The 57098-nt window shown below is 40.6% G+C and carries 62 protein-coding genes (2 of these 62 only partly in view); 33 read left to right on the top strand and 29 right to left on the bottom strand.

Translation table 11 applies throughout. The features are described from left to right. Positions 1-78 carry the 5' portion of a hypothetical protein gene (locus MHH26_RS02920; protein WP_334748498.1) on the bottom strand. It extends 78 nt beyond the left edge of the window, so only the first 78 of its 156 coding nucleotides appear in the window; its start codon is at positions 76-78; the stop codon falls past the left edge of the window. 283 nt (positions 79-361) lie between these two features. Between MHH26_RS02920 and MHH26_RS02915 the strand changes: the two genes are divergently transcribed. Beyond that, complete coding sequence (locus MHH26_RS02915) at positions 362-1549, top strand: M20 family metallopeptidase (protein WP_060595923.1); 1188 nt, start codon at positions 362-364, stop codon at positions 1547-1549. A 225-nt stretch (positions 1550-1774) separates the two neighbouring features. Here MHH26_RS02915 and MHH26_RS02910 read toward each other — a convergent pair whose 3' ends face one another. From MHH26_RS02910 to MHH26_RS02900, 3 genes are read right to left on the bottom strand one after another with little or no spacing between them, the layout of a single operon-like run. Continuing rightward, positions 1775-2482: an EcsC family protein gene (locus MHH26_RS02910; RefSeq protein ID WP_334748497.1), complete on the bottom strand. Its 708-nt coding sequence runs from the start codon at positions 2480-2482 to the stop codon at positions 1775-1777. A gap of 53 nt (positions 2483-2535) precedes the next feature. Continuing rightward, entirely contained in the window at positions 2536-3756 is a 1221-nt protein-coding gene (locus MHH26_RS02905) for an ABC transporter permease (protein ID WP_340972245.1), read from the bottom strand. After that, positions 3749-4489 carry an ABC transporter ATP-binding protein gene (locus MHH26_RS02900; RefSeq protein WP_003212171.1) on the bottom strand — a complete coding sequence of 247 codons (741 nt, stop codon included), beginning with the start codon at positions 4487-4489 and terminating at the stop codon, positions 3749-3751. Before MHH26_RS02900 ends, MHH26_RS02905 begins: the two co-directional genes overlap by 8 nt. A 486-nt stretch (positions 4490-4975) precedes the next feature. Between MHH26_RS02900 and MHH26_RS02895 the strand changes: the two genes are divergently transcribed. The 3 genes from MHH26_RS02895 (at position 4976) to MHH26_RS02885 (ending at position 7288) form a co-directional block, all read left to right on the top strand. Continuing rightward, positions 4976-5404: an HIT family protein gene (locus tag MHH26_RS02895; protein ID WP_334748495.1), complete on the top strand. Its 429-nt coding sequence runs from the start codon at positions 4976-4978 to the stop codon at positions 5402-5404. 160 nt (positions 5405-5564) lie between these two features. Next, complete coding sequence (gene serC / locus MHH26_RS02890) at positions 5565-6644, top strand: 3-phosphoserine/phosphohydroxythreonine transaminase (RefSeq protein WP_340972243.1); 1080 nt, start codon at positions 5565-5567, stop codon at positions 6642-6644. Positions 6645-6769: 125 nt separating this feature from the next. Beyond that, complete coding sequence (locus MHH26_RS02885; RefSeq protein ID WP_024425455.1) at positions 6770-7288, top strand: tryptophan transporter; 519 nt, start codon at positions 6770-6772, stop codon at positions 7286-7288. Positions 7289-7337: 49 nt separating this feature from the next. Here MHH26_RS02885 and MHH26_RS02880 read toward each other — a convergent pair whose 3' ends face one another. Continuing rightward, on the bottom strand, positions 7338-7529 hold the full coding sequence (locus MHH26_RS02880) for a hypothetical protein (RefSeq protein ID WP_334748487.1): 192 nt from the start codon (positions 7527-7529) through the stop codon (positions 7338-7340). Between the two features lie 128 nt (positions 7530-7657). Between MHH26_RS02880 and MHH26_RS02875 the strand changes: the two genes are divergently transcribed. Continuing rightward, positions 7658-8014 carry a YtxH domain-containing protein gene (locus tag MHH26_RS02875; protein ID WP_034663584.1) on the top strand — a complete coding sequence of 119 codons (357 nt, stop codon included), beginning with the start codon at positions 7658-7660 and terminating at the stop codon, positions 8012-8014. Positions 8015-8201: 187 nt separating this feature from the next. Continuing rightward, positions 8202-8822: an HTH-type transcriptional regulator Hpr gene (locus MHH26_RS02870; protein WP_307499398.1), complete on the top strand. Its 621-nt coding sequence runs from the start codon at positions 8202-8204 to the stop codon at positions 8820-8822. Here the strand turns inward: MHH26_RS02870 and MHH26_RS02865 are convergent. Further along, a complete protein-coding gene (locus MHH26_RS02865) occupies positions 8800-9144 on the bottom strand; it encodes a YhaI family protein (protein ID WP_034663590.1) in 345 nt (114 codons plus the stop codon). The two genes, MHH26_RS02870 and MHH26_RS02865, sit on opposite strands and share 23 nt — an antisense overlap. Before the next feature lie 233 nt (positions 9145-9377). On the opposite strand from MHH26_RS02865, the gene MHH26_RS02860 reads away from it, so the two are divergent. Both MHH26_RS02860 and MHH26_RS02855 read left to right on the top strand, forming a co-directional pair. Continuing rightward, on the top strand, positions 9378-9896 hold the full coding sequence (locus MHH26_RS02860; protein ID WP_307499397.1) for a DUF3267 domain-containing protein: 519 nt from the start codon (positions 9378-9380) through the stop codon (positions 9894-9896). A gap of 82 nt (positions 9897-9978) precedes the next feature. Beyond that, complete coding sequence (locus MHH26_RS02855; protein WP_072368131.1) at positions 9979-10164, top strand: hypothetical protein; 186 nt, start codon at positions 9979-9981, stop codon at positions 10162-10164. Between the two features lie 53 nt (positions 10165-10217). On the opposite strand, the gene MHH26_RS02850 is transcribed toward MHH26_RS02855, so the two are convergent. Beyond that, positions 10218-10307 (bottom strand): YjcZ family sporulation protein, encoded by a 90-nt coding sequence (locus MHH26_RS02850; protein ID WP_017360317.1) that lies wholly within the window; start codon positions 10305-10307, stop codon positions 10218-10220. A gap of 145 nt (positions 10308-10452) precedes the next feature. Continuing rightward, the gene (locus MHH26_RS02845; protein ID WP_008361129.1) at positions 10453-10539 is read right to left on the bottom strand and encodes a YjcZ family sporulation protein; all 87 of its coding nucleotides are present in this window, start codon (positions 10537-10539) and stop codon (positions 10453-10455) included. Positions 10540-10700: 161 nt separating this feature from the next. Here MHH26_RS02845 and MHH26_RS02840 point away from each other — a divergent pair, with 161 nt between their 5' ends. Then, entirely contained in the window at positions 10701-11585 is an 885-nt protein-coding gene (locus tag MHH26_RS02840; RefSeq protein WP_003211354.1) for a peptidylprolyl isomerase, read from the top strand. Positions 11586-11638: 53 nt separating this feature from the next. Here the strand turns inward: MHH26_RS02840 and MHH26_RS02835 are convergent, their stop codons facing one another. From MHH26_RS02835 to MHH26_RS02820, 4 genes are all read right to left on the bottom strand, one after another. Beyond that, positions 11639-11866 (bottom strand): sporulation YhaL family protein, encoded by a 228-nt coding sequence (locus MHH26_RS02835; RefSeq protein ID WP_034663596.1) that lies wholly within the window; start codon positions 11864-11866, stop codon positions 11639-11641. A gap of 116 nt (positions 11867-11982) precedes the next feature. Next, entirely contained in the window at positions 11983-12930 is a 948-nt protein-coding gene (yhaM, locus tag MHH26_RS02830; protein ID WP_106041471.1) for a 3'-5' exoribonuclease YhaM, read from the bottom strand. A gap of 62 nt (positions 12931-12992) precedes the next feature. Beyond that, on the bottom strand, positions 12993-15782 hold the full coding sequence (locus tag MHH26_RS02825; RefSeq protein ID WP_340972238.1) for an ATP-binding protein: 2790 nt from the start codon (positions 15780-15782) through the stop codon (positions 12993-12995). A gap of 16 nt (positions 15783-15798) precedes the next feature. Continuing rightward, positions 15799-17013, bottom strand: coding sequence for a metallophosphoesterase family protein (locus MHH26_RS02820; protein ID WP_340972236.1), 1215 nt, complete (start codon positions 17011-17013; stop codon positions 15799-15801). A gap of 172 nt (positions 17014-17185) precedes the next feature. Here MHH26_RS02820 and MHH26_RS02815 point away from each other — a divergent pair, with 172 nt between their 5' ends. Next, the gene (locus MHH26_RS02815; RefSeq protein ID WP_034663606.1) at positions 17186-17374 is read left to right on the top strand and encodes a YhzD family protein; all 189 of its coding nucleotides are present in this window, start codon (positions 17186-17188) and stop codon (positions 17372-17374) included. 31 nt (positions 17375-17405) lie between these two features. Here MHH26_RS02815 and MHH26_RS02810 read toward each other — a convergent pair whose 3' ends face one another. Next, positions 17406-18179, bottom strand: a complete 774-nt coding sequence (locus tag MHH26_RS02810; RefSeq protein ID WP_106061830.1) for an enoyl-CoA hydratase — start codon at positions 18177-18179, stop codon at positions 17406-17408. A gap of 29 nt (positions 18180-18208) precedes the next feature. Then, positions 18209-18397 (bottom strand): hypothetical protein, encoded by a 189-nt coding sequence (locus tag MHH26_RS02805; protein WP_340972233.1) that lies wholly within the window; start codon positions 18395-18397, stop codon positions 18209-18211. A 352-nt stretch (positions 18398-18749) separates the two neighbouring features. On the opposite strand from MHH26_RS02805, the gene MHH26_RS02800 reads away from it, so the two are divergent. Both MHH26_RS02800 and MHH26_RS02795 read left to right on the top strand, forming a co-directional pair. Next, positions 18750-19247 carry a cation:proton antiporter regulatory subunit gene (locus MHH26_RS02800; protein WP_034663613.1) on the top strand — a complete coding sequence of 166 codons (498 nt, stop codon included), beginning with the start codon at positions 18750-18752 and terminating at the stop codon, positions 19245-19247. 3 nt (positions 19248-19250) lie between these two features. Beyond that, entirely contained in the window at positions 19251-20474 is a 1224-nt protein-coding gene (locus MHH26_RS02795; RefSeq protein ID WP_034663616.1) for a cation:proton antiporter, read from the top strand. 35 nt (positions 20475-20509) lie between these two features. Here the strand turns inward: MHH26_RS02795 and MHH26_RS02790 are convergent, their stop codons facing one another. The 5 genes from MHH26_RS02790 to MHH26_RS02770 form a co-directional block, all read right to left on the bottom strand. Beyond that, positions 20510-21784 carry a lysine N(6)-hydroxylase/L-ornithine N(5)-oxygenase family protein gene (locus tag MHH26_RS02790; protein ID WP_307499393.1) on the bottom strand — a complete coding sequence of 425 codons (1275 nt, stop codon included), beginning with the start codon at positions 21782-21784 and terminating at the stop codon, positions 20510-20512. Between the two features lie 75 nt (positions 21785-21859). Beyond that, positions 21860-23359 (bottom strand): coproporphyrinogen III oxidase, encoded by a 1500-nt coding sequence (locus MHH26_RS02785; RefSeq protein ID WP_340972228.1) that lies wholly within the window; start codon positions 23357-23359, stop codon positions 21860-21862. A gap of 114 nt (positions 23360-23473) precedes the next feature. Further along, the gene (locus MHH26_RS02780) at positions 23474-24340 is read right to left on the bottom strand and encodes a Cof-type HAD-IIB family hydrolase (RefSeq protein WP_060595898.1); all 867 of its coding nucleotides are present in this window, start codon (positions 24338-24340) and stop codon (positions 23474-23476) included. Between the two features lie 449 nt (positions 24341-24789). Next, positions 24790-25146, bottom strand: a complete 357-nt coding sequence (locus MHH26_RS02775; protein WP_012009440.1) for a YlbF family regulator — start codon at positions 25144-25146, stop codon at positions 24790-24792. Between the two features lie 121 nt (positions 25147-25267). Beyond that, a complete protein-coding gene (locus MHH26_RS02770; protein ID WP_340972226.1) occupies positions 25268-26401 on the bottom strand; it encodes a DUF445 domain-containing protein in 1134 nt (377 codons plus the stop codon). A gap of 214 nt (positions 26402-26615) precedes the next feature. Between MHH26_RS02770 and MHH26_RS02765 the strand changes: the two genes are divergently transcribed. From MHH26_RS02765 to MHH26_RS02735, 7 genes are all read left to right on the top strand, one after another. Next, positions 26616-27719 (top strand): YheC/YheD family protein, encoded by a 1104-nt coding sequence (locus MHH26_RS02765; protein ID WP_340972224.1) that lies wholly within the window; start codon positions 26616-26618, stop codon positions 27717-27719. Beyond that, a complete protein-coding gene (locus MHH26_RS02760; RefSeq protein ID WP_340972222.1) occupies positions 27676-29034 on the top strand; it encodes a YheC/YheD family endospore coat-associated protein in 1359 nt (452 codons plus the stop codon). Before MHH26_RS02765 ends, MHH26_RS02760 begins: the two co-directional genes overlap by 44 nt. Before the next feature lie 155 nt (positions 29035-29189). Beyond that, positions 29190-29399, top strand: a complete 210-nt coding sequence (locus tag MHH26_RS02755; RefSeq protein ID WP_003211787.1) for a YheE family protein — start codon at positions 29190-29192, stop codon at positions 29397-29399. Positions 29400-29419: 20 nt separating this feature from the next. After that, the gene (locus MHH26_RS02750) at positions 29420-30295 is read left to right on the top strand and encodes a helix-turn-helix domain-containing protein (protein ID WP_340972219.1); all 876 of its coding nucleotides are present in this window, start codon (positions 29420-29422) and stop codon (positions 30293-30295) included. A 139-nt stretch (positions 30296-30434) separates the two neighbouring features. After that, entirely contained in the window at positions 30435-31541 is a 1107-nt protein-coding gene (locus MHH26_RS02745) for an ABC transporter ATP-binding protein (RefSeq protein ID WP_307499388.1), read from the top strand. A 233-nt stretch (positions 31542-31774) separates the two neighbouring features. After that, positions 31775-31978, top strand: a complete 204-nt coding sequence (locus MHH26_RS02740; RefSeq protein ID WP_340972217.1) for an alpha/beta-type small acid-soluble spore protein — start codon at positions 31775-31777, stop codon at positions 31976-31978. A gap of 286 nt (positions 31979-32264) precedes the next feature. Further along, positions 32265-32882, top strand: a complete 618-nt coding sequence (locus tag MHH26_RS02735) for an NAD(P)-dependent oxidoreductase (protein ID WP_034663640.1) — start codon at positions 32265-32267, stop codon at positions 32880-32882. A 119-nt stretch (positions 32883-33001) separates the two neighbouring features. On the opposite strand, the gene MHH26_RS02730 is transcribed toward MHH26_RS02735, so the two are convergent. Both MHH26_RS02730 and MHH26_RS02725 read right to left on the bottom strand, forming a co-directional pair. Further along, on the bottom strand, positions 33002-35017 hold the full coding sequence (locus tag MHH26_RS02730) for an ABC transporter ATP-binding protein (protein WP_340972213.1): 2016 nt from the start codon (positions 35015-35017) through the stop codon (positions 33002-33004). Then, a complete protein-coding gene (locus MHH26_RS02725; RefSeq protein ID WP_034663647.1) occupies positions 35014-36771 on the bottom strand; it encodes an ABC transporter ATP-binding protein in 1758 nt (585 codons plus the stop codon). Before MHH26_RS02725 ends, MHH26_RS02730 begins: the two co-directional genes overlap by 4 nt. 556 nt (positions 36772-37327) lie before the next feature. Here MHH26_RS02725 and MHH26_RS02720 point away from each other — a divergent pair. Continuing rightward, positions 37328-37834, top strand: coding sequence for a universal stress protein (locus MHH26_RS02720; RefSeq protein ID WP_003210990.1), 507 nt, complete (start codon positions 37328-37330; stop codon positions 37832-37834). Between the two features lie 46 nt (positions 37835-37880). On the opposite strand, the gene dat is transcribed toward MHH26_RS02720, so the two are convergent. Beyond that, positions 37881-38738 (bottom strand): D-amino-acid transaminase, encoded by an 858-nt coding sequence (gene dat, locus MHH26_RS02715; RefSeq protein ID WP_307499386.1) that lies wholly within the window; start codon positions 38736-38738, stop codon positions 37881-37883. A gap of 296 nt (positions 38739-39034) precedes the next feature. Here dat and MHH26_RS02710 point away from each other — a divergent pair, with 296 nt between their 5' ends. Beyond that, on the top strand, positions 39035-39889 hold the full coding sequence (locus MHH26_RS02710; protein ID WP_034663654.1) for a polysaccharide deacetylase family protein: 855 nt from the start codon (positions 39035-39037) through the stop codon (positions 39887-39889). A gap of 43 nt (positions 39890-39932) precedes the next feature. Here MHH26_RS02710 and MHH26_RS02705 read toward each other — a convergent pair whose 3' ends face one another. From MHH26_RS02705 to MHH26_RS02695, 3 genes are all read right to left on the bottom strand, one after another. Beyond that, on the bottom strand, positions 39933-40664 hold the full coding sequence (locus tag MHH26_RS02705; protein ID WP_400559241.1) for an NAD-dependent protein deacylase: 732 nt from the start codon (positions 40662-40664) through the stop codon (positions 39933-39935). 29 nt (positions 40665-40693) lie between these two features. Then, positions 40694-41782, bottom strand: coding sequence for a mechanosensitive ion channel family protein (locus tag MHH26_RS02700; RefSeq protein ID WP_340972209.1), 1089 nt, complete (start codon positions 41780-41782; stop codon positions 40694-40696). A 164-nt stretch (positions 41783-41946) separates the two neighbouring features. Then, positions 41947-42048: a YhdX family protein gene (locus MHH26_RS02695; protein ID WP_017360338.1), complete on the bottom strand. Its 102-nt coding sequence runs from the start codon at positions 42046-42048 to the stop codon at positions 41947-41949. Positions 42049-42354: 306 nt separating this feature from the next. Here MHH26_RS02695 and MHH26_RS02690 point away from each other — a divergent pair, with 306 nt between their 5' ends. Genes MHH26_RS02690 through crcB (MHH26_RS02680) form a run of 3 tightly spaced genes read left to right on the top strand, consistent with a single transcriptional unit; the run spans position 42355 to position 43838 of the window. Beyond that, positions 42355-43071 (top strand): glycerophosphodiester phosphodiesterase, encoded by a 717-nt coding sequence (locus tag MHH26_RS02690; protein WP_334748433.1) that lies wholly within the window; start codon positions 42355-42357, stop codon positions 43069-43071. Positions 43072-43076: 5 nt separating this feature from the next. Next, positions 43077-43472 carry a fluoride efflux transporter CrcB gene (gene crcB, locus MHH26_RS02685; RefSeq protein ID WP_060595870.1) on the top strand — a complete coding sequence of 132 codons (396 nt, stop codon included), beginning with the start codon at positions 43077-43079 and terminating at the stop codon, positions 43470-43472. Then, on the top strand, positions 43473-43838 hold the full coding sequence (crcB, locus tag MHH26_RS02680; protein ID WP_340972207.1) for a fluoride efflux transporter CrcB: 366 nt from the start codon (positions 43473-43475) through the stop codon (positions 43836-43838). It abuts the gene before it with no gap. Here the strand turns inward: crcB (MHH26_RS02680) and MHH26_RS02675 are convergent. Then, positions 43835-44227 carry a transcriptional regulator gene (locus MHH26_RS02675; RefSeq protein WP_307499381.1) on the bottom strand — a complete coding sequence of 131 codons (393 nt, stop codon included), beginning with the start codon at positions 44225-44227 and terminating at the stop codon, positions 43835-43837. The genes crcB (MHH26_RS02680) and MHH26_RS02675 overlap by 4 nt on opposite strands. An 89-nt stretch (positions 44228-44316) precedes the next feature. Beyond that, entirely contained in the window at positions 44317-45699 is a 1383-nt protein-coding gene (locus MHH26_RS02670; RefSeq protein ID WP_034663680.1) for a hemolysin family protein, read from the bottom strand. A gap of 334 nt (positions 45700-46033) precedes the next feature. On the opposite strand from MHH26_RS02670, the gene MHH26_RS02665 reads away from it, so the two are divergent. Both MHH26_RS02665 and MHH26_RS02660 read left to right on the top strand, forming a co-directional pair. Next, entirely contained in the window at positions 46034-46474 is a 441-nt protein-coding gene (locus MHH26_RS02665; protein ID WP_034620022.1) for a MerR family transcriptional regulator, read from the top strand. Between the two features lie 58 nt (positions 46475-46532). Further along, complete coding sequence (locus MHH26_RS02660; protein ID WP_012009419.1) at positions 46533-47864, top strand: hemolysin family protein; 1332 nt, start codon at positions 46533-46535, stop codon at positions 47862-47864. Between the two features lie 39 nt (positions 47865-47903). Here the strand turns inward: MHH26_RS02660 and MHH26_RS02655 are convergent, their stop codons facing one another. Continuing rightward, positions 47904-48506 (bottom strand): lysophospholipid acyltransferase family protein, encoded by a 603-nt coding sequence (locus MHH26_RS02655; RefSeq protein ID WP_034663683.1) that lies wholly within the window; start codon positions 48504-48506, stop codon positions 47904-47906. A 372-nt stretch (positions 48507-48878) separates the two neighbouring features. On the opposite strand from MHH26_RS02655, the gene MHH26_RS02650 reads away from it, so the two are divergent. The 3 genes from MHH26_RS02650 to MHH26_RS02640 are packed head-to-tail and all read left to right on the top strand — an operon-like array spanning position 48879 to position 50699. Continuing rightward, positions 48879-49370, top strand: a complete 492-nt coding sequence (locus tag MHH26_RS02650; RefSeq protein WP_003211938.1) for a sigma-70 family RNA polymerase sigma factor — start codon at positions 48879-48881, stop codon at positions 49368-49370. Further along, entirely contained in the window at positions 49363-50421 is a 1059-nt protein-coding gene (locus MHH26_RS02645) for an anti-sigma factor (RefSeq protein WP_034663685.1), read from the top strand. Before MHH26_RS02650 ends, MHH26_RS02645 begins: the two co-directional genes overlap by 8 nt. Next, positions 50409-50699 carry a hypothetical protein gene (locus tag MHH26_RS02640; RefSeq protein WP_034663689.1) on the top strand — a complete coding sequence of 97 codons (291 nt, stop codon included), beginning with the start codon at positions 50409-50411 and terminating at the stop codon, positions 50697-50699. The genes MHH26_RS02645 and MHH26_RS02640 overlap by 13 nt, the downstream gene beginning before the upstream one ends. Before the next feature lie 140 nt (positions 50700-50839). Here the strand turns inward: MHH26_RS02640 and MHH26_RS02635 are convergent, their stop codons facing one another. Then, positions 50840-51670 (bottom strand): C40 family peptidase, encoded by an 831-nt coding sequence (locus MHH26_RS02635; RefSeq protein WP_307499379.1) that lies wholly within the window; start codon positions 51668-51670, stop codon positions 50840-50842. 353 nt (positions 51671-52023) lie between these two features. Between MHH26_RS02635 and MHH26_RS02630 the strand changes: the two genes are divergently transcribed. From MHH26_RS02630 to MHH26_RS02615, 4 genes are all read left to right on the top strand, one after another. Further along, positions 52024-53388 carry an alkaline phosphatase gene (locus MHH26_RS02630; protein WP_340972203.1) on the top strand — a complete coding sequence of 455 codons (1365 nt, stop codon included), beginning with the start codon at positions 52024-52026 and terminating at the stop codon, positions 53386-53388. A 184-nt stretch (positions 53389-53572) separates the two neighbouring features. Beyond that, on the top strand, positions 53573-54499 hold the full coding sequence (kdgD, locus tag MHH26_RS02625) for a 5-dehydro-4-deoxyglucarate dehydratase (RefSeq protein WP_106037892.1): 927 nt from the start codon (positions 53573-53575) through the stop codon (positions 54497-54499). Between the two features lie 21 nt (positions 54500-54520). Next, positions 54521-55987, top strand: coding sequence for an alpha-ketoglutaric semialdehyde dehydrogenase GucD (gucD, locus tag MHH26_RS02620; RefSeq protein WP_106037893.1), 1467 nt, complete (start codon positions 54521-54523; stop codon positions 55985-55987). 64 nt (positions 55988-56051) lie between these two features. Beyond that, positions 56052-57098, top strand: partial view of an MFS transporter gene (locus MHH26_RS02615; protein WP_307499377.1) — the 5' portion only. The gene runs 330 nt beyond the window's last position; only the first 1047 of its 1377 coding nucleotides appear in the window; the start codon lies at positions 56052-56054; its stop codon lies off the right edge, out of view.

The raw sequence follows: 57098 nt of genomic DNA, 5'->3' as shown, positions 1-57098 counted from the left end.
TAAGATCGGCCACTTCAACATAGGTGAAGCACCTTTCAATTGAATGAGCATCACCAATAGCGGAATCAAGCAGATCATGAAAAAACTCATCTTGGAGACAAAGGTTTCTTTGACTTGATGACGACAGCTTGGACACATCATCATTTTCGTATGTGATAATTGAAACTTTTCAGCGAAAGAAAATGCTTTTGAACAATTTGGACAGCTTCCCAACACGATTCCTCCCTTTCCCCGCTTCATATCAACTTCGACTTTTATGTAAAATGACCTTTTGATGCAGCATGCGAAATCCTCTTCTGTTGAAAGATTCTAACAATTACCATACAATCAGTAAAAGAGCATGAAGGAGGTTTTCGACTCAATGACAATATCCACTTTACAAAAAAGCATTAATGAACGTCTTGATGAACATTATGAGGAAATGGTTGAAATTAGACGCCATCTCCACATGAATCCTGAACTTTCTTTCCAGGAAGAAGAAACAGCCGCTTTCATCGCCAACTACTATGACACATTACATATACCAACACGTACACAGGTGGGCGGCCATGGTGTACTCGCCTTTATCGAAGGAGCTTCTCCGGGGCCGACGATTGCCCTCAGGGCTGATTTTGATGCACTTCCCATCCATGATGAAAAGGAAGTGCCTTACAAATCAACAAAGCCAGGTGTGATGCATGCATGCGGGCACGATGGGCACACAGCGACACTACTTGTCTTAGCGAAAATCTTGAATGAGCACCGCGATCAATTAAAAGGGAAAATCGTCCTCATTCATCAGCACGCAGAAGAATATGCGCCAGGCGGTGCAAAACCAATGATTGAAGACGGCTGCTTAGACGGTGTCGATGTCATATTCGGTACGCACCTTTGGTCTCCAGAGCCTTGTGGCACCGTTCTTTATAAAAGCGGGAACTTTATGGCAGCCGCCGATCGCTTCTCTATTCGAGTTCAGGGGAAAGGCGGACACGGCGCCCAGCCTCACTTAACGAAAGATGCTGTACTCATCGGTTCACAAATCGTCGCAAACCTGCAGCAAGTCGTTGCCCGTAAAGTCAATCCAGTTGATTCTGCTGTTGTATCTGTTGGAGGTTTTGTGGCAGAGAATGCTTTTAACGTCATTGCAGATTCAGCTGTTTTAACTGGTACTGCACGATCCTTTGAAGAAAGTGCACGACACACCATCGAACGAGAAATTGAACAGGTCGTGAAAGGGGTGTGCGACATGCATGATGCCGACTACACATATGAATATGTGAGAGGATATCCTGCTGTCAAAAATCATCCAAAGCCGACTGAATATATTGCTGACATCGCAAAACAGACAGAAGGTGTCACAGAAGTAAAAGAAGCGGAAACCCAAATGGGTGGAGAAGATTTTGCTTACTACCTTCAGCATGTCCCTGGTACCTTCTTTTACACAGGCGCCATGCCTGAAAACAGCCAAGACGTGTATCCCCATCATCACCCAAAATTTGATATCAACGAAAAAGCAATGCCTGTCGCAGCAAAGGTACTCGCCCGTGCCGTCCTTTCCTACGATGAATGAAAAAAAGCCGCTGTCGCCAGCGGCTTTAGATTATTGACAAAGGGCTAAAATGATTTTTATTTTAGCCCTTTGTCTTCTTTTCAGTGTGATAGAAAACCTTTGAAGTCTAGGAAGGACGAGTACCGGAGCGGAGCGAATTGAACATTCGTGAGCACCGGAACGCAGACCTGACAACGAATGCGAGGGTTTGTCTACACGCTGATGCCGCTGTCGCCAGCGGCTTTTCTATTTCATTTCTTTCAACACTCGTAAGTGAAACACATGACGAGCGACATCTCCAAGCTGTCCTGTCAGCTGATGATTTGCCACACCGCCAACAGCGGCTCCGACGATCGGCATTAATTGAAATAGCTTCACTAGGTCAATGTAATCTCGATACTCCTGCTGAAAGCTGTACCAATCCATTTCCTCGCAGCTCGTTTCCCAATCATCTATGATGTTCATCATTTTTTGACGATGTTCACTGCCGGAAAAGGCGAGTTGAAATATACAGAGCAAAAAGAGTCTTTCCTCTTTTTGAGACAAATCAAAGCCATAAATACATGCCAGCTCATAAAGACATTTCATCTTAATGCTAAGCAACAGCGGAAAGTCTGCCATACCGAGCAATATACCACCTGCACCTGTTCCAATTCCTTCGATCGCAGCTGCCTTTTGATAGTACTTCACTTTCTCCTTTGCCAGTTCATTTCGCTCGATGATAGATAATTGCTCATCAATCACCGAAAATGAAGTGAAGTGCGATCCTGATACGGTGGATTCAACCATTGTTTTGACCGCACTTGTGATGACTTGATGAAATCGAGCAGGGATTTTGCGGTTCACCTGCTGCTGAACTCCTTTTGAAAACCGTTCGATCTTCGAAGGTTTTCTTAAAAAACGCGTTTGAAAAAGAATGGCTTCTTCATATAACTCCCGTTCAGCTGCATTCATCCGGTCCCCTCCTTGATGTCATCATACGCTCGCTGTCAGAAACATATCTCCGCTTATCTCATCTTTTTTAATCGACTGAGTACGTAAGGCTTGAAGAGGACAAGCACAAATGCCAGCGAAATCAGAAGGGCAAGTCCACTTCCCTGCCATCCTCCTGCCGGGAGTACTGCACAGCTCAGCAATATCGATTGAATAATAAGCACATTACGAACGAGAACAAAAAAGCTCCGATCCTTTTCTTGCTGAGCAACTGGATAAAGTGCCTGTAATGAAAGATGGGCAAAGTGCTTCGTTAACGGCACAAGCTGTACACCTGTGATAAACACGGTGAACAAGACAAGCAGCGCACCCACCCAGCCTGCTGCACCTGTATACAAAATAATCAGCACAAACACGGCGGTTAGCCTAAACACGAGACCAAAATAGTCATTTGAACGTAAAAACGCCCTCACATACATGTAAGAAAAAGCTTTACGCTGGTCATACGGAACAAACTGCAAAAGCCAGTCCATGTATGCTCTTCTTTTCACCTGTTTCTTTAAATGAGGCACATCTGTAAATAAATTGGCCAAACGATAAAAGCGCTGTTTTCGTGTTAATTCGTCAGAAATATGCAATTCCCATTGAAAAGGCTGTTTTTTTACTGCATTGGTTAAGTAAACGAGATAGACACCATAGATCAGATAAAAAACGATTGCGATTGCATAGGATGCCTGTAAAACGGTATAGATCAAAATCATATTCAATAGAAAACGAAGGACTGCATCAAGCCATCTGATCTGTTTTCCTTGAAAATAAGTGATCCTCCATTGAATTGCTGTATTCACACCCTTGATCAAAATCATTTGCGCCAATATCAGCACATACATCTTGAGGCCGCCTGAAGACACCGCAGAATAAAGCGGAAGTGCAACAATGGATACGGCAATAAGAGGAAACAGCTGAGAAATGAAGCTAAAATTAAAAGCTTGTTTTAAATAAGGCTCCATCTTCCCTTCCAAAGGAAGCAAAAACACGAGATCTGCTTCTTTGATCAACGTACGCACGTAAGAGCTTGTCAGCACCAATGAAAAAACAACTGCCATGACCCAGTAGGATGGGAAGTGAGCCGGAATCTGTTTGAGCCAGTTACTATACCAGCTCGCTCCGCCTGCAAGGAAAAAAATGAGCACAATGACAAGATGATCATTGAACATGTATTTTAAATATTTTCTTGTATCTTGTATGTGTTCCTCTAATCGGGATTTCCAAATGGTTTGCGTCGTTTTACTCATAGCTTTCTTCCTTTGTTAATTCCAAATAAAGATCATCGAGTGTCGCATCTCTCATATTGAACTGTTCTCTCAGCTCTGTCAGTGTTCCTTTCGCTCTGATTTCCCCTTCGTGCAAAATAATAAAGGAATCACAATAGCGCTCAGCTGTCGCCAAAATATGCGTCGACATCAGGACACTTGCGCCGTTTTTCTTCGCAGCATTCATCCGTTCAAGAAGTGCATTAATCGCAAGAGGATCAAGCCCTAAAAACGGTTCATCGATGATATACAGTTCTGGTTCAACAAGGAATGCACACATAATCATGACCTTCTGCTTCATTCCTTTTGAAAAATGAGCAGGGAACCATTTCAGCCGTTTCTCCATTCGAAATTCTTTCAGCAATGACGGCAGACGTTCATCTAATTGTTCCTTTGACAGACCGTAAGCCATCGCTGTCAGCTCTAAATGCTCTTTTAAGGTTAATTCTTCATATAATACAGGTGTTTCTGGAATAAACGTAAATTGCGAACGATACGCCTCTTGATCGTCTTGAAGAGTTCGTCCATTCAATTCAATGACACCTTTATGCGGTTTCATGAGCCCAATGATATGGCGAATGGTTGTGCTTTTCCCCGCCCCGTTTAAGCCGATGAGACCGACGATTTGATTTCTTTCTAATTCAAATGAGATATTTTTTAGAACGGGATTCTTCGTATATCCACCCGTTACATCTTTTACAGTGAGAAGGGACATGAATTCGTTCCTTTCTTTCTTTTTTCCTTTATAGTAACAAAAACGAAAGGTAATTTGAAATGTTTACCTATAACCGGGCATGAATAAAAAATAGGCGCTTTGGTCATCATAATGTATGTAGAAGAAATGAACTTGATGACCAATAAGTAAATGAGGTGTTTGTTAAAGGCAAAGAACCGCATGACAAGTTGGTTTTTCATCTAAAAACCTTAGCTTCTGTTTTGCTTCACTGATTCTTGATTTTTGTGTCCTATACAATATGTATACGACAAACCAAAACGTCAAATGAGGTGTTTACGGCAGAAATAGCAGGCATATGAATTCTTTATTTCAGTAAATAGAGAATTCAAAAGGCATATCGAATGAAAGCATCAGCATTTCTTCTGCAGGAGCAGGATGAGCGACCAAAGGAGTTCGCTTGTCCTGTTTTCTTTTTTGTTTCTTTTTGTGATACGATAAAAGAAAATGAATGAGGAGTGACATGGCGTGAGCGACTGTATTTTTTGCAAGATCATTGATGGAGACATTCCATGTGCAAAAGTATATGAAGACGAGCATGTATTGGCTTTTCTAGATATTAGCCAAGTAACAAAAGGACATACCCTTGTAATCCCGAAAATACATAAAGAAAATATCTACGAGATGACACCAGAAGTGTCTAATCACTACTTCCAAGCGATTCCGAAAATTTCAAGAGCAATCAAACAGGAATTTGAACCAATTGGGTTAAACCTTCTGAACAACAACGGCGAAAAAGCCGGACAATCTGTGTTCCATTACCATATGCATATCATTCCGCGCTACGGAAAAGGCGATGGCTTTGGTGCCGTATGGAAATCACATCAAGAGCAATACACGTCAGAGGATTTAAAAGATATTTCTTCTGCCATCCACACGCGGCTTACCTCATCTTAATAGATGAGGTTTTTCTTATTTCTACCCCCTTTTTATCCCCTCCATCTCTTAATAGTAAGATATTTAGAACGATTCAAATTTTTTGTCCAATTGCTTCAAATTTGTGATAGGATGGTTTTATCTTTTGATCCATTAACGCGAGAAATAGGGAGAGATTGTGATGAAGCGAACGACGAATTTTAATGCTGGTCCGGCGGCACTGCCGCTAGAAGTGCTTCAAAAAGCACAGGAAGAACTTGTTGATTTTAAACAAACTGGGATGTCTGTGATGGAGCTGTCTCATCGCAGCGGTGAATATGAAGAAGTCCACAATAAGGCAAAAGCACTGTTGGTGGAACTGATGGACATTCCTGAAGATTACGAAGTCCTCTTTTTACAGGGCGGAGCTAGTCTTCAATTTGCGATGATTCCTATGAACTTCTTACATGAAGGCGAAACGGCTCATTTCATTCAAACAGGCGCTTGGTCAGAAAAAGCATTATCAGAAGCAAAAGGGTTTGGTGAAACATCTGTGTTTGCTTCAAGTGAAGACGACAACTACTCGTATATTCCAGAAGTAGATGCCTCCGGTTTAACAGATGGCGCTTACTTACACATCACATCAAACAATACGATTTTCGGCACTCAATGGATAACGTTCCCAGACACGTCATTGCCGCTCATTGCAGATATGTCCAGTGATATTCTCAGCAAAAAAATCGATGTTTCTCAATTTGATTTCATTTATGCTGGGGCACAAAAAAACTTAGGGCCTTCTGGTATCACGATTGTGATCGCGCGCAAACGTTTATTAGAGAAAGAGAAAAGCAGCACACCGAAAATATTAAAATATTCAACACACGCAAAAGCCAACTCTCTTTATCACACACCACCGACTTTTGCGATTTATATGCTGTCTCTCGTCCTTGAGCATGTCAAACAGGCTGGCGGCGTAGAAGCAGCGGAAAAACGCAATGAACAAAAAGCAGGCATTCTCTACGACACAATTGATCAAAGCGGCGGTTTTTACAAAGGACACGCACGCACTGACAGCCGTTCGCATATGAATGTCACGTTTACCCTTCGTGATGATTCGCTCACTGCTTCCTTTGTAGAGAAAGCAAAGCAGGAACAAATGGTTGGACTTGCCGGCCATCGTTCTGTCGGTGGATGCAGAGCATCTATTTACAATGCGGTATCGATTGAAGACTGCCAAAAGCTTGCGGACTTTATGAAAAAGTTCCAGCAAGAAAATGAGTAAAAAAGCTTTTCTATAGAGAAATAAATTTGTTATAATAACGAGAAATATAAAGTGATGACTCTTGCAATAAATGATGAGCCATATTATTGGAGAGTCCTAAGAGCTTAGCAGAGGAGAGCATAGAAATGAAAACAAAAGAATTAGTGATTATGTCATTGCTTGCAGCAATGGGAGCTGTTTTGCATACGATTTTCCCGCCCATCTTTTTCGGAATGAAACCTGATATGATGCTGGTCATGATGTTTTTAAGCATCATCCTTTTCCCAAAGGTACAGCATGTAGTGGTTATTGCCCTAGTAACTGGCGTCATTTCTGCATTAACAACGGGTTTCCCAGGCGGACAAATTCCAAATATGATTGATAAACCAGTGACAGCCTTTATCTTCCTAGCCCTTTTCTTATCTTGCTTGAAGATAAAGAACAAAGTGGTGCTGACCGCTGTGTTAACTGCGATTGGAACCATCGTATCCGGCGTGATTTTCCTATCTGCCGCTTTACTAATTACTGGACTGCCAGCTGCATTACCGGCACTTCTTGTGGGCGTTGTCCTTCCAGCAGCCGTGATTAATACCATTGCCATGGTATTTGTCTTCCCAATTGCTCAGTCCATTCTAAGGCGTGCAAGAATGATAGAAGTTGCTTAACGAATAATCGAACCTCTTCATAATAGATGAAGAGGTTTTTTTCATGCTTTTATAAAAGAAAAAGGGTCAGCAGCAAAATGAGGAGCGAAATCCCTGCACCTGCCGCACACACAAGTGCTTTTTGCTTTAATACATGTTTTGGCGGATAAGACCCTGCATACCCCAGCTGTCTTGCATAATGAATAGAACCACCTGTAAAAACGATACCGATACACGTAAAAACGAACAGAAAGACAGACAACCTTCTCCCCTCCCTTTTCTTCAAAAGTATGCTAAAATAAAGCAAGCTATGTATGGAAGTTCAATGAAGCTGATCGTCAGCTCAGAGAGAACATGCGAATGTGTAAAATTTGACTAGAGGTGATTTGAATGGCTAGTGGACGTTCTTTATTAACAGGATTATTTGTAGGCGGTCTCCTCGGAGGTGCGGCAGTGCTCCTGACGACTCCCTCTTCTGGCAGAGATGTGCGCGGAAAGATGAAAGACGGCTATGACAAATTCGAAGATACGCTGACAAGATTAAAAAGAGATGGACAAGCTTTAAAAGAGCAAATTGTTGAAACAGCAAAAGAAAGCGCAGAGGTCATTAAAGAAGTCGGAACTGAATTACAAGCATCGATTCAGCAATGGCGCGAAGAAATCAAACCTCACCAGCAGGACTTGCAAAAGGAAATTCAGGAAATTGAGGAAAAGCTCAAACAACTGGAGAAAACCTTACAAAACTAATATACTCACGAAAAAATATTCGTTTACAAAAGTGTGCGGGGTGCGTATCCCGCACTTTTTTTGTTGAAAAAAGGTTATTTTGTCAATGTTTTTCATGAGTTTTAAAAATTCTTGAATTTTCAGCTTTATTAATCTTTATTTTATTGGCATAATAGAATTACAAGAAAAAGAGAAGTAGGTGAAATGGATGAATCATTCGGAACAGCCTTTCGATGTAAAAGAAGCACTTTTATTCAGTCAAAGAATGGCCCAATTGAGCAAAGCTCTTTGGAAATCCATTGAAAAGGACTGGCAGCAGTGGATCAAACCGTATAACCTAAATATCAATGAACATCATATTTTGTGGATTGCGTATCAATTAAAAGGAGCTTCAATATCAGAAATTGCAAAGTTTGGCGTCATGCATGTATCAACGGCGTTTAACTTCTCCAAGAAACTGGAGGAACGAGGATTTTTAAAATTTTCTAAAAAGTTAAACGATAAACGCAATACGTATATTGAGCTAACGCCAAAAGGCGAAGAGACATTCCATAAACTACTTGAAGATTATGACCCGGCACGAACTGGTATTGTCAAAGGCGCTCAGCCGCTTCATGACATTTACGGAAAGTTTCCTGAGATCTTAGAAATGATGTGTATTATCCGAAACATCTATGGTGAGGATTTCATGGAGATTTTTGAGAAATCGTTTTCAAACATTGAGAAGGACTTTTTGAATGAGCGAGGAAAAGTCACGAAAAAACCTGAGGAACTTGAAGACTCAACTGATGCAGCAGAAAAAGCGGCTAAAGCAAATCAAATTGTTTAATGATCTTTATAAATTCATTCATTAACGGCTGAAACAGCCCTTGATCATGCAATGCAAATATCGTCTCATGCACATCCAGCTTTTCAATTAACTGTCCTGCAAAAAGCGCAAGCATATCGTCAAACATGACGTAGCCTTGTGCTTTTTGCTTGTCCATTTCCTCTGAAAGCTCAGCACAAATACGCTCAATTTCCTTCGCCTCTTCTTTCGATACCCGCTGCCTGATCAATAATGCATAATATGGATAACGGCTCATATCGGTCGCCGTCAGCAAAAGTTCCATATAATATTCGAGCTGGCTCATTCGTTCCTCAATACTCATGTACGTTCCCTCTTTCTCTTAGTCTTTCTATTTTAGCCGAAATTACTCATTGACGAAAGAGACGAACCTCCCTCTTCTGTCTTTTTTTCTTGAAAAACCCAAAGTTTCCTCTCTTTATTCCATATGAAGGCAACATTTTATTTTTTTTCAACAAAACCATTGATTTTTATCCTCAGGAAGAGTAAATTATCTTGAGATATTCAATTAGTTTTTTAAGATTGGAAGGATGAAAAATGAATTGTTGGAAAACCATTAATCTTGAAAAGGATTATGGTTATACGAGACTGCTGATTTCAGCCATAAGTCTTGCTATACTTTTTTTCATTATGGCTTTTTTATGTTTTCAACTGACTCATCCTGAAACGAGACTAAGCAGCCACAACGCACCGCTTTTTGCTGTACTTTTACTTATGACATTGCTTGTCCACCGTGTGGTTCACTTGATCCCAGTGATGAAAAACAAGAAAAAAATGACGCTATTTAAACGAAATTGCTGGAAGCGTGTGCCAAAGAAAGTAATGCTTTATTCACTTCTCAGTCCATTTTGTGTGATTTCACCGCTTTACTTTGTGTTAGGCGTGGCGTTTCCAATGTATGCACACTATTTTATCATCATCGCAAGTATTCATGCAGGCTATTGTTTGCCTGACTTTTTATTTGCATGGAAACTGCTCAAAGCACCTAAATCCTGCATCATCGATCAAGCCCAAGACGAGTTTGATATTTTAGTTGACCAAACTTCCTCATCATGAGGTTTTTAAAGCCAACTTCTATCTTTTTCATAAAAAATTTGGTAATGTAGTATGGGAATAGCATAGAGAGGGGGGATCTCCGATAGTTTTATTTTACTTCATCGTCTTTGCCGCGTTTATTGTGTATTCAATAAACAGGCTTACTAATACATTATGCCTTGTCAGAGAGATTCCTGAAGAACGGCAAGATAAGGTGTTTCGCTTTATCAATGTATCGATACTGATCTTACTGATCTCATCATTTGTTGAAATTACCATTTCTATTTAAGATCAAAGCAAAAGCTGCCAGTTTGATGGCAGCTTTTTGTGTATATTGATTGATTAGCAAATCCAAGATGCACCGATAATGATCAATAAGATGAATAACACGACGACTAGTGCAAAACCGCCAGCAAAGACTTCTCCTCCCATGTAAAAACACCTCCTGCCAGTTCTTGCTCTGTTCTAAGCTCAGTGTATGCAAAAAAAATGAAAACGTTTAGGCACCTGTCATCGTTTGAAAAAAGAACCGCCCGCACGCATGGCAGGACGGCTCCTTTCTGTTACAGCGATTTAATTAGTAAAGATATGCTGCACCAACGATGATCAGCAAAATGAATAGCACGACCAATAAAGCAAACCCATTAGAATATCCTGCTCCCATATAATTCAGCCTCCTTTTTGTGATCACTATATGTGTATGTCGCGCGCAAATTTTTGACTAGACGAATGCCCTCCCATTTGCATTTCTTTTTACAGCGTGTCACAATATGTTATGATACAAGCAATGATAAATAAATTGGAAAGATTAGGAGTGTTTTTTGAATGAAAAAAATGGCTTTAGCAGCTGTAACAGCAGTTAGTGTTTTAACTCTTGGCGCATGCAGTAGCGGTGATAAAGATGTCATCGCAACAACAAAATCAGGAGATGTCACAAAAGAAGAGCTTTATACAACTCTTAAGAAACAAGCAGGTGGAGATGCTTTAAATCTACTTGTTCAACAAAAGGTTCTTGCTGACAAATACAAAGTATCAGATAAAGAAATTGATAAGAAAATGGAAGAATATAAAAAGACACTTGGTGAAGATCGTTTAAAACAACTTCAAGATGAATTCGGAAAAGATTACATCAAAGATCAAGTGAAATATGAGCTGCTGACTCAAAAGGCTGCCAAAGCTAACATCAAAATCACTGATAAAGAAGTAAAAGCGTATTACGATGACCTAAAAGGGAAAATCCGCGCAAGCCACATTTTAGTAGCTGATAAGAAAACAGCTGACGAAGTGGAAAAGAAATTAGATAAAGGTGAAAAATGGGATGCCGTTGTGTCTGAATATTCAACTGATACCGCTTCAGCAGCACAAGGCGGCGATGTAGGCTGGTTCGCAAAAGAAGGCCAAATGGACGAGAACTTCAGTAAAGCTGCTTTCAAACTAAAAGTGAATGAAATCAGCAAACCAGTGAAATCACAATTCGGCTACCATATCATTAAAAAGACCGAAGAACGCGGTAAATACGATGACATGAAAGCAGACTTGAAAAAAGAACTGCTTAATCAAAAACAAGCAGACACAAATGAAATCCAAACGATCTTAAACAAATTGGTGAAAGATGCCGATGTGAAAGTAAAAGATAAAGAACTTGAAAACACATTCAAAGAAAAGTCTCAACAACCCGCACAAAATCAACAACCTCAACAAAACCAGTAATCACAAAAAACCCCTCTGCCGTGATCGTGCAGAGGGGTTTTTATATGACCTGATTAAGCAATCGAGTCTTCATGTGCCGCCGTATCATGTGATCTTTTCACTTGCTGATCCTGACGTCTGCGCTCTCTTTCTTGTTCCATTCGCTCGATAAAAATTTCTCCTTCCTTTTCAATAAAGGATTGATCAATCTCTTGCTCCTCTTTGGCCGTTGTCATTAATTTATACGCACAGAAAATAATGCCAATGATACATGCATACACCCACCATGGAAAAAACAACATTTTTTCATCGCCTCCTTTTTTCAGAACAGCTCTCTCTTCCTTTGTGTTACATGCTTATGCGAAAAGAAGACAAGTTATGAAAAAAACGCCCGCAATAAACGGACGTTTTGACATGGTTATTCGTGATGAAAGGTTGGTTTATAAAATGAACGATTCTCTAGCGCAAAAATACGTTCTGTATATTCTCCTGGCTTCACATGCTCAAGTGCACGATCCATCATATTCATCTTCGCATCTAAATTATCAATATAGTGGAGTATTTCGGCTTCCTTCACCATTGGTGGTTTCGGGCTGCCCCACTCTCCTTTTCCGTGATGACTCAGTACTAAGTGCTGTAAAATCAGAATTTCTTCTGTATCAATGCCAAGCTCTTCTGCAGCTTTCGCAATTTCTGTCACCATAATCGAAATATGACCGATTAAATTTCCTTCCACCGTATAGGTGGTTGAGACTGGGCCCGAAAGCTCTTTGACTTTTCCTAAATCATGAAGAATGATGCCTGAATATAAAAGATCTCGATCTAATGATGGATATAGGTCAACAATTGATTTAGCCAAATGCAGCATGGACACCACGTGATAAGCAAGACCAGAGACAAATTCGTGATGGTTTTTTGTCGCTGCTGGATAGTCAGCGAATTCCTGTCCATATTTTTTCAGCAAATGCCTTGTAACACGCTGTATATTAGGGTTTTTCATATCAAAGATATATTGCATAATCGTATCCATCATATCATGTTTTGGAATAGGAGCTGTTTCGAGAAAATCATCAATTCGAATTTGCTCATTTTCAGCAACAGGGCGTATATTCCTAAGTTTCAGCTGATTCCTCCCGCGATAATGATGAATATCGCCTACTACCTTCACAATGGTTTGCGCGGCATAGGTTTGTTCATCATTCTGCTTTGCATCCCATAGTTTCGCCTCAATATCTCCACTTTGATCTTGAAGAATTAACGTTAAAAATGGTTTGCCATTACTCGCAATCCCTTTAGTAGATGATTTAATTAATAAATGCAGGTCAACTTGTTCGCCGACATCATAGGTCATGATCCCTTTAGCCATTCAATAAAAGCTCCTTCCATGTTTCTGCTCATATAAGTATAACATAAGTCATTATTTGTCAATCATTCAACTGCTAAACTCGTAATCTGTCCATCTTCTGCTGCTTGCTTCATATGCTCATGACAGGTGAAATAAAACAGCTGTGTTTCAAAACGTGTGAGCTCGTTCATCATCTCCAGCACTCTTCCTAGACGAACGTGATCGAAATGAACGAAGCTGTCATCCATCATAAACGGAAGCTGACAATCTTGCTGATGAGACAAAGCGAGCGCAAAACGAATCGCCAGATAGATTTGTTCACACGTTGCCTGTGAAAGCTCCTCTGGACGGAATATTCGTCCATCCATTCTTTTCACCATCAGTAAGTCATCTTCAGGTGAAAATAAAATCGCTTCATAACGATCATTTGTTAACGGTTGAATAAAACTTGAGGCTGTTTGAAGCAATGCAGGCAGCCTTGTTTCTTTATGCTCATTCAATTTTTCTCGTATGACGGAGCGGACAAGCTGAATTGCCGCCCATTTTTTTGCGAGGTGCTTCGCATGCTCCTGCTCTGCGGCAAGCTGATGAGTCAAATCAGACACCGTTCCAGAAGCTTCTATTTGCCGGATTTCCACCGCTAGTTCTGCTAAACGTTTTTCCATATTCTCCGCATTCAATTGAACGTCATGAAGGTGCTGCTTTGCTTCTGCACACTCCTCTTCAAGGAGAGGTAATCCTTTGCGAACAATCCATTCCTCCTCATCAAAACAACCGCTTCTATGAAGCTCTTGATTTAGCTGCTGCAAATGGGAAAGCCGTTCCCGGTATTCTTTAGATAGATGAGAAAGCACTTGGTAATCTTCTTTGGACTCTGCTTCTACTTGACGAAAAAGCTCGCCAGTTTGTTTTTCGTAATATTGAATTTCCCCTTCTAGTGTCGTGAGCTGCTGGATCGCATGTTGAATAGATACGTGCAATGTCTGGCGTTCTTTTTCTCTTCTCGCCTCATCTTTCAATATCTCTTGAAAAGCTGAGATATTCTCCTGAATGGTTCCTTCCTTTTTTTGAAGGATACTGCTTAACGCTGAAACCCTGCGCTCATAAATCGATTGCTGATCGGAAAGCACGCCTATTTCACGATGAAGCTCCTCATATGCCGCTGTATTCATTTTTAATTGTTTTAGGATATGGAAGGCCTCTACTAGGAAAGTAAGCTCAGACGACAAGCCAAGCTGTCTCTTCTTTTCCTCTACTTGCTGCTGGACAGGTTCCAGCTCTAGCTCCCAGTCTTCATATTGCCGAATGATTCTTTCGTACAGAAGCTCCTTCTGCCTCATAAGTGTTTCAGCTGAAGCTGCCTGCACTTGAAATGAATCAAAGGCCCCTTCGCCGCTTCTTTGTTTCATAGGGCTCATTTGACTTATTGGGTAAATGAGAAAGAAGAGAAAAACAGAAAATCCCGCAAACAAGAGCGTGATCCACCACTCTGTTAAAAAGAATAGAACAAGCAGAAGCACCACATCAAATGCGATCAAGCCTCGGAATAACGACGCCCGGGAATGAATCGGTTTCTTTTTCGATCTTGTCCCCTTCGCATCATCTTCTGCTCCGTGCTGTCTGACTTGCTGTTCCTTTAATCCTTTTAGAGCGGCTTCTGCTTCGTCCAGCTCATGTCTTGCGTGATCAAATCGTTCATCTAACTGCGCTTTTCTATCCATGAGACGAACGTATTGAGTGACAGTCTCCTTTAATTCCCACTCAAATTCAAGCGAATCATCGATTTGTTCGAGCTTTATCGGGTACTCCCACTTTAGCTTTGCTACCGCTTCGTCTATTTTTTGTTTCAATGAATCACGGTTTGCTCGACACTCTGCTATGCGCTTTTTCACAAGCTCAGCATTAGATGCTTCATCTACGACTCGTTTCATCTCCATTATGGTATCCTTGTCATAGAGCGGTTGAACTTGTACGAGTGAGGTTTGCAAATGGTCTAACTTCTGCTTCAGTGCAGTCAATTGAGCCTTTTTCGGGTGAAGGTGTGATTCTAGTTTATCCAGCGCATGCTCTGTTTCTGCTCTAAAACGTTTGACTCGGTCTGGATAGCGGGCTAATTCCTTTTTTAATTCCACTTTTTTCTCGATCATGGGATAAACTTGAATAGATTCAGCCAATTTCTGAATGTGTTCCTCAGCTTGCTTCATTTCATTTTGAAGCTTTTCGATCGTCTCGGTTAATTCAGATTGCTCCCGTTTCTTTTCGGTATAGCTGCCTTCTACCAATTTGGCTTGCTTCAGCTGACCTGTCAGATCTTTTAAGCGATCAAGCTGCTGGTTTAATTCAGGCTTGCGGCCATTTGGTTTAAACAGCTGCTCCTGCTGCTTTAGCAGCCTGCTATCCATCTTGGTGGCTGCATCTGAGCCAAATAAACTTGAGAAAAGTAGAAATTCGCCTATTTGGTCCTGGTTTAAGGCTTGGACATTTTGCAGTCCAAACACATCAAATGAATAGATTGATTGGTATAATCTGCGATCCGTTCCCTTTAAAAGTGTCTGTAGAAAAGCTTCGTCTTTCACTTCACCATTCGGTAAAAATACCTGTGCTTGACCACCTCGATCGGACGTTCTCTCAATATGAATAACGCCTAACTCGTCATCTTGGCAAGTGAGGGAACCACCATAAAAAGAACCCTGTTTCGTCTTGTACATCTTGTTTTTCGGAAAACCAAATAACATCGATTCAATAAACATTTTCAATGTCGTTTTCCCCGATTCATTCAGGCCGTAAACTAGCTGAAAACCGTCATCAGAAAAGTGAAAGGTCCGATTTGAAAATTTCCCAAAATGGGCGATATGGAGTGAACGTATTTTCATTGTGCCTCTCCTTTTCTCATAATTGCTTTAGCTGTTCTGTCAGCAGCCTTTGTGCTTCTTCTTTTATATCCACTTCATCCTCTTTTGTGAGAGCTTTTCCTGACTTTCTATAGGTTGGGTGACGCTTGATCGGTGATAGAAGCTCTTCATATGCCTCAAACTGTGAAATTTCAGCAGTGAGTTCCTTCAAAAAAGAATCTTCTGGATAGACGACATCCTCGTTTGTTCGGCAGTCAATCGATATCACCCAAACGAATACCTCTTCATCTTCTTCCTGTTCATGAAGAACGGTCAACAGCTCCTCAAGTACCTCAAGCTGAGTACGCTCAAAGTAAGGAGGAGCATCACCCGTCAATTCAATTTTCACAAAATGAGGGACGCCCTCCTCTTTCAGTTCACTGATTTTGCTATCCAAAAGTGTCACAAGATCCGTCATATGAACCGTTTCTGTCATGTCTATTGCAAGTGTCTCAAACATCACATCCGCACAGCTAATAAATTCCGCTGTCTCAGAATCCTCGGAGAGTTGAACAACGTAACAGCCTTTCTCTCCTGTTTCTTTTATATGTCTGCCCTGCATGTTACCAGGGTAAATAATCAACGGGTCTTCATGCAGAAGGGCTCTCTTATGTATATGTCCAAGCGCCCAATAATCGAAATCCCGTGAAAGAAGCTGCTCAAGCTGAAATGGTGCATACGCATCATGCCCTTCTTGTCCGGCTAATGTACCGTGAAGCATCGCAATGTGATAGGCAGCATCTGTCGTTTTGACATAATGAGATGTCATATTTTCATAGACAGCCCGCTCTTTGTAGCTAAACCCATAAATACTTGCAACAAGCTGCCCCCCTCTATAGTAGGATTGCTCACTTGGTGTACTGCTTGAAAAAACGTGCACATTCTCAGGCCACTCAATCGGTGTCCATTCACCGCCTAAATGATCATGATTACCATAAATAATAAAGACGTCAATCCCTTGAGTTTGCAGTCTTAGAAACTGATTTCTTAAAAACAGCTGTGCTTTCAGACTGCGATTGGATTCGTCAAATAAATCTCCGCTCAGCAGCACAAAGTCTACTGCTCGAGCAATGGCGAGATCAAACATATTCTTCGCACTTTGAAATGTACTTTCTTTGAGCCGCTTAAATGGTAAGCTAGGGATATTCGACATTCCTGCAAATGGACTGTCTAAATGTAAATCTGCGGCATGAATAAAGGTGAGCTTAGTCAAACGTCTATCTCCTTGTCCGATACTGTCATTGTCCATATTTTATCATGCCATTTTTACGAATGCACGTTCTATCGCTCTCATTCTAAAAAACACATTTTTAAGAGCTAAAAAAGAGGTTTTGTCTTATTCATTGTTTAATTACATAGAAAAGCAGAGGAAAGGGAGATGAGGAATGGAGAAGACATACTTTTTAACTGTATTTGACCGGTCGGGTGAGACCTTATTAAATGAAAAAATCACAACGGATAGTGATGAAAAGGCAAAGGAATTAGGGCGCCATCGCTTAATCGAACAGCAATACACGAAGCATTCCCACCGGCTCGTTGATGATGCAGGCAAGCTTCTTTTATTTGAACGTTAAAAAAACCGGCATTCGCCGGCCTCACATTCGTTTATACGTTCTGAAACACAGGTCGTCTTTTTTCTAAAAAGGCCTGAATGCCTTCCTTATGATCATGACTTTGCCTCAGTCTTGCCTGTGCTGCCCTCTCCTTTTGAAGAACGGCTAGCAGCTCAGGTTCTGACTGCTGAAAATAGATCAGCTTTGTTTCAATAAATGCTTGAAGCGGCATGTTCATAAACGGCTTCACACATACTTTTTGATACGCATCGACTTCATCCTGAAACACCCCGTCTGCAAGGCGCAGTTTTAACGCTTCTTCAGCCGGCAGCTTTTGTCCGCTCCAAATCAATTGTTTCGCGGTTTGTTCACTGACTCTTTTTGTGAGAAAAAAATGCCCTCCGCCATCTGGAATTAACCCTACTCCATTAAAATTCATGGCGAGCTGTGCATCCTGATGCATAAACAAGTAGTCACAGCTTAACGCAAAGCTAAAAGCAAGGCCTGCCGCTGACCCGTGGACAAGGGCAATCGTCACTTTTTTCATACCGGCTAGAGAAAGTGTAATTCCCTCGATCAAATCCATCACACGATGGAAATCTTCTTCACTTTCCTGCTTAAGCATCATGCCAATATCTCCGCCTGCTGAAAACCCTTTCCCCGCTCCCTTGATCACAACGACTTTTGCACTGCTTTCTTCCGCTGCATCACATGCCTCTTTGAATTCAGCAAACATGTCCACATGAAATGAATTATAAGCATCAGGCCTGTTGAAAACGATTTCAAAAATATCCCCGTTTAACTGACAATTGATATATGTCATCATCCATCCCCCTTTTCTTTTAAACTCATGACTTAATTCCATTTCAACCCGAATAATTCCTTTTCCTCTGCATGAAAAATTTCAAGATCAATTGATACCAAAACAAGCATAATTGTTGAAACAAGAAATATATTTTTATATAGTAAATGAAGAAAGAAAATGATTTTGAAAGGGGGAGGATGATTGATAAGGTGTTCCATATTCATATTGGTTAGTTTCATCGTCATGTTTTCTCCTTTTTCAAATGTCGTTTTTGCTCCACAGGCAGAAGCGAGTGCACCTAGTCTTATTTCTCCATCCATCTACGATGAAGAAATTCAAGCTGTGAAGACACCTCCATTTTCAAAAAAACATGCCTCCTCTATTCTGTTAAAGAACAGATTATCACTGGCTGATTCAAAGGTTTTTCTTCTCAAGCCTGCTCCATCAGCTGCGTTATCCATTGATCTATGTTTTTTGGAAATGAAGTGTGCGATCCCCATTATGTGTCAATCAAATTACCTCTACTGATTCATTTTATTTCATCCGTATTACTATATGAAAAACACAACCTATCATATTCGGAGGGATAAAATGAATATTAAAGAAAATGATCTTCCTGGGATCGGAAAGAAATTTGAAATTGAAACGAGAAATAGAGAAAAAATGACGATAGTGATTCATGATGATGGCAGACGGGAGATTTATCGTTTTGACGATGATGATCCAGATGAAGTGCTGTCCACCATTTCTCTCGATGATGCTGAATCAAGGCAAATCGCTGCGATTATCGGCGGCATGGTGTATAAACCGCAGGCACTTGAAACCATTGAAATGGCCTTCAATGACTTAATGATTGAATGGTTTAAGGTGGAAAAAGGCGCAAAAGCGGTTGGACATACACTCGGTGATTTAGATGTGCGGCAAAACTATGAAGTCACCGTCATTGCGATCATTAAACATACAAATGAAAAATTACTGAACCCTGGTGCCGATTCGATTATTGAAGCAAATGATACGATGGTCATTTCAGGCGAAAGAAAACACTTAAAGCGATTGATACGTGATTTTCTTTCTAGAGGGGGAGAGTGATGAATGGATCATTTAGTCTTTGAAGTTGGGACGGCGCTGATTCTCATCGCCATCGCCAGCTTAATCGCCAATAAAATAAAATTCTCTATCATCCCTTTTCTCATTGTCCTCGGTATGATCGTTGGGCCGCATGCTCCAACCATCGGGATCATTGATCTAAAATTTATCGAAAGCACCGAAATTATTTCGTTTTTTGGCAGAATGGGCGTCTTGTTCCTTCTTTTCTATCTTGGACTTGAGTTCTCTGTCGGAAAGCTTATTAAATCGGGCAAATCCATTGCTGTCGGCGGATCTATTTATATTTTGATTAACTTCAGCTTAGGACTGCTTTACGGTTTTATCACAGGGTTTGGGTTCCTTGAGGTTCTCATTATGGCAGGGGTTATCACGATTTCATCCAGTGCCATTGTGGCCAAAGTCCTTGTTGATTTGAAACGGACTGCGAACCCTGAAACTGAGTTAATTCTTGGGATCATTATGTTTGAGGATATTTTCCTCGCTGTTTATTTATCCGTCGTATCTGGTCTTGTCCTTGGAGATGCCACAACGGTTAGCGGTGCCTTATTATCCATTTTCATTGCTTTTGGTTATATGATGCTTTTCTTTATCATCGCACGTAAGCTGCCAAAACTATTAAACAAGTTGTTCGATATCCGTTCGAACGAAGTGTTCATCATTGTGATTTTTGCGGCTTTATTCTTTGTCGCTGGTTTCTCAGAGACAATCCATGTAGCAGAGGCCATTGGGGCACTCTTACTTGGTCTTGTTTTCTCAGAAACAGAGCACTCTGACCGCATCGAACATCTTGTGGTTCCATTTAGAGATTTCTTCGGGGCCATGTTCTTCTTCAGCTTCGGTCTCAGCATTGATCCATTTACATTAGGTGATGCCTTCTGGCTTGCGATCGGCGCTGTGATTCTCACCTTCATTGGGAACTTCACTGCTGGAATGTTCGCTGGAAGAAGAGCTGGATTTTCTCATAAAGCCTCTTCTAATATTGGATTAACCATCGTATCACGAGGAGAGTTTTCAATCATTGTAGCCGAGCTCGGTATTGCGGGCGGACTTGCCGCTACCTTGAAGCCATTTGCTGCATTGTACGTCTTAATCCTTGCGATTTTAGGACCGCTTGTGACGAAGGAATCTAAGCGAATTTATCAAATCCTAAACAAAATCTTCAAATGGAAAACAGAAAAACCAAAAGTGAAAAAGGAAACAACGATCTAATGAAAAAGGGCCCTATGCTTGGGCCCTTTTTCATCTTATTCAAATTGCTGAAATGCTGTTTCTTGCTTGACTGACGCTTCTTTCATCCCGCGAATCGTTTGAATCACTTTCTGGTTGCGGTAGATGGATAGTTTTAAATTGGTCGCCGCTGTTCCATGAGAGTGATCAAGATGCGTGAATGTAAAGAAATGATGAGGGCGCTTGTCTTTGAACACAAGCCTGAAGTCTTCTGTCACTTTAAAATGCTCTTCACTTTCCCATTCAATCAAAGGTTCATACGCTCTAAACCACGCCGGGATATTCGGAGTGTACCCTGTAGCCAATACGGCACGATCAGCTGTTATGCTCTTTTCTTTCTTTAGCTGCCACTGCTTTAGGTGCAGCTTCAGGGACTGATTCTCCTCCACCTGAATCACTTCAAGCTCGGTCATTGGCTGAATCACCACAGATGGCTCTTCACCTGTAACAGACCGATGATACAATTCCTGATAAATACGCGAGAGCGTCGATGCATCTATACCATTTCTTAATCCAGTCAGCCTAGGCAATGTGTTCATTCGTTCTTCATAAGGAAGCGAATGGAAATATTCGACGTACTTCGGTGTAAATAGCTCCTGGCCAAGCTCTGCCGTCTCCAGCTCTCTAAATTCACTAGATCGCGTAAACCACGAAAGCTGCTGTCCTTTCTTTTGATGCTGAAGCAGGTCTAAGAAGATTTCGGCTGCACTCTGCCCAGAGCCAATCACCGTCACCGACTCAGCTTCATGAAGTTCTTCCTGCTGGTCTAAATAACGGCTGCTATGTGTCACATATGGCAGTGCAGCATCAGGCACATCGACAGGAATCATCGGTTTGCTCCCTGTTCCAAGCACGACATGCTTTGCACGATACTCAGAAAGCGATCCATCCTTCAATTGCCGGACTTTCACAAGATAACCACCTTGGCAGTCCGTCACTTCCTCTACCTTCATCCCAAATTGACAGCTATCTAATTCACCTGCGACCCATGATAAATACTCATTGAATTCTCTTCGCGGAATGTCAAACTGTTCAAATGTATAGAACCGGTGAAGTCTATTTGATTCATGTAAATAATTTAAAAATGTATACCTGCTCCTTGGATTCGCCATCGTCACAAGATCAGCTAAAAAGGAGACTTGTAAATCCGTTCCTTTGATCAGCATACCAGGATGCCAGGCAAACTCGGACTCCTGTTCAAAAAAACAGCATGAAACATCTTCATACTCCTCTAACAAAGCCGCCAAACCTAAATTGGCGGGCCCAATCCCAATTCCGATCACATCAATCATATGTACACCTGCTTTAACTTTTTATCACTTATATACCCTTTTACAAATGAAAAAAACACTGCGTCACCGCAGTGTTTAAACGTGAGGAACAAATAATGACTCAAGAAATTCAATTTTCTCTTCGGTATAGTGTTCATAGCGGTCATTATACGATTTTGGATCTTTTGGATTGGCATACTGCGTAATTTTTCCTGAACGCGGATCAATGAATTTACTAGCAGCACCGCATCCAATCCCAATGATTGTCTGCACTTCTTCCATAATAATGATATTATACAAACTTTCCTGCCCATCCAATGAATACCCGACATTTTCAAGGTTCCCTAAGATGTTTTTTTGTCTATATAAATAATAGGGATGATAGTCATGTGTTTTCGTCCAAGCGACCGCTTCATCCATCATACGTGTGATTTCTTCTCGGTCTGCTACTTGATATTTGTCCTTATTGCGCGTCATCTCAGAAGCTCTTTTAAAGGAGAGCGTATGCACGGTTAAAGATTCAGGCTTAAGTTCTTCAGTCTGCTGCAAGGAATGCTGGAATTCCTTTAGCCCTTCTCCCGGCAAACCAATAATTAAGTCCATATTAATATTATTCATGCCATACTGTCTTGATAAGTGATACTTTTCAATCGTTTCTTCTACACTATGGTGCCGGCCAATGGCTTTCAGTGTTTCATTCTCATACGATTGTGGATTGATGCTAATCCGGTCAATATTATATTGGTTTAGCACTTCTAGCTTATCAGGCGAAATCGTATCAGGACGCCCTGCTTCGACAGTCACTTCCCGTATATGTTTCACATCAGGGAACGAGCGATACATTTCTTCATACAGCAAATCCATTTCTTCCGCAGTGATACTCGTCGGCGTACCTCCGCCAAAATAAACAGTCGTCACTTTGATCCCATGTTCTTTTAGCCAAGTACCGATTTTTTGCATCTCATAATGCAGACCAAACAAAAACGTTCCCACTCTTCCAGCTTGTCCTTTAATCGCATAAGCAGGAAACGTGCAATAAGCGCATTTGGTTGGGCAGAAAGGAATACCAATATAAATACTTACTTCCTGCTGAAGGTCATACAGGTCAGGAATCGCTTGAAGCTGACGGTCGACAATCTCCTGCATCAAATCGATTTTTTCATCATGAATCAAATAATCACGCTTTAATGCGGCATGCGCGTCTTCCTTTGTCGTGCCTTCTCTCAGCATCTTATGGAGTAATTTTGTAGGACGTATCCCTGTGAGAATACCCCACTTTTGCGTCATTCCTGTGTACTCCTGAAGCAGATGTAAATAAACAGACAGCACTGTGTTTTTGATTTGCTTCCAGCGCTCCTTATCGTTCAAGCCCTCTGGGACGTCTCGCGAAAAACGACTAGTGATGTCTGATCCAGCGATGTGACCAGATGCTTCCACTATTCCATTTTTTTCTTCCCAGCTAAACAACATGACTAGTCCATCATCCAGTGCATCTGGATCAAACAGCACTTCACTATCTTCTTCGAATAAATTGGCTATATTGACAAGCGGGCGATGAAATCGTTCATCTGACAGCCCTTTAATTAAAATTCGCATCGTATCACCTTTATCTTCAAACTTGTTTCATTTTACAAAATCCATGTAGGAAAAGCAATGACTGGAACAGTTGAAGGCCCTGCCATTTCTTGATTGACAGGGCCTTCGTCTATATTATCGTTTAATATCGAATTGATGTAAAAATCCTTCTCTTTGTTGCATTCTAAAGTATTCTTTGATCATATAAGCGACTCCCTGTTCATCTTGCGAACGTGTCACCCAATCGGCTTTACGCTTAACAGAATGAGGGGCATTTCCCATCGCAACGCCTAAGCCAGCCAATTCGAGCATTGGGATGTCATCTGTCCCCTGCCCAATGACCACCGTATCTTCTAAAGTCAAACCTAATGCTGAAGTCAAAAGAGAAAGCCCCGCTTCTTTCGATACGCCTTTGCATACGATATTCATTTTCTCATCACTGATCCGAATAAGATCGACAGATGGAAAAGCTTGTTGAATGGTTCGGTGAATTTCAGGCTGAAGCTCTGCGGTTGAATATACTTCAATCACTGGTGTACTGACCGGTTCATCCATCAGCATATCACTTAGCGATTCAACAAATTGCACAGGATAGAAAATTGGATCAGACGGATGAATCAACGTCTTTCCCATCAGCTGTGACTGCGTTTTTTTCCGGTTGCCAATTGAGAATTTTTCATGCAGTAAGCGAACATTACAATCAAAGCTTTCAAGAATTTGCACAAGATTAAATGTTTTTTCTTCCGTTAGTTTCTTCACATGAAGCGGCTCATCGAGTTTATTCGCGATAAATGCACCACTATGCGTCACAAGGGTTGACGTTGGAATCTTCAACGCCTTGGCTATTTTTTGTGCGGAACGAAAATGCCGGTTGGTGACAAGCGTCACGTAAACCCCTTTTTTCTTCACGTATTCCACAGCTTCTTTTGTAGCGGAATGGATTTTTCCATTGGAACGAAGTAACGTTCCATCTATATTGAGTGCAAGTAGTTTTTTTGACACTGAGGCATCCCCCTTCTTGATGACTGTACTTACGATGAGGATATGCCCTAGCTTGGTGCTTTAGAACATGCAGTTGAAAGAGCCCTGTGTTATGAATCTTTTGCAAATAAAAAAAGCCTACCCCTAGGCTTTTTTTTATGTATGGTTTGGATGCGTCACAATGAGGTGATGAAGCTCCCCATGATCCCCTTATCTTTCACACACCAAAGCATTGCTTATATCAGATCCCCTTATGCTTTGCGTTTCTCCCAGAAGCGCTTCTCTCTCGTTTGGCTAATCGCCTTAAATCCCAAGTGAAACGCACCCAATTGTCCCATGAGAGCGCTCATTTGAAAGCACTTTCAATATAAGTATTATCGCAGAATTTATGAGCTTCGACAACCTTTTTTTGAAAAGTTGGACAGGGAACATGTGAAATAAAAAAAGGGCGAATATCATCGCCCTTTTCATTAATTTTCTTCTGGATTCCCATAAAGCTCTTCAAGAGGCTTCATGATCACTTTATTTAATTCTCCGATGAGAACACTCACACGTTGTTCTGCTTCCATCAACTGAGAGATTTTATCGTGCTGTTGAACAAGTGCCACTGTTTTTTGAGCTTGCTCTACTTCTTCTTGTGTGATCTCTTGACCAGTCATTTGTTTTTGTTGAAGGTTTACTTGAATGTCCCGGAAGTTCTCGAACATTCTTTTAGAGGACTCATCCGCGTTTACCTCATCATAAAGATTTTTTAAAGTTGAATATTCTTCGCTATGACGCAGAGCTTTTTCAAGGTCATATGCAACATCATAAACATTTACAGACATGTTATGTCTCCTTTCTATCCGTTATCACCGATATGATCGGCGGACACCACTCCACTATAACAAACTATGGCTTTCGTTTCACATATATACAATGAATTCATCAAAATTTCTCTAGCTTGTCTTAAAATAGCGTGACAAAGATTGCTTGAATTGCGCCGATTAATCCGCCTAAAAAACCGCCTAAAAACGTGATCATTTTAAGTTCATTGTTGGAAATGCTAATCACAAGCTCCTCCATTTTTTTAAGCGGAAAATGTTCAATCTGCTCACGAATGATATCTTCAAATTTGAGCTTTGCGAGCAGTCCCTCTAAAGCATTCGATGCTGCTTTAATCCCCTTGTCGACAAGCACTGGTGCAAAGTGTGTTTTGAGATCAAGCGCTACTGCACTGACATAATATCCAACTGGCTTGTCTAATATCAGCTTTGTAGAGAAGTGTGAAAGCAATTGCTTTTTCACACTATAAGCAAGCTCCTTCACATTCCATTTTTCATCTAGCTCCTGAAGAGAAAACTGCTTCACCTTGTCCCATTCTTGAACAAGCAAATCTGATAAAAATCTTTTTGTTTCTGCGTTTCTTAAAAATTTGATGATTTCAGGATGTACCCGATCAATTAAGCTTGAATTCCCTAGAAACATTTGAACCATACTGCCAAGCATGCCTCGTTCCTTTAAGAAATCATCAATCATATTGCCAAGCCTTGCTTTACCTTCCTCGCTTTCAAAATAATGAATCCCTCTCTTTAAAATATAATCTGCTGCATCTGGAATTTTTGAAGATATTTTGTTTTCCACATCTAGCGGAAGCAATTCAGATAAAGTTTGCTCATTATATTTTTCAAGCAGTGAATTGAGCTTTTGATCAGACCACTGATGGATCCATTCATCTACTTTGTCGTCAGCATGTGATAGGCCGAATCTTTCTAACAAAGATAGCACTGTTATCTCCATTTCAGCGCCTTTGTCAATATATCGATGGACTGTATGCAAGATCTCCTGCTTTGCCTCCGATGATTCAAATCGCTTTTGAATTCCTTCTGGCGTGAGCAAATGCTCCATAACCATGACACCAACCTGCTTGGCTACTTCGTCTCTTCTTTTAGGAATGAGCCCTGGTGTAAATGGAAGCTGTTTCCCAAATAAATAGTATGGCTTATAAGGCCGAAAAAGCATTTTAATTGCAAGATGGTTTGTCGCTGCTCCTATGACTGCGCCTATAACAATCATAAAGATAAACGTTGTGAATATATTCAAAGTCGTCATCTACCTTTCAAACAACACCCGATGTTTATTGGTTTAATCTATACGTATTATAGTTGTTGTCAAGTCCCCAAGCAAATGAAGCATGTTGCTAGACATATGATCAATCGATCTGTCGTAATGATAAAGGAGCGCAATCTTTATGTAAAATCATGAAAAAGTGTTTTTGCGCTGGTAAAAAAAGAAGTTGAAAAGAAGGTGTTTTTTAATGACATCAACATTAGGTATTGTGACCCTTTCTTCAAAGTATGAAGAGGCATTCACTCGTGGGTTAGCCAAAGCTGCCCCTTCTTATGGTTTAAAGGTTGTTCGTTTTACACCATTTGATTTAAAGCCGGCTTCAAATTTGATACAAGGTCAAACTTATACGAATGGTCAAGGATTTGCCGCAGCAGAATTTGAGATTCCTGACTTGATTTACGATCGATGCCTTTACAAGCATGACGCACAATCTAAAAAAGCAAAACCAATCATGGAATGGCTGAGTAAGTATCCGAAAACAGATTTTTTGAATACAGGTATTTCAAATAAAATGATGCTATTCGAGCAGCTCCGTCTCCTCCCTTCTTTACAGCCATATTTACCTGTCTGCTCATTATTAAAAGAGCCATCAGACCTTCTCAACATGGTAAGGAAAGACGGTTATTGTAAAATGCAGCCGCTCTCTCAACAGCATGCAGCATCTACTTACTTCATTTTCTTAAAAGACAACACTTTCACTGTTCAGCTAAGTCCCGAGCAAGTCATCACATTTTCGCGTCCATCAGATATAGAGCGCTGGTGCAAAAAGTACGTTGGCCGATATTTCCTTCAATTTTTTCAGACGAGTGATCAAAAAGACTTTTTATTCAATGAAATAAGGATTTTCCTTATGAAAGATTCACAAAATCAATGGAATCGCATAGGGATTCACACAAAATCACCTACAGAAAATAGTCATTTAAACATTACACAAAAATCAGCTCCCATGATAGGCTTTGATCACTATCTAAACACATTGCAGCCGCACATCAAAGAGCTTCTTTTAGATGATATTGCATCCATTCAAGCATCTCTCCCAGCATATATAGATAAAACCTTCTCCCCTTGCTTTGAATTCGCTGTAGACTTACTCCATACAAGTGAAGGCAGGCTTTTCATATCAAATATAAGATCAAAGCCAGGGCGATCCGCTTTTTTAAAAGCTTATCCTGACAAGGAAGATCAATTGATTCGTACCATTCTTGCACATGCTCAATCGATGACGTCTCAAACGAAGGAGGTTTCTTATGAACAAAAATCGCTTCATCATCGCTCCTCATCTCACAAGTGAAAAAACAGTTCATCTTCCCGCCCATTTTAAACAGCAGGATGCGATCTATTCTCTTGCTTTAGGATCCCGTTTAGTAGATGACTTCACCGTTTCCTATCATCAACATCCAAATAAAATTTTATTATCAGAAAATCTATATAGAAATTTACTAATTCCTTATCAATCAAAAGCTGATGTGATCGCCGTTGATCATACACTGTTTATAGGGCCGCTGCTTGGCATTTTCACAGCAGGTCTTGGGCAAAGCACGCAGCCACTAGGAACGAGATCAGACTTTTTTATCAAACTGCTGCACTCTTTCAGGCAGCATGCTGGATTTGCCTACCTTTTTGGTACACATTCTATTGATTGGGATAAAGGAATAGTAGAAGGATTGTTGTACCAACAGCAAACATGGGTTAAAAAACAGATGCCCCTGCCGTCAGTCATTTACGACCGTCTTCCAAATAGAAAGGCTGCTCAGTCGGCATTCATTCAAGAAACAAAGCGTAAACTCACACAAGACTATGATATCCCTTGGTTCAACCCTTATTTTTTCAATAAATGGGATATTCATGAACAACTGTTAACAGATGAAAAAACATGTCCTTTTCTTCCACATTCCATACAATTGGATCCGGTGGACGCTCTAAATAAAATAGAAACACTCCTCCATCTACATCAGGTCATATACTTAAAACCATCGAACGGAAGTCACGGCGACGGTATTTATCAATTAAAGAAGACTGCTCATGGAATCACTGTATGCTCAAATCACGGAAGCGCTGTTCCATATGACTCAATAGAGCATTTCGTGACCAAGCTCCGGAAAGATCACGCAATTCAAGACTTTATGGCTCAACAAGGCATTGCACTTCTTCAAATAGACAATCAACCAATGGATTTCAGAGTTCATACGAATAAAAATAAGTACGGCCATTGGACAGTCACGGCAGCAGCAGCAAAAGTCTCTGGCAATCACACAGTAACGACTCACCATTTACATGGTGGCTTAGTAAAAACACTTTATGATGTTTTTCCAGAAAAGAAGAAGCGTTTGAAAACTTTAGAGCAGCTTTCTTATACTGCCATCACGCTTAGTCAGGTGATAGATGAAAAAATGTCCGGCCATATTGGTGAAATCGGTTTTGATTTAGGCATTGATCAGACAGGAGCTATCTGGATGTTTGAAGCCAATTCTCGCCCTGGCCGCGAGATTTTCCAGCATGTTTCATTGCGAAACTCAGAAAGGCTGATTGGGAAAAGAATCATGGATTATGCATCTTATCTTTCACAAACGACCTCAACAACTACAGACCACACGAACGTCTACTAACTGTTTTTCGTTTTAAATTGATGGTGTTATGAAATCTATGCTTTTCCTATGCTCTTTTCATCAGATGAGATACAATAAAATCAAGTTCAAGGTTGTTTCCGTATTGTCGTGTTTATTTATTGTTTCATCAATAAAAGCAAGGAGGCAATGATGATATGATTTCTCATTTTCAATGGAAACCTCTCTTTAAGAAAGCACAGTTGCCAGGCTGGAAAATATCCTTTTTTCACAATGGTGCGCACTACGAAGGCATCTACCACAAAACAGGTGATATTGAATGGGGCTCTCAGCTTCCACCTCATGAAGTCGAACCAACCTTAAAAGAAGAAATCCACGAATTAATGCTATTCCATGTCTATGATTAAACTGTTTAAGGAGCTTCGCCATGTTAGAAAAATTAAAGCTTGTTTACGGAGAGCATATCATCAGCTCACCTACAAATGATCATCAAATTCTTTGGTATCAAACAGACGAAGGCGAATTATTTGGAGTAGACAAATCAGAGCTTACAGCGAGAGAAACACTTCTTCTCAATACTTTCCTTACACCAATTGATCTTTCTCATACAAAGCAGACTGAGGATGAACAAAAATGGTACAGCTATCTTTTTGATAACAAATCACTAACCGTTCAGCACCCCGTCCGTGTATATTATTTTAAAATGTCCCATCAAGCAGAACAAAGGCAGCAAATAAAAGAGGCTGTGGTTCACAGCCTCGAACATACTCATTTCATTTGGACAGGCGCTGATACAGCGATGCTGATTCAAACAAACGCTACATCAGAAAATGGTCAATTAGATCTGCTAAACGATTTGTCTCTAGCCATTACAAGTGACTTTTTAACAGACTCAGTCTTTTTACAAGGACAGCTCCATTTGCCAAATGGACATTTACAAAAGAAATTGTTAAATGAACAGAAACTTTTCTTGGACCATGTGCAGCGAGGCAAGCTTAGATCAGGGATTTCCACATTTTATCAATGTCTGCCATCACTCATACGTTATGATGAATCCGCGCTCTCTCATGCTATTTCAGATGCTTTTAAAGAGGCGGTCCTTGATCGGGACGTTTACCGCACCCTCATGACCTATATGCAATGTAACTTAAATGCATCCAAGGCAGCAAAAGCTTTATATGTTCACAGAAACAGCCTTCAATATCGAATCGATAAATTTATTGAGCGCACAGGAATCGATATACGGCATTTTCCAGAAGCATCTGCTGTTTATTTTATGATGAATCTTCTCGACCTTTCATAACAATCAATGACATGAGCATCCTGCCCAAAAGTGAAAATGAGATGTTGTGCACGTTGTCCATTTACAGACGCTTCCCCATTTTATACACTTTATTTACAAGTAAAGCGCTTTCAATAAGAGGATGGGGAGGTTATCATCTATGGCTGAAATGATGCTCAATCAAATTTATAAAGTGTATGATAACAAGGTAACAGCAGTAGACAACTTTAATCTACATATAGAAGATAAAGAATTTATTGTGTTTGTTGGTCCATCTGGGTGCGGAAAATCAACCACCCTTCGCATGATTGCAGGACTTGAAGAGATTTCACAAGGGGATTTTCTGTTAGACGGAAAACGGATGAATGATGTAGCACCTAAAGACCGGGATATCGCAATGGTTTTCCAAAACTATGCTTTGTACCCTCACATGAATGTATACGATAATATGGCTTTTGGATTAAAGCTGCGGAAGTTCCCGAAAGCAGAAATTGATGAGCGGGTTCGAAATGCTGCGAAAATATTGGGGCTTGAGCAATATTTAGACAGAAAACCAAAAGCTCTGTCTGGCGGTCAAAGACAACGTGTTGCACTTGGGAGAGCAATTGTGCGTGATGCAAAGGTCTTTCTTTTGGATGAGCCGCTTTCTAATTTAGATGCAAAACTTCGCGTTCAGATGCGTGCTGAAATATCTAAGCTTCATCAGCGTCTGCAAACGACATTTATCTATGTCACACATGATCAGACTGAAGCTATGACAATGGCTACTCGCCTTGTTGTGATGAAAGATGGCTTTATTCAGCAGGTTGGAGCGCCGAAGGATGTATATGAAAATCCAGAGAATGTATTTGTAGGTGGATTCATTGGCTCTCCTGCGATGAATTTTTTCACAGGAAAGCTCTCTGACGGTGCCATTGCAGTTGGAAAAACGCATATTCGTGTACCAGAAGGAAAGATGAAGGTATTACGCAGCCAAGGTTATATCGGAAAAGATATCATCCTTGGTATCAGACCAGAAGATTTTCATGATGAACCCGTGTTTATAGAGGCATCTGAGGGCACAAAGATCGATGCCAACGTAGAAGTTGCTGAATTAATGGGAGCAGAAACGATGCTTTACTCTTCTCTCGATGGTCAGTCTTTTATTGCACGTGTTGATTCTCGTACTGATGTTCAGGCTGGACAGTCTATCCCTCTTGCTATTGATATGAACAAGGCCCACTTCTTTGATTCGGATACAGAACTTCGCATTCGCTCTGCTGATTAAAGAGATCTATGCAGCACCATCACTCATGATTGAGTGATGGTTTTTTTGCATGTTGAACAACATTTACCATGTTCTTTTCTCGTATGTTTTTTTCAGAAATCACCATAATACTTAGTACAAAGCAGTTACTGCATTGGGTTTCGCCAAGTGGCAAATGACTTGCTCATTTCGCTGGTGCGATTCCAGCAAACCCAACCAAAAACCAAATCATATACAAAAAGGAGATTCACATCATGGCAAATTCTAATAGTTCAAATCAATTACTAGTACCAGGCGCTGCACAAGCAATCGACCAAATGAAGTACGAAATCGCTTCTGAATTCGGTGTAAACCTTGGTGCAGAAACAACATCTCGCGCTAACGGATCAGTTGGTGGAGAAATCACTAAGCGTCTTGTATCTTACGCTCAACAACACATGGGTGGAACACAAGCTTAATTTCATATTTGGATCATAGAAGGCACCTCTTAAGGTGTCTTCTTTTTTTATTTTTATCCCTCACCAATCTCCTTTCCAGCTCATATCATGTAGTAGAAAGGAGCGGATCTTCATGGACATTATTTCCGGTATGAACTTTGAACTTCTACAATTTGTAGGGATCTCTCTATTATGTGAATATGCTCATAGTATTCGGTCCTTTCACCTTTATAAAAAAAGCATCACATAAAAGTTGTACCATTTTGGGTTCTTTTCACTTATAGTATGTAGTGGAGGGATCGAACAGATGAAAATAGCTCTTTTCGGTGCTCATGGACGTGTAGGACAAGCATTTCTTCGTTTCGTTCAAGTAGATGATCGTTACATAGTTCGTTCATTGATTCGGACAAACCGAGAAGAAATGCTTGCGGGTATGTTTCAAGTCACCGGCAATTCAAGAAATCGAGAAGATGTGCTTGAGACGATCAAAGGAGCAGATATTGTTGTGAGCTGTCTATCAACAGATGGTGATGATACATTATCTGTTTCAATGGAGCATATCGTACAAGCCATGAAGCAATCAAATACTTCAAGAATTATTACAATTGGTACGGCAGGTATTTTAAAGGCAAGGCAGCAGCCGGAGCTTTACCGTTTTGAAACAAATGAATCAAGGCGGACTACTTCCCGAGCAGCTAAAGAGCATGCCAAAGCGTTTGAAATCCTTCAATCGACTGATCTAGATTGGACCATTATTTGTCCAACCTATTTACCAGATGGAGATGTGACACGGTCATATCGCTATGAAAAAGATTTTCTCCCTATAGATGGAAAGAAAATTTCAGTTGAAGATACCGCACACTTTTTATATCAGCAGTTAAATTCGAAGGAATTTGTACATCAACGCGTCGGCATTGCCTACTGATGATGCAGCTCGTGTAAACGATATAACTAGTAAAGGTCGAGGTCAAAAACGAATCCTCGACTTTTTATGCAAATAAAAAGAGCCTCATTCAAAGTGAATAGGCTCTTTTTTGTTATTCATCAGCTGTTTGCAACAGCACCCTTTTGCAGTTCGTACATTTGCGCATACAGCCCTTCTTGCTGCATGAGTTGATCATGACTGCCTCGCTCGACAATTTCACCTTTTTCTAATACCAAAATCATATCGGCTTTCTTAATGGTGGATAATCGGTGAGCAATGACAAAAGTCGTTCGTCCTTCTTTGACGACATCAAGCGCCCGCTGAATGATCGCTTCTGTTTCTGTATCAATGTTTGCGGTGGCTTCATCTAAAATTAAGATCGCTGGATCGTACGCTAATGCACGGGCAAATGAGATTAACTGACGTTCTCCTGAGGAAAGAGTACTCCCCTTTTCAACGACTGGTTCATCAAATCCTTTTGGCAGGTGCTTCAATAACTCTACTGCGCCTACTTGCTTTAATGATGATTCAATCGTTTCTCTTTTAATGTCTTCATTTCCTAAGCTGACATTGGATGCAATCGTTCCGGAAAATAAATACGGGTCTTGAAGCACAATGCCCATTTGTTTACGCAACGTTTGGCGTGACTGGTGATAAATGCTTTCCCCATCTATGAGAATGTTTCCCTGCTGAATGTCATAAAAACGCAGCAGCAAGTTCATGATCGAGCTTTTCCCAGAACCGGTATGCCCCACAAGTGCAACCGTCTGGCCTTTTTTGGCCTCGAACGTAATGTTCTTTAATACATTATTTCCTTCATTATAAGCAAAGGTGACATCTTGGAACTGAACGTGTCCCTCCATTTTCTTTTGAACAGGTTCTTCCACTGTTGTTCCTGGCTCATCTAATAATCGGAAAACCCTTTCCGATGAAACCCTTGCTAATTCCAATCTCGAGAATTGGTTCACAATGCCTGTAATCGGCTGAAATAATCGATTTAAATAATCGACAAACGCATAGAGCACACCAATTGACACAATGCCCGTCGCACTTAAGGACGCACCGCCAAAATACCAAATGAGTGCCACATATGCTAAATTCCGAAGCAGGTTAACCAAGTTATGCGACAGAAGTGAATTTAAATGCAGCATCTTTCGCTGATATCGAAAGTGATTGTTGTTCAGCTCATCAAATTCCTCTTTCGTCACTTTTTCATGACGAAACGCTTGAATAATGGTCATCCCTTGAATGGCTTCATTTAGCTTGGCATTGATGTCACTAATGATCGAACGAATGCGGTGGTTGTACACTGATGCAAACTTTCTGTAGGTCATTGACCATAGGAAAATAATCGGTACCGCCACCAAACAAATGAGTGCCAGCTTCACATTTAATAAAAACATGGCAATATAAATTCCAATCATGTAAATAGCACTCGTCACGAAATTAGCGAGGACTGTCACATATAAATCACGAATGGTTTCTGTGTCATTGGTAATCCTCGCTACGACCTTTCCAGCCGGTAAATTATCAAAATACCGGATAGGCAGCGTTTGAATATGCTCAAATACATCAACCCTCATTTTTTGAATAATTCGATTGGCTATCCGCTGTAGCAGATAATGCTGCGCATACTGAAAGAAAATCGCAATGACGAGAAGCCCTAGATAAAATAGAACAAGCTGCACCAAACCACTGATTTCCGGCTCATAAAAAGAGAAAATTTCCTCTTTTGATAAACGCTGTACTTGATATGTCTCGCGCTCGTTCCCATTTTCAATGGTAAGCTGATCTCCGGATATCTTTCGGTTTCCATCAAAACGAATCGGCTCATTTACAAAATAGTAACCGAATCCGACTTGCACCACATTGATTTGTTTTCCGGATTTCATACCACTGTCTAATCGATCGCTTCGTATATAGTTATTTCCCTGGTAATAAACGGTTTTGTCTGTTTTTTCATTGACTTCGACATACGGTTTTTCTACACCTAAAATATGATCATCAATCATTTTCTTCCCAATAAATGGTCCTGTCAGTTCAGCACCTACTGCAATGATGAGAAAGATCAAGGCAACAGACAGTACTTTCTTATAAAGGAGTGCGTAGGCAAGGAGTCTTCTTCCTGTTGTCATGCCTCATCCCCTCCTTCCAGCTGGTTTGTCAGCTGCTGACGCAAAAATTGTTCTTTGTACCACCCATCTTGCTGAATGAGCTCTTCGTGGGTGCCCTTTTGGACTATGCATCCTTCTTCCATGACAAGTATGAGATCCGCATGCTCAACAGCTGATAGACGATGAGTCGTAATAAACGTCGTTTTCCCATGACGATTTTGCCTTAAATTTTCTAAAATAGCGGTTTCTGTTTTTGCATCTACCGCAGAAAGCGAGTCATCCAGTATTAAAATGTCGGGGTCTATTAATAAAGCGCGTGCAATGGAAATTCGCTGCTTTTGTCCACCTGACAGCGCCACACCTTTTTCCCCCACCATGGTTTCGAGACCCTCTGGCAAAAGACGTAAATCTTTTTCAAAGTAAGCATCTTTGATCGCTTGTGCTAATTCATTTTGTTTTGCGTCCCGATGACCAAAGCGCATATTCTCTTCTACACTTTTTGAAAAAAGGATATGATCCTGCGGTACGTATCCGATCCATTGAAATAGCTGATCCAATTCGATCTCTTGGATTGGGACTCCTGATAGCAGGATTTGACCATCACCTGTTGGATACTGGCGCAGAAGCTGTTTTACGATAGTCGTTTTACCGCTTCCTGTTTTGCCTGTAATTCCGATTGTCTGCCCTTTTCGAACCGTAAAGGACACATCAATTAAATTATCTTTAGGGGAAGTTGGATACCTGAATGTCACGTGATCAAACTGAATATCGCCAGGCTCTTGTAACGTTTTTGGCTGAGAAGCGTCTGTGACATCCGGCTTGTAGCTGAGTGTATGATTCAACCGGTCTAACGACGCATTTCCCCTTTGCATAATATTAATCAATTCGCCTATCGCAAACATTGGCCAGATCATCATTCCAAGATAGACGTTAAATGCGACAAGCTCACCAATGGTTAAATCACTTTGGAACACAAGATAGGCTCCGTAGCCGATTCCAATTAAGTAGCTGACACCGACAAGTAATTTCACTGTCGGCTCAAACAATGAATCAATGATCGCCACTCTCATATTTTTTTGAAATACATCATCTGTCATTTGGCGAAAGCGTTCGACATCTTGTTTCTCCTGTACAAAAGACCGAATAACCCGGACACCTGCGACTGATTCAAGGACGCGATCGTTCATATCACCAAATGCATCTTGGGCAACTGTAAAGCGATCATGAATCTTGCTACCATAATACGCAATCAAGAGCGCCATCAGCGGCATAGGGATGATCGCCATTAAGGTTAATTTCCAGCTAATCGTCAGCCCCATCGTAAAGAAGATCATCAGCATATAAGCAGTGGAATCAACCAATGTCAGAACGCCAAAACCTGTCGTTAAAGCCACAGCATTTAAATCGTTTGTACCTAATGCCATTAAATTACCGGTTTTTTTCTTTTCATAAAAGGTGGGTGTCATCTTAAGTAAGTGACGCATGAGCTTCCCGCGCATCACACGCTCCATGACATTTGCGCCGCCAAATAACTGATACATCCAAAAATATGTCAGCGTATAGACGACGACACCTAGCAAGCAAAAAATGGTTACATAAAACACAATACTGGATGTTGTAAATTGACCAGAACGAATGTCATCAACTGCCTGCCCAAGATATCTTGGCGGCAGCATTTCAAGCACATTCACAATGAGCAGAAGCGTAATGGCGATCGTGTAACGCCTCCACTCTTGTTTGAAGAACCAGCCTAATTTCGCAAATACTGAAAACATGTTTGTCTCTCCTTTTAAAGCTAGCCGCTTTCTAGATTTTCCTGGCTGTCACCTTGTTTCGTTTTTTTGGTTTTTGTCATTTGTCTTGCTTTTGGCATGTTCACATGCTTTCACTCCTCTTCATTTACTTGTTGATCTCCATCCCTTTATTTCGAAATGCGAAATGAATACAACAAAAAAAGAGGCAACCAGCTGTCTGGTACGCCTCTTTTAGTCATGTAAAAAGGCGCATGTTGACAAATACGCAACATACGCCTTGATTCATCCGATCAATTGGAACATACGAGTCCCTTTTCAATGACCAATGAAGGTGTAATTGTCACGTGAATCAACCCATTCATGCAGTTTGATTTCATTCTTCCAATGTTGCACATGACATTTCCTCCTTTTGGCTCTTGAATCTTTTTTATCTTATAGTGGCTGTCACCATTTTGTCAATAAATATTTTTCAATAAATGAAATTTTCTAACAAAAAGTTCACCGCCTTCATGTGTATCTTTTTCAGATAACGGGTATACCATGAGTGTAAAGACTCCTTTTGAAAGGAATGAGGACATTGTTTCAAGCTGATCGGATGGTCGTTGCGTTTGATGGACATGAAGACAGTAAGAAAGCATTAAAAAAGGCAATCGCTCTAGCCAAAACCTTGAATGCCAAGCTGACTGTTGCCTATGCACATGATGGCAAATCAAGCAGACAGGTGTTTGATGCACCACGCCCAATGACTGGCGGAGCTTATATCGGCGGCGGCATGGCAGACCTTCAAACACCCCCTGTGTATGTACCTCATGATGAACAGCAAAGTCCCTTGATTTTTGAAGATCATACAGAAGAGGTCGTTGCAGAAGCAAGAATGCTTTTAAATGAGGAGCAGTTTGAAGCTGCCATTGAAATTGTTGAGGGGGAACCAGCGGAAGCGATTATCGAATATGCTGAAGACATATCAGCAGACCTCATCGTCATGGGAGCACGTGACCAAAGCAGATTGAAAAAAATGCTCTTTGGCAGTGTAAGTGAAAAGTTATCATCAAAATCAGATATACCTGTGCTTATTGTAAAATAAAAGAATCACTAAAGGCTGTAAACATTGGTTTACAGCCTCTCTTTATTTATGAAGAAATAGATGCTTCACTTTCATGTTTAATTTTTTGCTGGAAGCCTTCCTGTACACGCTTTGTCAACTCTCCTGGAACGCCTTCCCCTACTGGCTGGCCATCAATTTCAACAATCGGAATGACTTCAGCCGTCGTCGAGCTGATGAAGATTTCCTGCGCGCGCAGCAGCTCTTCTTTACTTATACGAGTTTCTTCAACACTGCATCCCTCTTCTTTACATACCTCAAGAAGCTTTCTACGGGTAATACCGTTTAGAATAAGATTGTTTGCTGGATGTGTGCGAATCACGCCATCAATGATGGCATATACATTCGAGGAGGTTCCCTCAGTCACAAAACCATCTCTAATGAGAATGGCTTCAAATGCACCAGCTTCAGATGCCTTCTGCTTTTCCATGACGTTATATAAGAGATTTAAGCTTTTAATATCACATCTTAACCAGCGAAGGTCCTCAGATAATATGGCCTTTGCACCAGCTGTCTGCTCATGAACAGGCTTTTTCACCTGGAACGTATATGCTGTGATTTGAGGAGTGAGAGAATCGCCATATTGATGTTTACGAGGTGCGACGCCCCGCGTGACTTGAATATACACACCTCCATCTGTTAATTGGTTGTGGGCGACGAGCTGTTTTAACTTTTCTTCCATATCTGATACTGCCCCTTGAAGATGAATGCCGATTTCTTTTGCACTCTTGAACAGACGCTCTGTATGCTCTTTTAATGTAAACAAAGTCCCATTGTATACACGGATGACCTCATAGACGCCGTCACCAAATTGATAGCCTCTGTCTTCAATATCAACATGTGCATCCTTTTTTTCAATGAAATCGCCATTATACAATACTTTCATACGGAATCTCCCCTTCGCTTCGCATTAATGGTTGAGTCTGATGCTATCTTAGCGGATAAATGAGTACGTTTCAATGATTATTCAGAATTATTTCACATCATGATAAATGGTCAACTTTCTATTGTAACAAACATAGACTCATAACCAAAAAGATTCCAATTTTTTAGCATCTTCTATATTCATAGGCTCTTTTTTCCTGTATACTTAATCCATATGAGCACGACAAAAAACAGCGAAAAAAGACAGAATCTACTACATGATTCGACACAAATTTTTGATTTATTGGAGCGATTGTAATGCAACGGGTTACGAAAAAACAGACACCTTCAAACACGATGCTGCTCTCAAAGGCGATTGGTTTAGTGATTCTGTCACTGATCCTCTTTTTTATTTGGGATATATCTAAAACCAATATGCAGGCAGCAGATCAGCCGGCTAAAATGTCTGCGAGCAGTCAATTCCGAAACACAAGCACAAGTCTGAAAGCAAAAGATGATTCTACGAAAACATTAGATGCACATTTTAAGATCAACCCAAACAAACATGTAACGGATCAAACAATCTTTTTAACCTTTGATGATGGTCCGTCAGCGACATCAAATCAGCTTTTAGATGTGCTCAAAGCGCATCAAGTAAAGGCCACATTCTTTATGCTTGGGCCGCAGATTAAGGAACACCCGGCAGCTGTGAAAAGACTTCATCAAGAAGGTCATCAGTTAGGGCTTCATGGTATCACACATGATGTGAAACGCTTTTATCAAAAAAGTGATTCTCCCGTCAATGAGATGAAGGAAGATCAGCGAATTTTGGCTTCTGTCACAGGTGAGTATACACATCTTGTGAGAACACCTTATGGCAGCGCCCCAAATTTAACGGATCAGCAAAAGGCACGTTTAAAACAAAAAGGCTTTGTATACTGGGATTGGACAATTGACAGTCTTGACTGGAAATATAAAAGCTCAAAATATGTACCAGAGGTATTAAATCAGCTGCAAGTGCTTGAGACAAAACATCCAAAAGAACCAAAAATCATCTTAATGCACGATCAGCCAGCGACAGCAAAATACTTAAACAGTTTAATCACACAGCTAAAAGCGAAGGGCTATACATTTGAAGTCCTTGATGAATCGATGAAGCCGCTGCAACAATAAAGAAAGACCCCGCACCTTTTTTGGATGCGGGGTCTTTGATGATTTATAAAGCTTTCACGAGATCGCCAATTCGCTCATGAAAGACAAGATCAAACAGTGGATCGTATTCTGTTTCACTCAAATTCATCATCACCTTGAAGATGGAAGGATTTTGAGCGGCATCTTCTGGAATATATCTTGCTGGCGCCACTTCTAGGGAAGTCCCCATGACGAGCAGAAGGTCCGCTCGCTGAAGTGATTTCTCTACTTGATCAAAATGTTTGACCCTGTCTCCAAAAAGGACAACATCTGTTTTCAGCACACGCCCACATGTCCGTCCGTCTGAGGAAACCTTTAGACATACAGGCACTTCTTCTTGTAATAAATAAGGCAGTTCATATGTCGCTTGGCACGATGGGCAAGTAGCTGTTTGAATGGAGCCGTGGAGTTCATATACATGCTGGCTTCCTGCTTTTTTATGCAAGCCATCAATATTTTGGGTGAAAATATCCACATGTTTTCCTTGTTTCTCAAGGCTGGCTAAAAAGGTATGTCCACTATTGGGCTCGTACTCTCCGCTCATTTTCATCTGAAACAATTCCTTGAATTTCGGCCAGAATTGCTGAGGGTGTGATAAAAAGTAGGACCGGCTCATCGCCTCCATGCGGGCGGTGTCTTCAGTCCATAAGCCGCCCGTTGATCTAAAATCGGGGATACCCGATTCTGTGCTCATACCCGCACCTGAAAGTACCATAATATGTGAAGCCTGCGTTAATTTCTCGCTTAGCGCTGCCACCTTTGTTTGATCCACTCACCATTCCTCCTTTATTCACCCAGCTGTTTTTCGCCTTTTTGTTTCATATAAATGGTCTGTCCAGGGAAGGCAAATTCTACACCTTCTTGATGGAAGATATCCATGATACGGTAGTTAATGTCCTGTTTAATATCAAGGTTTTCAGCCCAAGCCGTCGTGTTTGTGTAAAAGTTGAAAAATAAATTCAAATAACTGTCCGCCAGTACATCGAGATTTACCATGATCGTCTCCTTGTGCACCCCATCATGTTCATAAAGCATTTGTTTGAGACGTTTGATGCATCGGTCAAGATTTTCCTTTGGTGTATTGTAGGATACACGTACGGAAAACGTAATTTGGCGTTTATTCATTCTCGTCCAGTTCGTGATAGGTTCCTTTGAAAGCGTAGAATTCGGAACTGTCACGACAGCTTCAGCAGGTGTTCTAAACTTTGTACTTCGAAATGTAATGTCCTCGACAGTCCCAAGAACACTAGGCGTCTCCACAAAGTCGCCCATTGTAAAAGGCTTCTCTGTAATGATGACGATTCCTCCAAAAAAGTTCGCCACCGTATCCTGTGCAGCAAGCGCAAAGGCTAGACCACCTAGACCAAGACCTGCCACCAGTCCATTTACATCATAATTAAATTCTTGTGCAATGACACTAATACTTAGTGCAATGATAATGAAACGAAGTACCTTTGATAAAAACGGTGCTAAAATATCATCCATTTCTAATTCAAATTTCGAATTTACTTTTTGAAATAAGAAAGAAGAAGCTGCGGTTAAATTACAAAGCCCCCATGTCAGCATCAATATAATAGAGGATCTATATAATTTGATGATGACATCCATATGATGCTCAAAGTATGGTGCCTGTCTTAACGCAAAATATAACCCAAGTGCGACAAAAAACAGTCTGGCTGGCTTTTCGAAAGCCACAACAATTTGGTTAATGACCTCTGTTTTAGACCGATTGGTCAGCCTAAAGAGAAGATGAAATAAGTACTTCGTAAATACTTTCCGAAGCAATAAAAAAAGCAATAAAATACAAAGGCTAATACCGATTTGGATCGCAACATCTACTGTAAAATATGTATCCATCCATTTTTGTGTAATCATGTTTGTCTCTCTCCTTTAAAACAATCCTCTCTAGTTTATAATATAACCTTCGTTTATGTCCTCTCATAAATGTCTGACCTCTATATAAAAAGCCTCGGGACCAGTCCCGAGGCATGATGTTCAATTATGAAATTTTGGCTAGAGACATATCGACGGGCAGCAAACTACTTTTTCTTCTGAGCCTGATCAAGGAGAGTCGCTTTAAACATTTCAGCATCCGTTTCGGCCTTAATACGTTCTTCCACTCTAATTCTCCCTTTACCCAATCATCTCGCCTCCTTTTCATCATTATAAAACATCAGAATTTTCAGTCAACATGACGAAAGCACTAATATTTTGGCGAACGCTGACGATTTGGACAAAATTGATCGAAGAAAAATTGATGTACTTCAGATTTACTCAATCAAAGCTTGGGATATTCCTGCAACTTTTCACATTTGAATCATCATACTTTCTTAGCAATGCGATTCACCATTACATACAGCTCTTCTTCCCTCCATATAGTAAAGAAGGAAAAACGGTAAAGCATTTGATATGATAAGACCAGAACTTATGTCAGGGAGCTGGAGCATGTGTATATTATTGCGCATAGAGGATCATCAAGCGCTGCCCCAGAAAATACAATGGCCGCGTTTGATTTAGCTGTTCAGCAGGGTGCAGATTATATTGAATTAGATGTACAGCTCACATTGGACCAGCACGTCGTCGTGATCCATGATGATACAGTTGACCGAACGTCGAATGGGAACGGCTTAGTCAAAAGCTATACACTTGATCAGCTGAAAAAACTGGACGCAGGAAGCTGGTTTGACCAACATTACACGAATGAACGAATTCCAACATTACAAGAAATTCTTGAGAGATACAGCCAGCGGATCGGGATATTGATCGAGATCAAACACCCAAAACGGCAGATAGGAATTGAAAAGGCAGTTGTCGACATCATCAATCGGTTTGCCTATTCTCGTCATATCATGATTCAATCTTTTGATGATCATGCACTTCAAAGAATCAAGGCTTTCGCCCCTTCTCTTCGAACAGCTTTTATTATAAAGCCTACTGCATTTAAACTGGCGAAAAGAAAATTAACTGCATACAGCTCGTTTGCCGATTGTCTTAATATGAAGAAAACGATGATCAACAGATGGTGGATAGACCGCATCCACTCATTCGGGATGGATGTGTTTATATGGACTGTGAAAGACCAAAAAACAGCCGATCGGATCAAAAAATATCCCGTTGATGGAGTGGTGACGGATCACCCGCCATTTTTTCTAAAGGAGAAATGATGTAAATGAAAGCGTATCTTGCTGTATTTATAGGCGGACTGCTTGGGACACTTTGCAGATATGAACTAAGCCAATCGATTGTCAGCCAAACATTCCCTTATGCAACGCTAATCGAAAACGTAACAGGCAGTCTGCTTCTTGGTTTTTCAACAGGATATTTTATGTTCCAGAAGGGAAAAAAATATCTTGCCGCTTTGATCGGAACAGGATTTTGCGGAGGTTTTACGACAATGTCCACTTTTTCTAAAGAAACGGTTCTTTTATTACAGACTGGGCAATTCACCTCAAGTGTGATCTACATCCTGCTCTCAGTCATTGCCGGAGTAGCCGCTGCCTTATGTGGACTGATGCTTGCTCAGCGGCTCTTTCATCAAAATAAGCAGCAGAGAGGAGGCAGATAAATGATCGTTTTATATACAGCTGTTGCCGGCGGGATTGGCAGCGCCCTTCGTTTTTTCATTAGCCAATTAATACAGAAAACCAAGTCTCATGCTCGTTTCCCGTATAGTATTATTCTCATCAACTTATTAGGTGCTGCCGGTTTAGGTATACTGACAGGTGCCGTGACTGCCAATCATCCGCTGCTTATGATCATTGGAACAGGTTTTTTCGGTGGCTTTACAACATTCTCTACGTTTAGTGTAGAGTCTGCGACCATGCTGCAACAGCGGCAAATCGGAAAACTTGCTGTCTACTTATTGATGACGATCATCGGGTCTTTCTGTCTCTTTGCTGCGTGCTATCAAATAGGACATCACCTTTTTTAAATATTGGTAATGGCGGCTAAGCTGATGAGCAGTTGATCCATGAGCTGGCGCTTCATTAAAAAGAGTGTTTTTTCACTGTAGCCGATTTCCATCGCACATTTGGCCATCCGCCAATCTCGAAAATATTTGTAATCGATGAGCTGCTGCTCTATTTCATCCAACTCTTTTAGTGCTGTTTTAATACATGCAACGATGAGTTCATACTGATTTTTTTGCTCTTCTAACTTCTTCCGTGTCATGTGATCCAGATGATGCGGGCTTCTTTTTTCAATCTGTCTTTCGATATTTAAAATCGCTGCCTGGTAATTTTTGAAATTCTTCAAATGAAACTCAATACGTTTCATTGAGGTTTTTTTCTCTGTGATACTTGCTGTTTCATACCAAAGCATGTCCATCCCCCTCTATCGAACATTTGTTCTTATTATAACCCGAACAAACATTCGCAAAAAGAGACTAAATACCTAAAAAAACCTTGAGCTTATTTTTCGCTCAAGGTCATTTCATTTACTAACAGCGGCTCTTTTATATCAAGCCCAGTACGTGCATTTCCTTTTTCTGATGATGTGACGCCTTTCTTCAGGTCGATCTTTTTCACATAGCGTCCATCCATCTCCAAGACCTTCATCCGAATATCATCAAGATAAATGGATTGTCCTTCTCGGATATCAATATTCTCTTTTAAGATTAACCCGCCTATTGTATCAATTTCTTCATCATGATATGACATTTCGATCAAATCTTGAACTTCATCTAATCTTACTTTGCCATCTAAAACATAATGATGATCGGCTCTTTTTTGAATAACCGGCTGCTCATCTTCATCGAATTCATCTCGAATATCTCCAACAATCTCTTCTAAAATATCTTCTGTTGTGACAAGTCCAGACGTTCCGCCATATTCGTCGGTTAAAATCGCCAAATGCATTCTATCGCGCTGCATCTTGACGAGAAGCTCCTGAATAGGAATCGTGTCAATGACCTCAATCACTGGATATATATAATCTTGAATCTTCAGTTGATCTTTTTCTCCTTGATACACAAGATCTGCAAAGAGCTGCTTTTTGTTCAGCATGCCGATGACATGGTCTTTATCCCCTGAAAACACGGGAAAGCGTGTATACTTTTCCTGCGTCATGATGGAGAGGATATCATCTAGCGGCATATCTTCTGGAATTGCACAAATTTCTCTCCGCGGTACCATGATCTCTCTGGCAATTCGATTATCAAAGTCGAAAATCTTGTTCATATAATTATATTCTGATGGGTTGATTTCCCCATTTTTTAAGCTCTCAGATAATAAAATCTTCAATTCCTCTTCAGAGTGGGAATGTTCTTTTTCAGACCCCATATCGATGCCCATCATTTTGGTTAGAACACGGGCTGACCCGTTTAACACATAAATGAAAGGGAACATCAGGATATAAAATGCATGCAGCGGGCCTGACAGCCAGAGCGTCATTTTTTCCGCCTTTTGAATCGCAAGCGTTTTTGGTGCAAGCTCACCGACGACTACATGCAAAAAGGTAATAATAGAGAACGCAAGTGTTGCTGAGATCAGGCTGATTGCTGAATCAGGAATGTTTGTCAAACCGAAACCTCGAACCAAAAGTTCTTTTACAGCCGGCTTACCAATCCACCCTAAACCAAGGGATGTCACTGTAATACCGAGCTGACAGGCTGACAAATATTCATCTAGCCTTGATGTCACCTTTTTCGCCACGATGGCCTTTTTGGACCCTTCGGCAACAAGTTGATTAATTCTTGAACTTCTCACCTTTACTATGGCAAATTCAGATGCAACAAAGAAAGCTGTTAAAGCAATCAAAACACCGACTATACTCAGATTAACAATATCGTCCATTTAACCTTGCTCTTTCTTAGAAGAACAAGGAGTCACCTCCTGATTGATGATGTTATATTTTGCAAAACGGTTAACTGATTAAATAAGACTACATTGAGGGCCCCACTTAACCACCTCCGGTTCACGTATAAATCCGCTTCTCTACATATATATGAAACGGTATTCATTTTATCTTACCATAAATAATCTGAAAATTCCTGTATCACTATGTTAAATTTGACAGGACAATCTAGACTGAGAAATCCCTCTCTAATGTTCATATCGGCAGGAAATATGAACAATTAACTTGTATTTCAGACTCGAATTATATTAAACTATTTTCATAAACTATAACGTGACGGTTAGGAGGAGATGTTCAGATGGGGCTGAGAAAAAGTATCGTATTGGTGAACTAGCACAGATTGCACAGGTGACGAAACGAACTGTAGATTATTATACAAATCTAGGTTTGCTTGCGCCTGTTAGATCTTGCTCAAATTATCGTTATTACGATGAACATGCTTTAAAACGATTACAATTAATCGTTCTTTGCAAACAGCAGAGATTGGCTCTTTCTGACATCAAATCCAGATTAGATGAACAATTCCCTTCTCAAAAGGAAGATCCTGATGAACTTGTCCATTTAACCTCTGATATCGATCGGATGAACGAGCATATGGACCGCATTTTGGTACGTTGTAAGCAGCTTCAGCCAGAACAACGTGAAAAATTAAAAGAGCAGCTTACACCTGAAAAGATGACGGCTGTCCAATCATTTTTACTGCTGTTAAGTTAAAATTTTTACTAAACAGGAGGTGTTACCTTCGTTCTCAAAGTCAGAACGAAGGCCTTAATTGGACATAGTTAATTTACTTATAGTTGCTTTGCTTATAGCTTTAACCGCATTTTTCGTAGCATCAGAGTTTGCGATCATTCGCTTAAGAAGCTCAAGAATTGATCAGTTAATCGCAGAAGGTAATAAAACAGCAGTTGCTGTCAAGCATGTCACGACTCACCTTGATGAGTATCTGTCGGCCTGTCAGCTCGGTATTACCATTACCGCCCTTGGTATTGGTTGGTTAGGGGAAGAAACAATTGCGCACATGCTTGCTCCACTATTTGTAGAGCTGTCCATTCCTCAATCAGCTAGTTCTATTGTCACTTTTATTATTGCGTTTAGTATTATGACGTTTTTACACGTTGTGGTTGGAGAACTTGCACCAAAAACACTCGCCATTCAAAAGGCGGAGCAAGTATCTCTTCTTTTTGCTAGACCGCTCATGATTTTTTACAAAGTGATGTTCCCGTTTATCTGGGTATTAAATGGATCTGCTCGTTTGTTAACAAAAGCGTTCGGTCTTCAGCAAGTTTCTGAGCATGACATGGCGCACTCTGAAGAAGAATTGCGGATTATTTTATCAGAGAGCTATAAAAGCGGCGAAATTAACCAGTCTGAATTCAAATATGTAAATAAAATTTTTGAATTTGATGACCGTCTGGCGAAAGAAATTATGATTCCTCGTACTGAAGTTGTCAGCTTCCCTCATGATATTACCATTGAGGAAATGCTGAAGGTGACCAAGGTAGAGAAATATACACGTTATCCAATTGAAGATGGCGATAAAGATAACATGATTGGTGTTCTAAACATTAAAGAGGTTCTCACTGCCTGCATTAGCGGTGAGTGTTCTACAAGTGATACAATCGAAAAGTTTGTCAACCCGATTATTCATGTGATTGAAACAGTTCCTGTACATGATTTATTGCTCAAAATGCAGCGTGAACGTGTACACATGGCGATTTTATCAGATGAATACGGCGGTACAGCAGGTCTTGTGACTGTAGAAGACATTCTTGAAGAAATCGTCGGTGAAATTCGTGATGAATTCGATATTGATGAAATCAACGAAGTTCGTAAACTTGGAGAAGACCATTACATCTTTGATGGAAAGGTTCTAGTTGACCAAGTCAACCTGCTCTTAGGTACGCAGCTAGATAACGAAGAGGTCGATACGATCGGCGGATGGTTCCTTACACAGAAATATGAAGTTGAGAAAAATGACACCATTCGTGAACAAGGCTATGAATTTATCATTAATGAAGTCGATGGACACCATGTGGTATATATCGAAGTCAAAAAGTTAAATGAACAATTAGCAGAAGCCGCTGAAGAAGGCGCTTCTTAAGAAAAAAACGACCCTTGCCAAAGCAAGCGGTCGTTTTTCTTACGCCTTTTCCATTAATTGAGCTTCAAGTTCTTTAATTCTCGTGTTTAATACTTCCGTCATGGCACCTAACCGTTCTTTTGGCGGCAGATGCTCAAATTCTGACTGCTCAATCGGTTCACCGATAATTAAGCGCATTTTCCCCTTTTTGAAAAGACTTTTCGCATTGGACGGTCCTTTGTACGCTGCTGGAACGATTGGCGCTTTACCGAGCTGGGCAATGGTGACCGCACCTCTTTTTAAAGGTACATCCTCTGTTGTACGTGTTCCGCTTGGAAAAATCCCGACGATCTTTCCCTCTTTTAATAATTTAATGGGCGTTTTAATACTGCTTGGCCCAGGATTCTCTCGATCAACTGGAAAGGCATGAATCTTCTTTAAAAATCCACCGATCCATTTATTTGCAAACAATTCTTTTTTCGACATGTAGTGGATCTCAAACGGAAGAATCCCTGCGCCTAATGCAAGAACATCCACAAAACCCTCATGTGTACATGCAATGACAAACCCCCGATCCGTTGGCAGATTCTCTTTTTGATATACTTTGATTCCGCCTCGGAGAGAAAATAATACTTTGATGGTATAGCCTGAAAATTTATACATAGTGCACTTCCTTTGTTTGAAGAATGAAGGATTTGTTTCTATTATAACAAATTTTTTATTACCTGGTACTAAAAATTTCATGAAACAGCCAAACCATCACATCATTTTTCGTTAAGAATCACCGGTCTTTCTGTATCCAGGTCCATGGTTTTAGGAGAGAATAGAAGAGGAATTGTGTCCAATTTTGTCGTTTTTTAAGGTTTTTTCCTGATTTGTTCTATTGAAAATGCTTTATAAATGGCGTAAATTTCGCTATGATAAGGAGAAATGATTTTGATTCGGCGAAAGAGATGAGTAATGTACGGTATTGAGAAGTTTCGTGCAACTTTATGCCTTTCTTATGCGTGTATAACATAGAGGGGAGAAAAATCAGTGACGATCGATGAAATTTATCAAATGTATATGAACGATGTTTACAGGTTTCTGCTCTCCATGACAAAAGACAAACATTTGGCAGAAGACTTATTGCAGGAAACCTTTATGCGTGCTTATATACATATTCATTCCTACGACCATAGCAAAGTGAAACCTTGGTTATTTCAGGTGGCACGAAATGCTTTTATTGATTATGTCAGGAAACATAAAAAAGAAGTGACCATATCGGATGATCTAATTGGCGGCCTTTTACAAACGTCTGTACAAAGCCCTGCTGAACAGGTTGAAATAAAAGAAGTCCTCAACATGTATTTAGAGCAGCTTCCAGATAACTACAAGGAAGCGTTGACATTGTATTATTTAAAAGAACTGAATTACAAGGAAGCATCCAAGGTCATGAATATTACTGAAGCAAATTTTAAAAGTGTTTTATTTCGTGCAAGGCAGCGCCTAAAAGCACTTTACAACAGAGGTGTTAATGATGAATGAAGAGTTTAACAAGCGATGGGAACAATATAATAATGGTGAGATGAACGAGGAAGAAATGATGGCGTTTGAAGAAGAACTTGAAGAAAACGAAAAACGCTTAAGTCAGGAACTGAACGACTCGGATTGGACAGATTTTTCCATCAGTCCTGAAAAGCAAAAAGCCATCTTACAATACGGAAAAAGAAAGTCTTATTTACGGATTTCCGTGCTTGCTGTCATATCGACACTCATTATTTTACCGCTTTGTACATTAGGAAGTTATCTATACTACGGTGTGGGCGGAGCAGAGAGCAAAGGGAATCACTTCATGGAAACAGCCGCTGTCACCGTCGCTTTGACGAAACCAAACGTGGCGATTGATATGAAGGATTTAAAAGGCCAAGTCAAGCTTTTTGGGATGAACACCGAATTGAAGCTGCAAAAACAAATTGGCAATAAAACAGAAGCCATTGGCAGTGAACAAATCGAGATGTTTTTCGATAAATTAAAGCAGCCTACCATCTCTTATTATGGTGACAGCGCACGCGATACGGAGGATTTCTTTACCCATCCTTCGGCGCAGCCAGATGCATCAAAAAAACAAACACTCACTACTTTAGACAAGCTTCCTGAAGGAACAGTCAGTGAAGTGTATGTATCCTATGACAAAGCTTATACACCAAAGGACGTTTATTCCTTTGCTAAAAAATATGATATGAAAGTGCTCTGGAATGCGATTAAAACAGAGGATTCATTAAGCGGGAATCAGCGGCCAATCGGCTTCCCTGGGAAAGACTCTGAATTCTTAAAAGAGCTTCAGCACACATCAAAAACAGAGGTAGATCAATTTAAAGATGCCCTTGCTTATGTCGATCAGCACCCAACCTGGGCAAAAACGATCTCTGGCAGACCTGAACTGGATCTGTCAAACCGAATACGCTATATCAACCAAAATGGTGTCACGATTTATGGCTCTGTGATCACAGGTCCTTCGAAAGAAATCGAGAAATTTGTGAAGACAAAACGCATTAAAACGGCAAAAGTGAGCGAGGTGGAATTATGGAATTGGTAAGAATTTTTAAAGAGCATAATGTATTTGGCTGGATTTCCGTCGGTACAGCGATATTATCCCTGCTCATGCTGAACCTCGCCATTATCAGCAACGTGACATTTTATTCTTTTCAGATGCTTCCTTTTGCAATGGCCGCAGTTCCATTTGGCATTATTGAACTGTTCATTAAAAAAGGCCGTACGGGCCCAGGGTTCCTTGGTGTCGTACTGAATATCTTTGTTATTGTTTGTGTCTACACCATCGTATCGATCGATGTCGATCTTCAATTAGGTTTTTAAATCTCATTAGATGAATAGCCAGTGTTACTTGACTTACGCCAAGCAGCACTGGCTTTTTGGTATTTTCTTAAATATACCCAACGGTAAGTCTACAGCGCAAATAAAAAAAGACTGCTTCATAAGCAGTCTCTTAGAATAAATTAGTTCACAAATGTTTTCGCTCCAAGGTAAATCGGCTTCCAGTAGCTTGAATTCATATTACTGATCGTCACACCATCAGAAGCAGCATGAATAAACTTGTTGTTCCCAATGTAGACACCCATGTGAGATGGACCCGATTTATATGTTGTAAAGAACACAAAATCGCCAACCTTTGGTGTTGATACGCTTTTCATTGATCCCCAGAAACCTTCAGTTGTTTGTCTTGAAATCTTTTTTTGTTTGTTAATGATATACCACATAAACCCGCTGCAATCAAAGCCCTTTGGTGTCGTTCCACCCCATCTATATGGTGTGCCATTGTGCGCTTTAGCATCTGCTACAAGCTTAGACGTGTTTAAAGAAGAAGCAGAAACTGTTTTTTCTTTAACAGGTGTTGTCTTCACTTTTTTAGATGTCTTTTTGACCTTTAGCTTTTGCCCAATTTTGATAAGGTTTGATTTGAGTTTATTTAACGATTTCAGCTCTTTTACAGTCATGCCGTACTTTTTGCCGATTTTAGATAATGTATCACCTTTAACAACTTTATGAGTAGCTGTCGCTGACGCCGCTTTTACTTTTGTTGTTTTTGATGTTTTCGTAGTTTTTTTTGAGGAAGTACCATTTACTTTTAAAGTTTGTCCAACATAAATCGTGTTAGATTTCAGCTTATTGTCTGATTTAATCTTGCTCACACTTGTTTTGTATTTTTTCGCTAAAACAGAAAGAGAGTCACCTTTTTGAACTTTTACTGATTGTGCTGAGGCAGCTCCGGCAAATAATGTCGTCCCAAGTAGAACTGCACTTGCAGCTGTGATCAATTGTTTTTTCATTTGTTCCTCCTGTATGTATCTATCGTGATCCGCATTTTATCTACTTACTATTATAAGGATCAAATACCAGAAGAAATAGTCTTGACTTCCTACGACATTATGCTTATTAATTCGGCAAAATTTATTTTTTTTTAGGGTTCTTTATATTTCATTTTCATTACACAATCATGACAAAATAAACGCATCTTGTCATGGATAAATGATACATTCATTTCTCTTTTTGGTCCATTCTATGTAAAGTGGACCTTTACAATTTTAAAGTGAACTTTACGATCCTGTAAATGGGAATCCACAATTCTGCTCTACCATTGTAAACGTAAGAGCGATACATAAACAATGAGGAGGCAAAATGAATGAGTGTGTTGAAAAGCTCGAAAGCGAAAATCGCTGCAGTGGCGGCAGCATCTATGCTATCGATTGGCATTTTTTCAGGGATTGAATTTGGACAGGCTGACAAAGCAGAGGCTAAAAAGAAGCAAAAAAATGACGTGAAAAATGTGATCGTGCTGATCGGGGATGGCATGGGAACACCGTATCTTTCAACTTACCGTTCATTTAAACACAACGGAGACCTTTCAAAACAAACAGCGTTTGACCCTTACCTCACTGGCATGCACAAAACATACCCTAACGACTCTAAAAGCAATATCACCGATTCTGCCGCAGCTGGTACAGCTATGGCAACTGGTAAAAAGACTTACAACAATGCGATCGGTGTAAATAAAAACGGCAAAAAATTAAAAACAGTTCTAGAAGAAGCAAAACGGAAGGGAAAATCTACAGGTCTTGTCGTGACCTCTGAATTAACAAATGCCACTCCTGCTGCGTATGCGGCTCACGATGTATCGAGAAAAAACACAGCAGCCATCGCTGATGATTTCTTCGATGAAAAAATCAGAAAACAGCATACAGTCGATGTCATGCTTGGCGGAGGTCTTGTCGATTTTGTCCGGAAGGATCGTGATTTGACGAAGGAATTCAAGCAAGCCGGATATGATTATGTCACCAATAAAGATGCCTTACAAAAAAACAAAAATCAAAAGGTGTTAGGCATTTTTGCTGATGGTGGTCTTGATAAAGCGATTGATCGTGATAAAAAGACCCCATCCCTGCAAGACATGACGTCCTCAGCCATTAAACAGCTGTCTAAAAACAAAAAAGGGTTTTTCCTTATGGTCGAAGGCAGTCAAATTGACTGGGCTGGACATGATCATGATATTGTCAGTGCAATGAGCGAAATGAAGGATTTTGAAAAAGCATTTGAAGAAGCCATTCGTTTTGCAAAAAAGGATAAAAATACGTTAGTCATCACCACTGCCGATCATTCAACTGGCGGACTCTCCTTCGGGGCAGACGGCTCGGGCAGCTGGGATTACAAACCGGTAAAAGCAGCGAAAAAGACACCTGATTTTATCGCAAACAAAATCGTCAGTGGCATGACTGTTGAATCAGCGCTGAAACAATACATCGATCTTGATTTCACAAAAGAAGAAATGGCCTCCATTCAAAAGGCCGCTGAAACAAAGGATGCTGTTAAAATTGATGATGCGATTGAAGAAGTGATCAACGTGAGATCACATACAGGCTGGACAACATCAGGTCATACGGGTGATGAAGTTCCATTCTTTGCATACGGACCATCCAGTCAAAAACTAAAAGGGCTGATGGAAAATACAGATCAGGCTAAACATATCTTTAAATTACTTAATCATCAATAAGACAAAAATCTTTGTAAGAGCAGGTGCACTAAGTACCTGCTCTTTTTATTGTTCAATCTTCCAGGAAAAATTCTGAAAATAAAGATATTGACAAATTGTTTATTTGTCTTACAATAAAACAAAAGGGTTTTTGGTAGCGCTTATCTTTCTTTTTAACAATTCACTTCACAGGAGGTTTTTAACCATGATTCAAGATAGAAAAGCACCAGAAGGCATATTAGGGTTTCCTATTGCCCCTTTTCAAGCAAATGGACAGCTCTCCGAGGAAGCACTATTTCAAAACATTCAATTCTTACTAGACGAAGGGCTTGATGCCATTTTTATTGCTTGTGGGTCGGGAGAATTCCAGTCTATTAGTCAAAAAGAATACGAGCAAATGATTGATGTGGCACTGGCAGCTGCCGGTGGTAAAGTCCCTGTTTATTCAGGAGTTGGCGGAAATTTAAATACTGCCCTGGAATGGGCGAGAATTTCCGAGGAAAAAGGCGTTGATGGTTACTTATTACTCCCTCCCTATTTAATTCATGGAGAACAAGAAGGACTATATGAATACGCCAAAACCATTATGGAAAGTACAAACTTAAATGCCATCTTGTATCAACGAGATAATGCTGTTCTCTCAGTGCAGCAAATCAAACGGCTCACTACTTTTGAACAGCTTGTTGGTGTAAAAGATGGGGTCGGTGATATGGATTTAAACGTGAACCTTTCCTATACGATAGGCGACAGGCTCAGCTATCTAAATGGATTGCCTATGGCAGAGGTCACAATGCCGGCTTACTTACCGATTGGTTTTCATTCCTATTCCTCCGCCATTTCAAACTATATCCCTCACATCTCAAGAATGTTTTATCACGCACTGAAGACTGGTGATCAGGAAATGGTCAAGGACATATACACAAGTGTAATTTTACCGATTAACCGGATTCGTCAACAGAGAAAGGGCTATGCTGTCTCATTAATTAAAGCTGGCATGAACATCATGGGGCATGCTGTCCGCAATTCAGCAAGACCACCTGTTGTCCCTGTAGAGAAAGAACACTATCAAGAACTAGAGAGCATTTTGCAGCACGCAATGGAACGCTTCCCTAAAAAAGCGGCTGTGAATTAACAATAGAAAGGAGATCATATTATGTCCATTTCAGTGAAACAAAAAACGTACTTCAATTATGTCAATGGTGAATGGGTAAAGGCTTCGACAGGAGAAGTGATCCCCATCCAGAATCCTGCCGACAAAGAAGAGGCCGTTGGATATGTACAGCGCTCAAGCCTTGAAGATGTGAACGCAGCTATCACTGCAGCACATGAAGCAAAGACAGCGTGGCGAGATTTATCAGGTGCAGAACGAGGACAATATCTTTATAGAGCAGCTGATTTGCTAGAGGAACGTCTCGATGACATTGCAGTCACTGCTGTAAAAGAAATGGGTAAAACACTTCCGGAGGCAAAAGGAGAAGCGGCACGCGGTGTGGCCATCCTGCGTTACTATGCCGGCGAAGGGATGCGAAAAGAAGGAGATGTCATTCCTTCTACTGATCGAGAAGCACTCATGTTCACTAAAAGGGTTCCATTAGGTGTTGTAGGCGTCATCTCTCCTTGGAATTTCCCTATTGCCATCCCTATTTGGAAAATGGCACCTGCACTCATTTATGGCAACACGGTCGTCATTAAACCTGCGACAGAAACTGCGGCTACTTGCGCAAAAATCATGGCCTGCTTTGCAGATGCTCATCTCCCAAAGGGAGTAGTCAATATGGTAACAGGGTCGGGAGCTGTTGTAGGTCAAGGAATGATTGAACATCCAAATATCCAAGGGATTACATTTACTGGATCCAATGCAACTGGTAAAGCTATCGGTCAAAAAGCCTTTGAACGAGGCATCAAGTATCAGCTTGAAATGGGCGGGAAAAACCCCGTTATTGTAGCCAATGATGCGGATCTTAATCTTGCGGTGGAAGCCACCATTACAGGAGCTTTCCGGTCAACAGGACAAAAATGTACAGCAACGAGCCGAGTCATTGTCCAAGAAGACATCTATGATGCCTTTAAAGAAAAGCTGCTTCAAAAGACGCAGGAAATCACTATAGGGGACAGTTTAAAAAAAGACGTATGGATGGGTCCAATCGCAAGCAAACAACAGCTTGATCAATGCCTTTCCTATATTGAAACAGGAAAAAAAGAAGGAGCTACCCTTCTCTTTGGCGGGGAACCATTAACAGATGGTGATTATCAGAATGGCTATTATATAGAGCCTGCCATTTTTGAACATGTCACCTCAGACATGACCATCGCTCAAGAAGAAATATTTGGGCCAGTCATTGCTTTAATCAAAGTGGGAGATATAAATGAAGCATTTCACATTGCCAATGATGTGGTATTTGGCTTAAGCGCTTCTATTTTCACACAAAACATCGGCCGTATGCTGACCTTTATTCAGAATATCCAAGCAGGACTCATTAGAATTAATGCAGAAAGTGCAGGAGTAGAATTACAGGCTCCATTTGGTGGAATGAAACAATCAAGCTCTCATTCTCGTGAACAAGGAGAAGCGGCAAAGGAATTTTTCACAGCCATTCAAACGGTTTTCATTAAATCGTAAATTTGAAGCATTTGAGAGGGCACCTGCCCTCCTCAATTCTCTATTTAGAAAAGGAGAAGAAATTATGATAAATAAACTCTTCCATGCTTCACAAACTGATAAAAAAACCTCTGTCCGCTGGTTTATCGTCTTCATGCTGTTTCTTGTCACTTCTGTCAATTATGCGGATCGTGCTACCCTATCGATTGCTGGAGATTCTGTTCAGCATGATCTTGGTCTTAGCTCTATTTCAATGGGTTATGTCTTTTCTGCTTTTGGCTGGGCATATGTCATTGGCCAACTGCCTGGCGGTTATTTATTAGATAAATTTGGCTCTAAAATTGTCATTGCCTGCAGCATTTTCTTTTGGTCTTTGTTTACATTGCTTCAAGGTGCCATAGGTTTTTTTACAGCAGGTACTGCGATTATTCTTCTTTTTTCCCTGAGATTCTTAGTAGGGCTGGCTGAAGCTCCTTCTTTCCCAGGAAATAGTCGTGTAGTAGCTGCATGGTTTCCTAGTTCTGAACGTGGAACAGCTTCTGCTTTCTTTAACTCAGCTCAGTATTTTGCGCTTGTCATTTTCTCCCCTATAATGGGCTGGCTTACACATTCTTTAGGATGGCATTCTGTTTTTATTGTCATGGGCATTCTCGGTATCTTGTTGTCTATTCTTTGGTTAAAAACGGTCTATAACCCAAAACAGCACCCGAAAATTAATGCAGCAGAGCTTGACTACATTTCAAAAGGCGGGGCTTTGACCTCAATGGACGATGAAAAGAGCCAGCAAAACAAAGAACCAAAATGGCCATACGTGAAACAATTACTTTCAAATCGGATGTTAATCGGCGTTTACATTGCTCAATATTGTATTACCACCCTCACTTATTTTTTCTTAACGTGGTTTCCCGTGTATCTTGTTCAAGCAAAAGGAATGTCCATTCTCGAAGCAGGTTTTGTTGCTTCCCTGCCAGCTCTCTTCGGTTTTTTAGGCGGGATTCTTGGCGGCTTGTTATCCGATTTTTTATTAAAAAGAGGGAACTCGCTTACTTTCGCACGAAAGACACCGATTATTATAGGCATGTTTCTTTCATGCAGTATGATTATATGCAACTATACAGAATCTTCTTGGATT

Origin of the sequence: Bacillus sp. FSL K6-2839, from assembly GCF_038003365.1 — a bacterium.
Classification (GTDB): Bacteria; Bacillota; Bacilli; order Bacillales; family Bacillaceae; genus Bacillus.
Note: the sequence above shows the minus strand (reverse complement) of the source record. Positions and strands in the feature narration are given on the sequence as shown.

Excerpts from the sequence above, each read along its gene's own strand:
- MHH26_RS02915 (WP_060595923.1), top strand. The coding sequence starts at position 362 with ATGACAATATCCACTTTACAAAAAAGCATTAATGAACGTCTTGATGAA.
- MHH26_RS02910 (WP_334748497.1), bottom strand. The coding sequence starts at position 2,482 with ATGAATGCAGCTGAACGGGAGTTATATGAAGAAGCCATTCTTTTTCAA.
- MHH26_RS02905 (WP_340972245.1), bottom strand. The coding sequence starts at position 3,756 with ATGAGTAAAACGACGCAAACCATTTGGAAATCCCGATTAGAGGAACAC.
- MHH26_RS02900 (WP_003212171.1), bottom strand. The coding sequence starts at position 4,489 with ATGTCCCTTCTCACTGTAAAAGATGTAACGGGTGGATATACGAAGAAT.
- serC (WP_340972243.1), top strand. The coding sequence starts at position 5,565 with ATGAAGCGAACGACGAATTTTAATGCTGGTCCGGCGGCACTGCCGCTA.
- MHH26_RS02885 (WP_024425455.1), top strand. The coding sequence starts at position 6,770 with ATGAAAACAAAAGAATTAGTGATTATGTCATTGCTTGCAGCAATGGGA.
- MHH26_RS02875 (WP_034663584.1), top strand. The coding sequence starts at position 7,658 with ATGGCTAGTGGACGTTCTTTATTAACAGGATTATTTGTAGGCGGTCTC.
- MHH26_RS02870 (WP_307499398.1), top strand. The coding sequence starts at position 8,202 with ATGAATCATTCGGAACAGCCTTTCGATGTAAAAGAAGCACTTTTATTC.
- MHH26_RS02865 (WP_034663590.1), bottom strand. The coding sequence starts at position 9,144 with ATGAGTATTGAGGAACGAATGAGCCAGCTCGAATATTATATGGAACTT.
- MHH26_RS02860 (WP_307499397.1), top strand. The coding sequence starts at position 9,378 with ATGAATTGTTGGAAAACCATTAATCTTGAAAAGGATTATGGTTATACG.
- MHH26_RS02850 (WP_017360317.1), bottom strand. The coding sequence starts at position 10,307 with ATGGGAGGAGAAGTCTTTGCTGGCGGTTTTGCACTAGTCGTCGTGTTA.
- MHH26_RS02845 (WP_008361129.1), bottom strand. The coding sequence starts at position 10,539 with ATGGGAGCAGGATATTCTAATGGGTTTGCTTTATTGGTCGTGCTATTC.
- MHH26_RS02840 (WP_003211354.1), top strand. The coding sequence starts at position 10,701 with ATGAAAAAAATGGCTTTAGCAGCTGTAACAGCAGTTAGTGTTTTAACT.
- MHH26_RS02835 (WP_034663596.1), bottom strand. The coding sequence starts at position 11,866 with ATGTTGTTTTTTCCATGGTGGGTGTATGCATGTATCATTGGCATTATT.
- yhaM (WP_106041471.1), bottom strand. The coding sequence starts at position 12,930 with ATGGCTAAAGGGATCATGACCTATGATGTCGGCGAACAAGTTGACCTG.
- MHH26_RS02825 (WP_340972238.1), bottom strand. The coding sequence starts at position 15,782 with ATGAAAATACGTTCACTCCATATCGCCCATTTTGGGAAATTTTCAAAT.
- MHH26_RS02815 (WP_034663606.1), top strand. The coding sequence starts at position 17,186 with ATGGAGAAGACATACTTTTTAACTGTATTTGACCGGTCGGGTGAGACC.
- MHH26_RS02810 (WP_106061830.1), bottom strand. The coding sequence starts at position 18,179 with ATGATGACATATATCAATTGTCAGTTAAACGGGGATATTTTTGAAATC.
- MHH26_RS02805 (WP_340972233.1), bottom strand. The coding sequence starts at position 18,397 with ATGAAACTAACCAATATGAATATGGAACACCTTATCAATCATCCTCCC.
- MHH26_RS02800 (WP_034663613.1), top strand. The coding sequence starts at position 18,750 with ATGAATATTAAAGAAAATGATCTTCCTGGGATCGGAAAGAAATTTGAA.
- MHH26_RS02795 (WP_034663616.1), top strand. The coding sequence starts at position 19,251 with ATGGATCATTTAGTCTTTGAAGTTGGGACGGCGCTGATTCTCATCGCC.
- MHH26_RS02790 (WP_307499393.1), bottom strand. The coding sequence starts at position 21,784 with ATGATTGATGTGATCGGAATTGGGATTGGGCCCGCCAATTTAGGTTTG.
- MHH26_RS02785 (WP_340972228.1), bottom strand. The coding sequence starts at position 23,359 with ATGCGAATTTTAATTAAAGGGCTGTCAGATGAACGATTTCATCGCCCG.
- MHH26_RS02775 (WP_012009440.1), bottom strand. The coding sequence starts at position 25,146 with ATGTCTGTAAATGTTTATGATGTTGCATATGACCTTGAAAAAGCTCTG.
- MHH26_RS02765 (WP_340972224.1), top strand. The coding sequence starts at position 26,616 with ATGACATCAACATTAGGTATTGTGACCCTTTCTTCAAAGTATGAAGAG.
- MHH26_RS02760 (WP_340972222.1), top strand. The coding sequence starts at position 27,676 with ATGAACAAAAATCGCTTCATCATCGCTCCTCATCTCACAAGTGAAAAA.
- MHH26_RS02755 (WP_003211787.1), top strand. The coding sequence starts at position 29,190 with ATGATTTCTCATTTTCAATGGAAACCTCTCTTTAAGAAAGCACAGTTG.
- MHH26_RS02750 (WP_340972219.1), top strand. The coding sequence starts at position 29,420 with ATGTTAGAAAAATTAAAGCTTGTTTACGGAGAGCATATCATCAGCTCA.
- MHH26_RS02745 (WP_307499388.1), top strand. The coding sequence starts at position 30,435 with ATGGCTGAAATGATGCTCAATCAAATTTATAAAGTGTATGATAACAAG.
- MHH26_RS02740 (WP_340972217.1), top strand. The coding sequence starts at position 31,775 with ATGGCAAATTCTAATAGTTCAAATCAATTACTAGTACCAGGCGCTGCA.
- MHH26_RS02735 (WP_034663640.1), top strand. The coding sequence starts at position 32,265 with ATGAAAATAGCTCTTTTCGGTGCTCATGGACGTGTAGGACAAGCATTT.
- MHH26_RS02730 (WP_340972213.1), bottom strand. The coding sequence starts at position 35,017 with ATGACAACAGGAAGAAGACTCCTTGCCTACGCACTCCTTTATAAGAAA.
- MHH26_RS02725 (WP_034663647.1), bottom strand. The coding sequence starts at position 36,771 with ATGTTTTCAGTATTTGCGAAATTAGGCTGGTTCTTCAAACAAGAGTGG.
- dat (WP_307499386.1), bottom strand. The coding sequence starts at position 38,738 with ATGAAAGTATTGTATAATGGCGATTTCATTGAAAAAAAGGATGCACAT.
- MHH26_RS02710 (WP_034663654.1), top strand. The coding sequence starts at position 39,035 with ATGCAACGGGTTACGAAAAAACAGACACCTTCAAACACGATGCTGCTC.
- MHH26_RS02700 (WP_340972209.1), bottom strand. The coding sequence starts at position 41,782 with ATGATTACACAAAAATGGATGGATACATATTTTACAGTAGATGTTGCG.
- crcB (WP_060595870.1), top strand. The coding sequence starts at position 43,077 with ATGAAAGCGTATCTTGCTGTATTTATAGGCGGACTGCTTGGGACACTT.
- crcB (WP_340972207.1), top strand. The coding sequence starts at position 43,473 with ATGATCGTTTTATATACAGCTGTTGCCGGCGGGATTGGCAGCGCCCTT.
- MHH26_RS02675 (WP_307499381.1), bottom strand. The coding sequence starts at position 44,227 with ATGCTTTGGTATGAAACAGCAAGTATCACAGAGAAAAAAACCTCAATG.
- MHH26_RS02670 (WP_034663680.1), bottom strand. The coding sequence starts at position 45,699 with ATGGACGATATTGTTAATCTGAGTATAGTCGGTGTTTTGATTGCTTTA.
- MHH26_RS02655 (WP_034663683.1), bottom strand. The coding sequence starts at position 48,506 with ATGTATAAATTTTCAGGCTATACCATCAAAGTATTATTTTCTCTCCGA.
- MHH26_RS02645 (WP_034663685.1), top strand. The coding sequence starts at position 49,363 with ATGAATGAAGAGTTTAACAAGCGATGGGAACAATATAATAATGGTGAG.
- MHH26_RS02640 (WP_034663689.1), top strand. The coding sequence starts at position 50,409 with ATGGAATTGGTAAGAATTTTTAAAGAGCATAATGTATTTGGCTGGATT.
- MHH26_RS02635 (WP_307499379.1), bottom strand. The coding sequence starts at position 51,670 with ATGAAAAAACAATTGATCACAGCTGCAAGTGCAGTTCTACTTGGGACG.
- MHH26_RS02630 (WP_340972203.1), top strand. The coding sequence starts at position 52,024 with ATGAGTGTGTTGAAAAGCTCGAAAGCGAAAATCGCTGCAGTGGCGGCA.
- kdgD (WP_106037892.1), top strand. The coding sequence starts at position 53,573 with ATGATTCAAGATAGAAAAGCACCAGAAGGCATATTAGGGTTTCCTATT.
- gucD (WP_106037893.1), top strand. The coding sequence starts at position 54,521 with ATGTCCATTTCAGTGAAACAAAAAACGTACTTCAATTATGTCAATGGT.